The organism is Saccharibacillus sacchari (assembly GCF_037722395.1).
GTDB classification, from domain to species: Bacteria; Bacillota; Bacilli; order Paenibacillales; family Paenibacillaceae; genus Saccharibacillus; species Saccharibacillus sacchari_A.
Window position 1 is genome coordinate 115,343 of the sequence record NZ_JBBKAR010000034.1, and the last position, 57,671, is coordinate 173,013.

At 55.2% G+C, this 57,671-nt stretch carries 43 protein-coding genes; 9 read left to right on the plus strand and 34 right to left on the minus strand.

Features of this window, described 5'->3' with window-relative positions; all coding sequences use genetic code 11:
- Nucleotides 1-122 precede the first annotated feature (122 nt).
- From WKI47_RS13270 to WKI47_RS13320, 11 genes are all read right to left on the minus strand, one after another.
- A complete protein-coding gene (locus WKI47_RS13270) occupies nt 123-1,559 on the minus strand; it encodes a hypothetical protein (protein WP_340227621.1) in 1,437 nt (478 codons plus the stop codon).
- 19 nt (nt 1,560-1,578) lie between these two features.
- Nucleotides 1,579-2,112: an RNA polymerase sigma factor gene (locus WKI47_RS13275; RefSeq protein ID WP_340227622.1), complete on the minus strand. Its 534-nt coding sequence runs from the start codon at nt 2,110-2,112 to the stop codon at nt 1,579-1,581.
- A 255-nt stretch (nt 2,113-2,367) separates the two neighbouring features.
- Entirely contained in the window at nt 2,368-5,361 is a 2,994-nt protein-coding gene (gene pgmB, locus WKI47_RS13280; protein WP_340227623.1) for a beta-phosphoglucomutase, read from the minus strand.
- A gap of 195 nt (nt 5,362-5,556) precedes the next feature.
- A complete protein-coding gene (locus WKI47_RS13285; protein ID WP_340227624.1) occupies nt 5,557-9,015 on the minus strand; it encodes a DUF5704 domain-containing protein in 3,459 nt (1,152 codons plus the stop codon).
- Entirely contained in the window at nt 9,015-10,244 is a 1,230-nt protein-coding gene (locus WKI47_RS13290) for an S-layer homology domain-containing protein (protein WP_340227625.1), read from the minus strand. Before WKI47_RS13290 ends, WKI47_RS13285 begins: the two co-directional genes overlap by 1 nt.
- 494 nt (nt 10,245-10,738) lie before the next feature.
- Nucleotides 10,739-11,932 carry a hypothetical protein gene (locus WKI47_RS13295; protein WP_340227626.1) on the minus strand — a complete coding sequence of 398 codons (1,194 nt, stop codon included), beginning with the start codon at nt 11,930-11,932 and terminating at the stop codon, nt 10,739-10,741.
- Nucleotides 11,929-13,446: a glycosyltransferase family 2 protein gene (locus WKI47_RS13300; RefSeq protein WP_340227627.1), complete on the minus strand. Its 1,518-nt coding sequence runs from the start codon at nt 13,444-13,446 to the stop codon at nt 11,929-11,931. Before WKI47_RS13300 ends, WKI47_RS13295 begins: the two co-directional genes overlap by 4 nt.
- Nucleotides 13,427-14,527 (minus strand): HEAT repeat domain-containing protein, encoded by a 1,101-nt coding sequence (locus tag WKI47_RS13305; protein WP_340227628.1) that lies wholly within the window; start codon nt 14,525-14,527, stop codon nt 13,427-13,429. The genes WKI47_RS13300 and WKI47_RS13305 overlap by 20 nt, the downstream gene beginning before the upstream one ends.
- Nucleotides 14,524-16,308 carry a response regulator gene (locus WKI47_RS13310; RefSeq protein WP_340227629.1) on the minus strand — a complete coding sequence of 595 codons (1,785 nt, stop codon included), beginning with the start codon at nt 16,306-16,308 and terminating at the stop codon, nt 14,524-14,526. Before WKI47_RS13310 ends, WKI47_RS13305 begins: the two co-directional genes overlap by 4 nt.
- Nucleotides 16,305-19,490: an ATP-binding protein gene (locus tag WKI47_RS13315; protein WP_340227630.1), complete on the minus strand. Its 3,186-nt coding sequence runs from the start codon at nt 19,488-19,490 to the stop codon at nt 16,305-16,307. The genes WKI47_RS13310 and WKI47_RS13315 overlap by 4 nt, the downstream gene beginning before the upstream one ends.
- Nucleotides 19,487-19,870, minus strand: a complete 384-nt coding sequence (locus WKI47_RS13320; RefSeq protein WP_340227631.1) for a response regulator — start codon at nt 19,868-19,870, stop codon at nt 19,487-19,489. The genes WKI47_RS13315 and WKI47_RS13320 overlap by 4 nt, the downstream gene beginning before the upstream one ends.
- A gap of 294 nt (nt 19,871-20,164) precedes the next feature.
- Between WKI47_RS13320 and WKI47_RS13325 the strand changes: the two genes are divergently transcribed.
- Both WKI47_RS13325 and WKI47_RS13330 read left to right on the plus strand, forming a co-directional pair.
- A complete protein-coding gene (locus WKI47_RS13325; protein ID WP_340227632.1) occupies nt 20,165-20,710 on the plus strand; it encodes a cytochrome c biogenesis protein CcdC in 546 nt (181 codons plus the stop codon).
- A 138-nt stretch (nt 20,711-20,848) separates the two neighbouring features.
- The gene (locus WKI47_RS13330; RefSeq protein WP_340227633.1) at nt 20,849-21,364 is read left to right on the plus strand and encodes a stalk domain-containing protein; all 516 of its coding nucleotides are present in this window, start codon (nt 20,849-20,851) and stop codon (nt 21,362-21,364) included.
- A gap of 346 nt (nt 21,365-21,710) precedes the next feature.
- Here the strand turns inward: WKI47_RS13330 and WKI47_RS13335 are convergent, their stop codons facing one another.
- Nucleotides 21,711-23,150 carry a glycoside hydrolase family 1 protein gene (locus WKI47_RS13335; protein WP_340227634.1) on the minus strand — a complete coding sequence of 480 codons (1,440 nt, stop codon included), beginning with the start codon at nt 23,148-23,150 and terminating at the stop codon, nt 21,711-21,713.
- Between the two features lie 96 nt (nt 23,151-23,246).
- On the opposite strand from WKI47_RS13335, the gene WKI47_RS13340 reads away from it, so the two are divergent.
- Together WKI47_RS13340 and nagZ (WKI47_RS13345) are read left to right on the plus strand one after the other, a co-directional pair.
- Nucleotides 23,247-24,521 (plus strand): LacI family DNA-binding transcriptional regulator, encoded by a 1,275-nt coding sequence (locus WKI47_RS13340; RefSeq protein ID WP_340227635.1) that lies wholly within the window; start codon nt 23,247-23,249, stop codon nt 24,519-24,521.
- A gap of 27 nt (nt 24,522-24,548) precedes the next feature.
- Nucleotides 24,549-26,039, plus strand: a complete 1,491-nt coding sequence (gene nagZ / locus WKI47_RS13345) for a beta-N-acetylhexosaminidase (protein ID WP_340227636.1) — start codon at nt 24,549-24,551, stop codon at nt 26,037-26,039.
- Between the two features lie 82 nt (nt 26,040-26,121).
- Here nagZ (WKI47_RS13345) and WKI47_RS13350 read toward each other — a convergent pair whose 3' ends face one another.
- Nucleotides 26,122-27,294: a right-handed parallel beta-helix repeat-containing protein gene (locus tag WKI47_RS13350; protein ID WP_340227637.1), complete on the minus strand. Its 1,173-nt coding sequence runs from the start codon at nt 27,292-27,294 to the stop codon at nt 26,122-26,124.
- A 327-nt stretch (nt 27,295-27,621) separates the two neighbouring features.
- Entirely contained in the window at nt 27,622-28,620 is a 999-nt protein-coding gene (locus WKI47_RS13355; protein WP_340227638.1) for an NADP-dependent oxidoreductase, read from the minus strand.
- 329 nt (nt 28,621-28,949) lie between these two features.
- On the opposite strand from WKI47_RS13355, the gene WKI47_RS13360 reads away from it, so the two are divergent.
- Nucleotides 28,950-29,906 (plus strand): L-lactate dehydrogenase, encoded by a 957-nt coding sequence (locus WKI47_RS13360; protein WP_340227639.1) that lies wholly within the window; start codon nt 28,950-28,952, stop codon nt 29,904-29,906.
- 217 nt (nt 29,907-30,123) lie between these two features.
- Here WKI47_RS13360 and WKI47_RS13365 read toward each other — a convergent pair whose 3' ends face one another.
- The 8 genes from WKI47_RS13365 to WKI47_RS13400 form a co-directional block, all read right to left on the minus strand.
- Complete coding sequence (locus WKI47_RS13365) at nt 30,124-30,459, minus strand: hypothetical protein (protein WP_340227640.1); 336 nt, start codon at nt 30,457-30,459, stop codon at nt 30,124-30,126.
- Nucleotides 30,460-30,637: 178 nt separating this feature from the next.
- Nucleotides 30,638-31,378: an ABC transporter permease gene (locus WKI47_RS13370; RefSeq protein WP_340227641.1), complete on the minus strand. Its 741-nt coding sequence runs from the start codon at nt 31,376-31,378 to the stop codon at nt 30,638-30,640.
- Nucleotides 31,379-32,095 (minus strand): ABC transporter permease, encoded by a 717-nt coding sequence (locus WKI47_RS13375; RefSeq protein ID WP_340227642.1) that lies wholly within the window; start codon nt 32,093-32,095, stop codon nt 31,379-31,381. It lies immediately after the preceding gene.
- Nucleotides 32,092-33,069 carry an ABC transporter ATP-binding protein gene (locus tag WKI47_RS13380; RefSeq protein WP_340227643.1) on the minus strand — a complete coding sequence of 326 codons (978 nt, stop codon included), beginning with the start codon at nt 33,067-33,069 and terminating at the stop codon, nt 32,092-32,094. Before WKI47_RS13380 ends, WKI47_RS13375 begins: the two co-directional genes overlap by 4 nt.
- A 144-nt stretch (nt 33,070-33,213) precedes the next feature.
- On the minus strand, nt 33,214-34,512 hold the full coding sequence (locus tag WKI47_RS13385) for an ABC transporter permease (protein WP_340227644.1): 1,299 nt from the start codon (nt 34,510-34,512) through the stop codon (nt 33,214-33,216).
- Complete coding sequence (locus WKI47_RS13390; RefSeq protein ID WP_340227645.1) at nt 34,509-35,405, minus strand: ABC transporter ATP-binding protein; 897 nt, start codon at nt 35,403-35,405, stop codon at nt 34,509-34,511. Before WKI47_RS13390 ends, WKI47_RS13385 begins: the two co-directional genes overlap by 4 nt.
- A 530-nt stretch (nt 35,406-35,935) precedes the next feature.
- Complete coding sequence (locus WKI47_RS13395) at nt 35,936-37,465, minus strand: HAMP domain-containing sensor histidine kinase (RefSeq protein WP_340227646.1); 1,530 nt, start codon at nt 37,463-37,465, stop codon at nt 35,936-35,938.
- Complete coding sequence (locus tag WKI47_RS13400) at nt 37,462-38,139, minus strand: response regulator transcription factor (protein WP_340227647.1); 678 nt, start codon at nt 38,137-38,139, stop codon at nt 37,462-37,464. Before WKI47_RS13400 ends, WKI47_RS13395 begins: the two co-directional genes overlap by 4 nt.
- Before the next feature lie 272 nt (nt 38,140-38,411).
- On the opposite strand from WKI47_RS13400, the gene WKI47_RS13405 reads away from it, so the two are divergent.
- Both WKI47_RS13405 and WKI47_RS13410 read left to right on the plus strand, forming a co-directional pair.
- Nucleotides 38,412-38,795 carry a hypothetical protein gene (locus WKI47_RS13405; RefSeq protein WP_340227648.1) on the plus strand — a complete coding sequence of 128 codons (384 nt, stop codon included), beginning with the start codon at nt 38,412-38,414 and terminating at the stop codon, nt 38,793-38,795.
- 190 nt (nt 38,796-38,985) lie between these two features.
- On the plus strand, nt 38,986-40,779 hold the full coding sequence (locus tag WKI47_RS13410; RefSeq protein WP_340227649.1) for an alpha-glycosidase: 1,794 nt from the start codon (nt 38,986-38,988) through the stop codon (nt 40,777-40,779).
- A gap of 125 nt (nt 40,780-40,904) precedes the next feature.
- On the opposite strand, the gene WKI47_RS13415 is transcribed toward WKI47_RS13410, so the two are convergent.
- A complete protein-coding gene (locus WKI47_RS13415; protein ID WP_340227650.1) occupies nt 40,905-41,390 on the minus strand; it encodes a GNAT family N-acetyltransferase in 486 nt (161 codons plus the stop codon).
- Nucleotides 41,391-41,631: 241 nt separating this feature from the next.
- On the opposite strand from WKI47_RS13415, the gene WKI47_RS13420 reads away from it, so the two are divergent.
- Nucleotides 41,632-42,357 carry a serine/threonine protein kinase gene (locus WKI47_RS13420; RefSeq protein WP_340227651.1) on the plus strand — a complete coding sequence of 242 codons (726 nt, stop codon included), beginning with the start codon at nt 41,632-41,634 and terminating at the stop codon, nt 42,355-42,357.
- A gap of 441 nt (nt 42,358-42,798) precedes the next feature.
- Here the strand turns inward: WKI47_RS13420 and WKI47_RS13425 are convergent, their stop codons facing one another.
- Together WKI47_RS13425 and WKI47_RS13430 are read right to left on the minus strand one after the other, a co-directional pair.
- The gene (locus WKI47_RS13425; protein ID WP_340227652.1) at nt 42,799-43,527 is read right to left on the minus strand and encodes an amino acid ABC transporter ATP-binding protein; all 729 of its coding nucleotides are present in this window, start codon (nt 43,525-43,527) and stop codon (nt 42,799-42,801) included.
- The gene (locus WKI47_RS13430) at nt 43,520-44,992 is read right to left on the minus strand and encodes an amino acid ABC transporter substrate-binding protein/permease (RefSeq protein WP_340227653.1); all 1,473 of its coding nucleotides are present in this window, start codon (nt 44,990-44,992) and stop codon (nt 43,520-43,522) included. The genes WKI47_RS13425 and WKI47_RS13430 overlap by 8 nt, the downstream gene beginning before the upstream one ends.
- A gap of 531 nt (nt 44,993-45,523) precedes the next feature.
- Between WKI47_RS13430 and WKI47_RS13435 the strand changes: the two genes are divergently transcribed.
- On the plus strand, nt 45,524-46,654 hold the full coding sequence (locus tag WKI47_RS13435; protein WP_340227654.1) for an NADH-dependent flavin oxidoreductase: 1,131 nt from the start codon (nt 45,524-45,526) through the stop codon (nt 46,652-46,654).
- Between the two features lie 189 nt (nt 46,655-46,843).
- Here WKI47_RS13435 and WKI47_RS13440 read toward each other — a convergent pair whose 3' ends face one another.
- From WKI47_RS13440 to WKI47_RS13480, 9 genes are all read right to left on the minus strand, one after another.
- Nucleotides 46,844-48,061 (minus strand): anhydro-N-acetylmuramic acid kinase, encoded by a 1,218-nt coding sequence (locus WKI47_RS13440; protein ID WP_340227655.1) that lies wholly within the window; start codon nt 48,059-48,061, stop codon nt 46,844-46,846.
- Nucleotides 48,058-49,965: a beta-N-acetylhexosaminidase gene (gene nagZ / locus WKI47_RS13445; RefSeq protein WP_340227656.1), complete on the minus strand. Its 1,908-nt coding sequence runs from the start codon at nt 49,963-49,965 to the stop codon at nt 48,058-48,060. Before nagZ (WKI47_RS13445) ends, WKI47_RS13440 begins: the two co-directional genes overlap by 4 nt.
- Before the next feature lie 15 nt (nt 49,966-49,980).
- Nucleotides 49,981-51,333 carry a DUF1343 domain-containing protein gene (locus WKI47_RS13450; protein WP_340227657.1) on the minus strand — a complete coding sequence of 451 codons (1,353 nt, stop codon included), beginning with the start codon at nt 51,331-51,333 and terminating at the stop codon, nt 49,981-49,983.
- On the minus strand, nt 51,330-52,031 hold the full coding sequence (locus WKI47_RS13455; RefSeq protein WP_340227658.1) for a hypothetical protein: 702 nt from the start codon (nt 52,029-52,031) through the stop codon (nt 51,330-51,332). Before WKI47_RS13455 ends, WKI47_RS13450 begins: the two co-directional genes overlap by 4 nt.
- A 42-nt stretch (nt 52,032-52,073) precedes the next feature.
- Entirely contained in the window at nt 52,074-53,183 is a 1,110-nt protein-coding gene (locus WKI47_RS13460) for a sn-glycerol-3-phosphate ABC transporter ATP-binding protein UgpC (protein WP_340227659.1), read from the minus strand.
- Between the two features lie 109 nt (nt 53,184-53,292).
- Nucleotides 53,293-54,102, minus strand: a complete 810-nt coding sequence (locus tag WKI47_RS13465) for a carbohydrate ABC transporter permease (RefSeq protein WP_340227672.1) — start codon at nt 54,100-54,102, stop codon at nt 53,293-53,295.
- 67 nt (nt 54,103-54,169) lie between these two features.
- On the minus strand, nt 54,170-55,090 hold the full coding sequence (locus tag WKI47_RS13470; RefSeq protein WP_340227673.1) for a sugar ABC transporter permease: 921 nt from the start codon (nt 55,088-55,090) through the stop codon (nt 54,170-54,172).
- 199 nt (nt 55,091-55,289) lie between these two features.
- A complete protein-coding gene (locus tag WKI47_RS13475; protein WP_340227660.1) occupies nt 55,290-56,642 on the minus strand; it encodes an ABC transporter substrate-binding protein in 1,353 nt (450 codons plus the stop codon).
- Between the two features lie 66 nt (nt 56,643-56,708).
- Nucleotides 56,709-57,548: a MurR/RpiR family transcriptional regulator gene (locus WKI47_RS13480; RefSeq protein ID WP_340227661.1), complete on the minus strand. Its 840-nt coding sequence runs from the start codon at nt 57,546-57,548 to the stop codon at nt 56,709-56,711.
- Nucleotides 57,549-57,671 lie beyond the last annotated feature (123 nt).

Here is a 57,671-nt window from a genome sequence, read left to right on the forward strand (position 1 = left end):
ATCGATTATGTAACATAGACGGTGGCACGGTGACGAACGGTTTTGAAAAATAAAAACCGCCTTCCTGATAAAAAAGGTCGGCGGTTTAATCGGATAATGGAAATTTTGTCGCGAATCGCGATTTACTTCAACGTCACTTCCTGCTTATCGCGCACGCCCCCCGGATACATGCTGATCGCAAAGGTCAACGGCTGCGGATAATCTTCTTTATGAATATAAAAAGTATAGTTCGCGCTGTCGAGATCCCCTTTTCCCGTCGCGACGAATTCGTTCGAACCGGTCATCTCATGCTCGTTTCCGTCACCGTCCTTGAAAGTCGAACCAAGTCTCATCAAACCGAGCCTTCCGAACTCGTCTTCGGTGACCGGGTAGCGGATGCTCAACTCTTCGTTGCCGTCTTTCGCGCCGGATACATTCAACGTGAAACCGTCGTCCGGCGCTTGAAGCACGCTTTGTTCGTCGGTATTCAAAACGAGACTCAGTTTTTGTTTCGGCAGCGATTGGATGCCTTCCGCGCCGAACGTCAGCGTATCGGGATTCACGAGGCCTTCATCGTTGGCAAAGCTCATTTCCCAGCCTGTTCGTCCTTCTATAAAGGATGGAAAGCCGGGTGTCGATAGCCTGAAGGTCTGTCCGTTCCGAACCAAGCTGAGCGTAGGTTCGATCAGGTCAAACAACCGATCCGTATTGGTCGATTGTTCGGATACATTCAAGTAAACGGCAAGCGGAGTAAGCAGTACCCGATGAATCTCAAGGGTCTGGCCCGACAAGGTCAACGCTTTGGGCTGTTCGTAAACGATCTCTTGCTCCTGCGCCGAGGCAGAAGAAAGCTCCAAAGGAACGACGAAAGATCCGAGTCGTTCCGATTGCGGTATTTCCGGAGCCGGGTCGGTCGATTGCTTGGCTATAGCGTTAACTTTCAAAAGCAAAGATTCAGGTCGATCCGACGCTTCGCTATCGAAAAAAAGCGTCGCCAATCCGTAAGTGGTGCGGGTCTGCGAATCGAAAGACGTTCGCTGAATCCAAGACGTGGATGCGAACGTGTCTCCGTAACGATCATCGACCAATTCCGGCTTGTCCAGTTCCGTAGCATGGCCGTCCGGCGATTGCAGCTCATAAAACAACGTGATCCGGCGGCTATCCCGAACCATGCCTTTTATATTCAACGTCATTCCGTCATGTGCGTTCGCGATCACATCCACGCGTTCGACCAAACCGCGATCCCATGCGTTGCTCAGTACCGCGTCGCTAGTCAACAATTTGCCGAAAGGCTGTAAATCCGACGTTTGGAGCGTATCGGAAAATTGCCGGGTTTCTTCAGGTTCGACGACAGGTTGCAGAAGGCCCGCATCCGCGAACCATAGCGTGCTTGCCGCGATCGCTGCCGCCGCGACGCCGCCGTAAACCATTCCTTTCATGCGAGAACGCGGATTTTCGTTTTGCGCTCGCCGCATCCCCCGTCGAATCGCCGCACCGCGCCGCTCCGACGAAGGCATGTTCGACGGGTGACGAAGAGTTTCCGCGTCCTGCCGGATTCTTTTTTCTACCTTCTCGTCCATTTAAATCCTCCTCCCGTAATTAAAGATGACGCTCCAATGTGGTCCGCATTCGCTTCAAAGCGCGGTACAACCGGCTTTTCACCGTGCTTTCCGGCTTGCGCAAAATGTTCGCGATTTCGGTAAGGGTCATATCGTGGTAAAAGCGCAAAATCACGACATGCCGATCCTTTTTGGGTAAACGGTTCAACGCGTTTTCCAGATCCGATTGATCGGAGCTTTGCATCTGCGCCATCGCCGATCCGTTTGCGCTTTCCCCGATCTGCCCGACCGGCACCACCCGTTTTCTCCGCCTTAACTCGTCCATGCAGCAATTAATCAAGATGCGGATCAGCCATGAGTCGAAAAGCTCGTCGTTTTTCAGCGATCCACGCTTCGACCAGGCCCGGTACGACGCTTCCTGAAGCATCTCCAACGCGTCCGCTTCACTGCGCAAATAACTGTAGGCGATGCTGTAAAGCTTGCCGCTCTGCCTGTCGATTCGTTCGAAAAACCGCTCTTCCTCTCCGTGACAAATCCGCTGCTCCGCTTCTTCCCATTTCAACGTCTCAATCACCTCATTCCCCCTCTTCTCCCTTTGCACCGCTATGACGGATTGTTCCCCGTGGAAAGTTTCATTTGTCGGAAAAAAGAAAAAAAGCCGCACGTGCTCCTTTTCAGGATACACCGTGCGGCTGGTCTGTTGACCTTTTAAATCTGGAGGTTGATGCGGCGAATTTTCTGTTCGATTCGTTCTTAAATCGCAAACGGATTTATTCAAGCGCAAACTCGCTTTTCAGCTTGGTCAACGTATTATTTACTGCGATCCCTATTAGTTTTTCAGCTCCCGCTTCGGAAATTCTTCCATCCATTCCCGCAGCAGCGCCGGAGTCAGATCTGCCGGAGTCGTGACATGGTGATCGGCGTCCGGCAGCGTCTCCTCGGTCCCGATCCCAATCGCCGGCATGCCTGCGCGATGAATCGCGATTACGCCGGCTTCTGCGTCCTCGATTCCGATGCAGCGCAGTGGATGTACACCGAGTCCTTCAGCCGCATTTAGGAAAATTTCCGCGTCCGGCTTTTGCAAGGCTACAGCACCGGCGTCAGCCACGTAATCAAACAAGTCGGTTACGCCGAGACGATCGAGCACCGTTGGCGCGTTGCGGCTAGCCGAGGCCAGCGCGACAAGAATTCCGTCCCGACGCAGTGCCTTCAGCAGCTTACGCACACCGGGTAACAGGGCGTCCGGGGTCAACGTCATCAGCAGTTCTTTGTAGCGTTCGTTTTTCTGAGTGGCGAGCTTGTCCATTTCCTCAGCCGAAAACTCGCGGTTACCGTTTTGGAGGATCAGTTTCAGCGAAGCCATACGGTCGACGCCTTTGAGCTTCTCGTTGTATTCGCGGTCAAACGGAATGTTCAGCTCGTCGGCCAATTCTTTCCACGCTTGGTAGTGCAGTTCCGCCGTGTCGGTGATAACGCCGTCAAGATCAAACAGCACGCCGCCCAAAATCCGGTTCGGCAAGGTCAGTTCTTCCTCCAGCTCCGCTTCGACGCCGAAATGCTCGATTTTGACCGGGTCGCCTTCCAGGACACGGTACGTGGTCGAATCGGCAGAGATGTTGATATGCAGACGGCGTCCTTTCCATTTCAGCGAAAAAGCATACCGTTCCCACTGATCCGGGATGACCGGACGGAAACTCAGCTTGTCTTCGTCCTGCTTCATTCCCGCAAAGCCGTTCAGGATCGCCAAGCGGCTTCCCGCCATAGCGGCGGCATGAATACCGTCCTTCACGTTGGCGTGCGTATCGTCCAGGTCGAGCCGCGCCGTTTCCATAAAGAATTCGTACGCCTGATCCAGATACCCCAGCTCCGAAGCGACCATCGAATGCACGCACGCGGACAATGAGGAGTCATGGGTGGTCAAGCCTTCATAGTAGATATAGGCACGCGCTTTTTCCGCACGGGTGAATCGGTCAGGATGGATATGGAACGCGAGCACCAGATCAGCCTGTTTCAGCACCTGATGACGGTAGATATCCATCGGGTGATAATGCAGCAGCAGCGGATATTTATCTTTTGGCGTATCGGCAAAGTTCCATGGAGCTTTATGCAGGAACGTATCATCTTGGCCGATCATGCCTTGCTCACGGTAGATGAACATTTCCTCGGCCATTTTACGCCAGGAGCCAATCTCCGCATCGCTCACCTGAAGCCGATCGCATAATTCTTCGCAGCGTCCTTCGTGCAGTTCCTTCATTTCTTCCATCAACTTCACGGTGTATTCGAATTGATCCTGCACCATGACGTTGGTATAGGCATTGTTGTTCACCAGCGCCGTATACTCGTCCGGTCCGGTCACGCCGTTGATGCAGAAGCCTCTTCCGGGAATAAAACTTCCGTAATCCGCGAAAAAGCGGCTCGTTTCGATCAGAATCTCCAGCCCGTCCCCGTACTTGTAATCCGGGTCGTCGACGGCCTCGTTATAAATCTTGATCGCATGTGCGATATCGGCATTGATATGGATCTGCGCCGTGCCTGCCGGGAAATACGCCGACGTCTCTTTGCCGCTAATCGTCCGCCACGGGAACAACGCGCCTTTGAAGTTGAGCTTTGCGGCCCACTCGCGCGCTTCGGGCAAAATGTAATGACGGTAATCCAGCAGCTTGCGCGCGATCTCCGGCTCCGTGTACAGGAAAAACGGCAGCACATACATTTCCGTATCCCAGAAATAATGCCCTTCGTAGCCTTCGCCTGTCAGTCCTTTTGCCGCCATGTTCGTACGGCCGTCACGACCTACGGATTGGAACATATGGTAGGCGCTAAAACGAAGTCCCTGCTGGAGCGCTTCGTCACCTTCTATCGCAATGTCTGCGGACAGCCAGAACTCATCGAGAATGCCTTCTTGAACCACGGCATAGCTCTCGTAACCGCGTTCCCAGGCTTCGTCTAGCTGACGGATGCCTTCTTTCCACAAATCCCCGGTGTTCGGCTCCTCGGAAGCATGGTAAACGACGTATTTTTCCAGGGTGAATTCTTCTCCGGCTTGAGCCGAAACGGTGAATCTTTTCTCGACCCGCCCGCTCGAAGAATCGGTCTCCAACTCGTACTCGCCGCCCGTAAATTTATGCTCGGCCGCGCACGCCACGTGGAATCCGGTTACCCGCGTACGCTGCATGATGCCCATATACGTTTTGTTTTCGCGCATCTCCAACGTCGTCAGCACGGGACCGGAAAAGGATGAACCGGAACGCGGATCGCCCGACGAAGACTGGTTCACGACGTTACCGTCGATCTCGGATTCGAAACGGATTTTGCCGTCGAAATTCATCGGCTTAACGGTGCAGCGCAACAGCAGCAGATGCGGGTCATCCAGCGAGGCCATCCGTTCGAACGTAATCTCGACTTCCCGGCCTTCGAGCGAACGCCATTGGATCGTGCGGGTCACGATGCCTTTTCGCATATCGAGCTGACGCCAGTATCCGAACAAGGTTCCCTGGAACATATGGACGGGCTCATCCTCCAACCAGATCCGGATAATCTGCGCGTCCGCGACATTCAGCATCGTTTCGCGCTCGTGCGCGGAACCGTAAGTCTCTTCCCCGTAAACGATCGGCGCCGATTCGTAGAAACCGTTAATATACGTCCCGCGCAGGGAAGTCCCGAGCGGTCCGTAATAGCCTTCCTCGAAATTGGCGCGAACCCCGATATAACCGTTCGCTACGGCAAAGATGGTCTCGTCGCGCAAATTCTGCTCCGTATCCAACGTATGCTCGGTCACCGTCCAAGGCTCATACGCATAGATCGGTCCGGCAGATGAATGCTTCATATATTTTCCTCCCATTCCCATCTTGATTTCCTCTGCAACACATCTCAACCTATTACCCACCTGGCTTCGGGTAAGTAACTTTATTGCACGGAAAAGGGAAAGAGAAATTACAAACCGCACGGCAAAAACGAATATCGGTTCTTTCTCCTGCATATGCGAATCGGATAAGTCATTTGGATATCTCGCGGCTTTGTTTTAATGGTTCACTTCGGCTTGGAAATCATCCTTATACGACTTGTCTGCGTTATAGAAAACAATGTCTCCGTCTCGCAGCGTGAACGTATTTCCCCATGAATCTTGCACGCTACGCTTGAAGCCTTCCAGCGTCCATTGATTCATGAGCGGGGCGTTGACGTACTGCAAATGCGGCGCGTTCAGATTCCCGTTTTGAATACTCTCGATGTTAAAGTTCAAAATGATGTAGCCGTCCCGCAGAAAGATCGGATCGCGCTTGGTCAAACCGCCGTGCGTACGTCCGTACTCCGCCAGGTTGGTTCCTTTGGCAACGACATACGGATCGCCGGGCAGCGTGTAGTGTCCGTACCACTTCTGCACCGCCGCGTTGGCACGCGCAAAATCGACCGAACCCGGGAGGTTGGCCTTCGGTCCGATTAGGGTTCGGGTTTGCTCCGGCAATAGCAGGAGATCAAAGCCGCCGATCGGCGTTTTTTGTTTGGTGAAGCGGCGGATATAGTCAGCGATGAACATCTCCCGGCTGACACCGTTCATTTCCGCAAAGGTATAGTAGTTGTCGTATTTGTACCTCGCGGTATCGGTTAGTTCCTCCTCCGGTACGTTTCGCAGACGATCATTCAAGATGATGTACCGTTCCTCGGTGTCTTCCGGCGAACCCACCTGGATGAAGGTGCGGTGATCGTCGTTGTAGTACAGATCGACCGGCGTTTGCGTCTTGCCGTCTTTGCTCACGAAGGTAAAGCTTGGCGTGATGCGGATGCCGTCGGTTTTCCCGAACATATTGCCTTTGGTCTTCAGATCGAACTTGATATGGTAGCCCGTTTTGACCGTGATGTTCTTCATGCCCTCAAGCGGGTTGCTACCGGGCAGAATGGGCAAAGTGAACGGCGAGGTGTTGCCACGCGCTGTTCCATCGATTCCGTTAAGACCTGTCCAATAGGTGTTGCCCGTATGGACGGCGCTGCCTTCTTGCGTGCGGAAGACCATCTCCCAGTTGTAGTCGGCGATGTCGGTGATATGGAAGTCGTAGAGACGGCCGATGACTTCGACGTTGACGGTGTCGGATGCGACGTGGTGGATCAGATCGAAGTTCGCATCTTGCTGGGTCGGCTGGGTATCGGGTGCGTTTTCGGCGGTGTTGCGGAACGTGACGGTGTAGTCGCCTTCATCGACCCATACCGGGAGGAAGAACTCGGTGGTGAGTTGGCCTACCGGGATGTTGATCCAGGTGCCTTTTGGGTAGAACGTGTTTCGATCGGCGGCATACGTATCGAAGGGGAAGTAGACTTCTTTGCTTCGATAATACTTCGCGTAATCGCGATTGCCGTAGCCTGGGTAATTTTGATGTTGACCGCTTGTCGGTATGGTGATGGTGAAGGGTCGATCCAGGATGAAGGCTTGACGGCTGTAGTTTGGCATTGTTTTCTGGTTGTGCGTTGCGTCATTGGATGTCGACGAATAGTTCACGACTGGTGTGTGGACGGTGACCGGGTTGATGCCTGAAATTGGGTAGGTATCGCCGTCTGGAGCTTCGTAGTTTGCGTCAAGCCCTGCGTACGTGATCGTCCCCATGCTTGGAGCGGACGTTCGGTTTGTTTTGGTTCTTGGGATCATATGGTTCGGACTGTAGAGCACGTTTCGTCCAATTTGACTTCCGTTTGGAACGGGCGTCGGAACCGGTGTTTGCACTTCGGCTTCACGCTCATCCATCAGGGTTTGACCTTTAAAAACGACCTTGTCATTTTTCCCTTTGACCTTTCCGATTTTTTCTTCGACCAATCCTTGCGCGACGTCGGCATCGGATGTTGGCGATGGTTTGCTTTTCCCGCCTTCTACCGTGATGGTACTTGGCGCAGTGAACGCAGGAGGCACAGGCGACGCGGTATATCCGCTGTTTTTCTCGACGATCAATTCAGGCGGGATATACCCTTCGGGGTAGATCGTAATGCTCTCGCCCTGAAACGCGTAATTTTTCAAGACCGCGTTATCGATTTCATATACGCCCAATTTTTCAACGGTCCAATACGTGAAGTAACGTTCCGTATGGATGTTGTAAATGACGGTGGTCTCATCCGTTTGCGGATCAGGTTCTTCATGCGTACCGGGCGGTGGATTATTGGGTACCGTTTTGCCGGGGTCCCATTTTAAAAGATACGGCTGGGTGACGGGGACTTCGTATATACAGGTGACTTTTTGTTCTTGGAACTTGAATTGATGTAGATAGTCTTTAGCCAGTACGTTTCCGTATAGGCTTTCGGATGTCGGAATGCCTTGCAGAACATCGAAGATTTCCCGGTCGCGCTGATCGGCTTTGATCATGGCGCTTACGGCGGGCTGCATGTCTTGACCTTCGATCGTGCGTCCCGTGCGGATGTTACAAAAACCTGTCGGTTCTTGCTCTTCACTTGTTCGGTATACCCAATAATGGTCGGGATATTGATAGGTAACCGACGCGGCGACAAATTTGTAGGCGGCATAATAGAACGCCATGATTTGTGCGTTTTTCGGGCTGTCCTTGTCGTATGCTTTCATACTGCCGTCTTTGTTTTTTTCGACGTAATAGCGGTCGGCACCTGTATCTGAGTGTTGTTGTTTGAACACGATGGTGGCGTAGTTCAAATCTCGGGTGGCGCCTACTTCGGTCTGCCCCGGTTGCAAACCAACCAGTAGTTGTTCAATTTCGATTTGGCCTAGAGCTGGGTAACCTGAAATTTTTAGATTTTCGTTTTTAACGGTCTGGTCATATCGAGCTTCGACTTTTGCGCCATCTTTAACCAACTGCTTATTTCGAGCTTGGACGATCGAAGCTCGGTTATCAATCATATAGATTGGGAAGGGTACATCTGTAAATTCGTCCACACCTTTAAAGGAGTTGCTGATTGGATATTGTACGGTTAGTTTAACTGTTCTACCTGGAGCTGTTGTATATGTGTCGGACCATTTTGGGCTGTCTGTTGCTATGGGTCCTTCAGTTCCGGGTGCATCAGTGGATGGCCCCACATCGTCCCATCTGTCACTTTGTCCAGCTTTCCATCCTTCTTTGATTGTGCGGTTCCAGGCAAACCATGAACCATTGGCTCCATTTTCAACAGATTGGACTTCGATTTTGTCACCATTGAAGGTTTCAGTTCCCGAATACGTTTGCGCATTGACTTGAATCGTTTTGACCGCCTGCGTACCTTTGTAAAACACAATCTTTTCGACTTTGTTTCTGCCGCCGGCATCTTCATTGATCGTTGTCGTTGCCGTTGGGTTTTTCCCGAAGGTGAATGCTTTTTTGTTCGGATTGGGTGTAGGTGCACCTTCGCCGCTGTACACGATAGTTTTTTTGGATATGGTTGTTGCGGCATCGATTTTTTGGGGTGCCGGAAAAAAAATACTCAGCACGCTGCTTGCAAGAAGCAGCGTGCTGAGTCCGACAAGCGTGAATTGTTTCTTGCTTGGCCGGGATTTTTGCATTACTTGGTACCTCGCAGTCTGAGCACGTCGATTTCCATGAACCGAGAATTAGACGGTGTTTGGAGTTTGATGGTGATATCACTGATTCCTTGCACGGTACCTGTTTTTGGGATAATGACAGCCGGTACGTCACCAGGTCTATCGCGATGAACAATCGCGGATCTATTCAGTTTTCCATTCATAAAGCCGGCGTCGTCTGTATTGTTGAAACCACTAACGAGAAATGATACAAACGAACTGTCGAGATACCGGTTTTTATCTTTATTGAATACGGGTCCACCTTTGAAATACAACACATACGTATTCTTTTCGTTTTTGATCGGATGTTTTACGAGTTCAAGACCGATCTGTTTACCGTTGTACCAGTTCAGCGTATTGATATCCCCCAACAACCCCCGATTCGGATCGTTCGGATCAGCCATGTCGATCGCGACGAGCGCATCCAACTTGCCCTGATACAACCCATCCTTCGACGTAATCGTCATATTCTTCTCATTCCACATTTCTTCGATCGACGATTTGCCTTTGTTCTTCCAATCCGAATCCGGTGTTACGAACATTTCAGGCATCACAGTGAAGATATTCGTTCCGTGCCACAGGATTTCTGCCGCGCCGGTCGCATACAGATCGGAATCCAGTTCGCTGCCTGCGTTTACGCTCAGTATGCGCTCGATGATGACCACGGATTGTGCCCGCGTCGTCAGCCCCTCCGGAGCCAGTTGTCCTTTCCCGACGCCTTGGATCAGCCCGGCTTTCGTCGCCAGATACATCCATTTGTCGTTCTCCGATGTTTTCTCCCCGATCGCGCGTGCCGCAACTCGAGCCATTTCCTCGCGTGTCATCGTTTTGTTCCAACCCGCGTCGTTATTCGAAAAGTCACTCGATGCGTACAAGCCGGCTTTCGTCGCTGCATTCACGTACTGCGTGTACCACTTGCCGCTTGCAGACGTCGTTTCCAGCTTCATCGCTGCGACGACCATCTTCACGAACTCCGCACGGCTTACCGATGTATCCGGCTTGAACGTACCGTTCGTATACCCATCTACGTAGCCTTTCGCTACGGCTTTCTGTACCGCGCTGTACGCCCAATGGGTACTTTTGACGTCCGAGAATGAATTCGACGTTGTTGCGGCTTCGGCGGAAGGTGCGGCGCTGCTTCCCCAAACAGCCCCTGCCACCAGCACGGCACCGAACAAACTCATTCCCCATTTTCTCCAACTCTTATTCATGTCCTTGTCCCCCTTACTTGATTGGTTTGCGATGAGTTACGATAGACGCACTCTTCCATTGTCGCTTGGTTGTATGAATTGGGAAAGTCCCATTTTTTGTTTTCAAAGAACAAATGAACAGAAATCATCGATTTACGCACAAAAAAACGGACGACCTCCTTTCCTCAATGGAAAGAAGACGTCCGCGTGCTTCGCGTAAGCGTCGATTTATTTACGATACCCCCACTTTATTTCACAGCTTCAGAAAATGCAAGCGATTTTCATCGTTCACCCCACAAAAAGAGAGCCTACGCCGAAGCGAAGACTCCAAGTCAGGGTTGTATTGAAAGGGCTTACATCTGCATTATAATCGCCCGTTTGCTTTTTGTGAATCCCTAATTTTCCAAAATGGAGCAGAAATTTTTCGAATTCGTCGGAATGTGAATCGAAATCGGGGAAAATCCGTCTTTCTATCTTCTTTTCGCCTTCATTTCGCAGATTGTTATACGATGCGGTTACTGCGAATCAGACGAAGGACTTAACGGTTGTACCAGGGAAGCTTCTTTCAGCACTTTTTGCATCATCGGTACATAGACATCCCAGTAAAAAGCCTCTTCGCTATTCGGAACATCGAACGTAAACCAACTTTTGAACGTCGGCCAGCCTGCGTAACGTCGCCAGAACGCATAATCGTTGCGATCCGCGTAATCTCCCGCAAAATAATAGCTCACTTGCCCCGCCGCAGGCGTATCCGTTGCTTCGCGTCGAAGCACGGCAGGAAAATGCTCGCGTACCCCGTGCTCCGCCAACAGCGCCCGTCCAGTGCTTGTCAATGGCAAATCATATTCCGCCAACACTTCACTGCCGTTTGAAGCGGTGACGATATCGAACCAGTAATTGTAGCGATTATTCGGATTCATATCCAAACGGCTCTGCCCTGCTTCTGTAAACGCGATTCGTGCCCCGCCTTCTGTTTCTGCGCCATCGCGCAACACGAAAAGATCACCTTCCTCCTGCACAAAAAGAAACCCTGCGCCCGTGTAACTCCAAGGTCTTCCGGTAATCTCCATATAGCGATCCGACACCCAGTCGGGCACTTCCATACCCGCTGTCAAATCCGGAAAATAACGCGCTGTCCAGCCTGTCCACTTCATGCCGAACAAATCACTTGCCCGATCTCGCACCGCTTCGTCCGTCGGCGCGGCAATCGAATTAAACTCGGCCACCAGCATCGTTCCTCGTGCCGCAGCTTCCTCCAACGCAGCGACATCTGCCGACTTCATGCCGCCTTGCTGCGATATCGGATCGCGTCCGCCTGCATTGGCCGGAATCCCGGATTCGATATCCTCGGCATTTTGCGGTTCGGTCAGCCCGTACGTATCCGCCACATAGATAAGCTGGGTCTGTTCGGGCAGATCGGTAATCGTTCGCTCTTCCGGCTGCTGCCCACCTACCGCCGGATAGTTACCGTAGTAATCGCGATCATAACGATAGGCTTCTCCATTTTCAGACCGATACTTCTGCTGGTTCAAAATCCAAAATAACCCTTTATGCTCCCGATAGCTGTCATCATTTACCGTTTTGTCTACCACGGCTATCGACAATGTCTTCGCCGGGCTAAGCTCCCAGATGATCCATGGCAAAAGCACAAGCAGCATCAGAGCCGCAAGCCCGGCCCAAAAGCGGGGAAAAGGCCGTTTTGTTTTCAACTCCGATCCACTCCTTCTTCCCGATCCGTCGGCATAGGCCCTGTTCCGGGAATCGGTGCTTTCTTCGCATTGGCCCCCAATACATTGACGCGCGTCATCTCGCCCCAGCCATGCTTTTTACCGCGAATCGCCTGAAACAAGCCATGTGTACGCCAGAGCGTCAATACAGGGCGATACCAGAACGATTCGGACAACGCATAGAAAAACAACCGAAATACGTCGCGCAATCTGTTGTAGTTATGGAAGCGCCATTCTTCGAACAACACAGCTCCGGTCGATACGAGCGAGCCGAATAACAGCATCATCAGAGCGAGCGATAACGAAACCTGAACGTTCAACCGATCCAGGAAAAATCCGAAAATCACGGTCGCGTATCCGAAGATTTCAACCAACGGCCCCAGTAGTTCGATAAAAAGAAACATCGGCATGGAGAGCATCCCTACCCGCCCGTGACGGGGATTCAGGATCATATTGCGATGCGTCCAAATGCTTTCGAACAGTCCCCGCTGCCAGCGCGTTCGCTGCCTGCGTAAAATGCGGAAACTCTCCGGCGCCTCCGTCCAGCATACCGGTTCGGGAACGTAAACGATCCGCGCTTTGCTTTTTTTTCGGCGAATCTCGGCATGCAGGCGCACGGTCAGCTCCATGTCCTCGCCGATCGTGCCCGTCTCGTAACCGCCGGCTTCCACGACCCATTTTTTGTTGAACACGCCGAACGCGCCGGATACGAGCAGCAGCATGTTGTAGCGGCTCAATCCGATTCGTCCCATCAAAAAACCGCGCAAATATTCGATCACCTGCATGACGACGAGCGGCTTGTCCGACAAACGCACGCTGTCGCGGCTCAGATACCCGCTGTCGACGATGCTTCCGTTCGCGATGCCCACGCTTCCTCCGGTCGCGATGATCTCTTCGCCCGGACGCGCGTCCATGATCGGCTTGACCACCTTGATAAAAGCGTCCGAATCCAGCACCGTATCCCCGTCCAGCGAAACGAAATACGGATAGCGCGAAACATTGATTCCTACATTCAGCGCGTCGGCTTTCCCTCCGTTTTCTTTGTCCACCAGCACCAGATTTGGATGGCGGAGCGAACGGTAGACGGCGCGGATCGGCTTCGTTTCCCTTTTCAATCCGGCAAAAGGAACCCTCCCTTTCACCTCGGTCATATCGAATTCTTCGATCATGATCTCGGCCGTGCCGTCTTTCGACCCGTCGTTCACGACCACGATCTCGAACTGCTTATAATTGATGCCGAGCAGCGAACGCACGCTGCTGACAATGTTGATCGACTCATTATAAGCGGGGACAACGATACTCAGCGGCGGCACAAGCTCAGTCTCCAACACGGAGCTGAACTGGATCGGGCTCAGATCGCGATCTCGCCATAAACTCCGCGCGGCTGCAATATACATGAAAATATAAACGCTTGCCGACAGCGCCACATACGCCATAATCGCATACCCGAAAATCCGGTGTCCCTGCATCAGAATTTCAACCCACGTGTCGTTCATAGGCCCTCCTCTCCAGCGTCTCCAAAGCCATGTCCCGCGCAAAGCGGTCCGTATGCTCCTCCGTCATCAGCCGGATGCGGTCCATGCCGTCCCGATACTTCGACAGCGAAGCGCCGGCTTCCCTTCGTACCTCATACGCCGGGTCTGCCATCATTTTTTCCAAGTAGGGAGCAAAACGGTCCTCGCGCACCACACCCGCCAAGCGTGCTTGCATCAGACGTTCCGGCCAGGCGATCGAATCGCCCAGCTGCATACGTTCTTCGAGCAAATCTGCCGTCTCTTCGTTCATGTATCCAAAGTTGGCCAGCGCCTTCAGTGCCCGAATCCGCATCTCCGTATCTTCCGAGCGCAAGCAACGTTCAAGCAGTTCCAACACTTCGGTGGTACGAATATTGCCCAGTCGTAGCGTATCCAACACGCAATGCGCAATACGCGGCGGCAACCGATCGAAGTCACGCACCAGACGATCCAGCAGCTCCCCGCGCACGGGACGCAGCAGTTGCATCAGTTGCAGCTCCGAGAAGCGATGCTCCGCAATAGCGAAGTAATCGAACATTTCTTCAAGTTGCAGCGAAGCCAATGTACGCACAAGCAAAAAGCGTTCATCATCCGTATCCGGCCTGTCTCCCAATACGTCCAGCCGTTCGATGATCGGTTCTTTCAGCCTGCGTATGCGGAACTTTTCGATATGCAGCAAAGTGTTCATACGCTCACTCCAGCGACGCCTCGACAACAATTCGGTATACTCTTCGGAAAAATAATCGGCGGCCAGCTCATACACCCGTTGACGCTCGACCTCGGATGCGCTGATGGCCAACCGATCCAGCAAAGCCTCCTCCAGCGCCTCGCGGCGCAGCCCGGTCGCGGAAGCGGTCAGACTGCGCGACCGCTCGCCGCTTGCCAGATAATGCCCCAATGGCGAATCTTTTCCCTCAAGCAGCGCCACGGCTTCAGCGACATTCGCCCGATGTTGGGTACGGCGAACCTTCCGCTCAATCAGATAAAAAAGCATAAGAAGCATCAGCAAAATCAACACGGCGCTGATCGCCCAAACAATACGCAAAATGGTCATATCGATCATAACGGCGATCCCACCTTTCCTAGCAGGCGACGCACGCGGGCTTCAAGCTCAACCATGCTGAACGGCTTGGTCATATAATCGTCCGTGCCGGTCTGAATCGCTTCGGCAATGCCCCGCTCGTCCCCTACGCCTGTCAGCATCAGCACGGTATACACCTGCGGGTAACGGTTGCTGCGCAGACGACTTAATACCTCCATCCCGTTCATCCGCGGCATCATCCGATCCAGAATCAGCAGATAGCGGAAACCGCCGATATGCCAAGGATCGCTCAGAAATTCCTCGCCGTCCGAAAAGGATCGGATATCCAGGTCGTATTCCGTTTCCAGGCTTACCAACTGACGCTCCAAAATCATGCGAATCAAAGGGTCGTCGTCGATGATGCCGAGACGAAGCTGACGCGATTCGGCCGAAGGTTCGGGCACGGCTTCGCCGCCGCCCGGATGAATTTTCATCGCTTCCAATGCGCGAGACACTTCGGTCAAAGCCGAATGCTGCGGCGATTCTTTGTCGGTATCGACGTCCGAGGAAGCGTGCACGGCTTTGATCTCTCCTTCGCGAAGCAACGTTTGCAGTTCTTCTTCCTGCAAAACGCGCTGAATGAATTCGCGGCTTTGCGCTTCCCGAAGTCCGGGCTGCATCAGGAAAAAACGGTTCGCGCGATCTCTGGCCCAAATATCGCGCGGATTCAGGCGGCGGCGGATTTCGTCGGAAAATCGTTTTAACATCCGGTCGCCTTCGCGATATCCCTGGCGTTCGTTCAAATGGCGCAGTCCGTCCAGCTCGATCGCCGCGATCGACAGACGTTCGCCCGAATCGCGCGCCAAAGCCACTTCCCGTCCCAATTCGCGTTCCAAAAAAGGCATCCCGTAAGCGCCCGTCGTCTGATCCAGCAAAAGCTGGCCGGTCAATCTGCGCCGGCGCCGCGTGAGGCGGCGAATACGAACGACGAATTCTTCCGGATCGATCGGCTTCGTGAGAAAATCGTCCGCTCCTCCCGCGTAAGCGCGAATGCGGGTCGCGGAATCCGTTTTCCCCGTCATCAAAACGACGGGAATCATATAGCGGTCGCACAGTTCCCGCAGCCCTTCCAGCAGTTCGAAGCCGGATTGTTCGGGCAGCAGCACATCCAGAACCGCGCAATCCGGCCGCATCTCGTAAAACCATTCGACAGCCTTTTCGAAATGCGGCGTTGCGAATACCGCAAAGCCCCGTTCTTCCAAAATATCTTTCAAAAGCGCCAACAGCCCCAGATCATCGTCGAGCAGCAGCACGGTTCCTTCCGATTCCGACGACGCGCCGGGCGCCTTGTTCTCCGTATCGAATGTCTGCACATCCGATACGGCTGCGGGCGTCGGCAAACTTTCGGCCGAAGACCGCTGAGCGCGATCGGGGGTTTCGCGCGACGGTTCTTGCCGGCCCAAATGTTTGGCAAGCCCTTCCCGCACGCTGCCGGACGTTTCCGGTTTGGGTTCTTGCGGAGAAAAATCAACCGGAGGCTCCGTATCCCGAACCCGCTTCGCTTCATCCAGCAATCGGACGAGCGAACTGAGCGGCGAAGTCAATTCTTCGCCCGAAAACACCCGGTCGCCGTGCTCGTCGAATTGCTCCAAAAGGCCGAGCGACGTCGCGTACCAGTCTTGAAGTCCGATCGTGCCCGAAGTTCCTTTGATCGAGTGCAGCATGCGGTATACGGAACGCTCGTCCGTCCGGGCGACGGGATTCAATATCCGATCCAGATTGTCTCCGGTTTGTTCGATGAATAGCGCCTGATATTTGTTCATACGTCTCTCCCTTCTTCATCCGGCCGAAGTTCCGCGATCGAAAAATCCGGCTTCACTTCGATTTGCGCGGCATTCAACCCGTTTTTTTCCAGCGAGGCCCGTACCAACGGTTCGTTCGGAGCCGGAAGAGCGACGGCCAGACGGGTTGACGCATGTTCCGCCATGTTTCGACCCATCTCCAGCAGCTCGCGCACGCTGAACGGCTTGCGCAAATATTTGGCCGTCTCCGAATCTCCGTAGCCCGGCGGCGGGTCGAGGGCCGACGAGACGATCACCGGCACGCTCCGCAGACTTTCTTCGCTCGCGAGATACCGGATAAAGTCCCACCCGTTCAATTCCCCGGGCAAAGCCAGATCCACGACGCACAATTCCGGCGGCCCTTCGTTTCGCGCCTGTTGCAGAGCCAATAACGCTTCTTCCGCTTCGGAGAATGCCGTCACCCGGCGACCGTCCCCGAGAAAAGCTTCTTCGATCATCCGTCCCAGGCTGGCGTCGTCTTCCAACACCAGAACGGTTCCTGCGGTGTGCGGCAAAACCAGCTCGGGAAGCGTCAAACGAAAAACGCTTCCTTCGCCGAGCGTCGATTCGAACGTGACGGCTCCGCCCAGGCCTTCGGCCATTTCTTTCACGATCGCCAATCCCAGACCCGTTCCGCCGATCTGGCGCCGATCGGAATTGTCGACCCGATAAAACTTGCCGAACAGCTTGGACTTGGCTTCGTCGGGGATGCCCAGCCCGTAATCCTGAACCTCGATCACCCACTGTCCGGGTTCGTTCTCGCCGACAGCCGAAAGTTCGTGCCGAATCCGGCAATCGACGATCGTTTTGCCCGGAGAATATTTGATCGCGTTGCTGAGCAGATTATGCAAAATCTGCTTGATCCGATCCGCGTCGCTGCGAACCGCGCATCCTTCATCCGGCATCGCGAGACGAACTGCATGGCCGGATCGCCCGTCCCACTGCGCCGCCACGTCTGCCGTCAGTTTTTTCAGATCGAGAGGCAGCGTCAGGTAAGACTGTTTCCCCGCTTCGATCCGCTGCAAGTCGAGGAAATCCCCGATCAGGCCGGATAACCGCGTGGCTTCCCCGTGGATCGTGCTCAAATATTTTTGCGCCCGCTCCGGCTTCACCTCACGGTGCAGCATGATTTCGGCGAAGCCCAAAATGCTGGCTAACGGCGTTCGCAGCTCATGGGATACCACGCTGACGAACTCGTCGCGCATCCGGTTGCTTTCTTCCTCTTCGGTTCGATCGCGGAACACGAACAACCGGACATCGCCCCACACCACGTCTTCGATGCGCTGCACGTAGACTTCGAAATGACGGGCGCTGCGGCCCGCCGGTTCGAACGCATAACGGGCCCGCGTTCCGTCCAGCCCGTTGAGCAAAGCGGAACGGATTCGGTCGCCCGCGTCGTCTTCGATGCCCAGCTTCTTATTCATCTCGTCCATGGCATCCGCAAAATTTCGTCCCGAGCAAAAGATCGGGTCCAGCAGCTCGCCCGTGATCCGGTTGCACATCAAAATCTCGCCTGTCGGCTTGCAAACGATCAGCGCTTCATGAATCGAGTCGATCACCTGCTGCGTCGCGTCCCGTTGATCGCTCAAATTCCGCTTTTCCCGCTCCAGTTCACGATTAAGCCGTTCCAACTCCTCGCCTTGGCGTTGACGCTCCGCCTGGGTCAGTTGGGCGAACAGCGCTCCGACGAATTGACGGATCAATCCGTGCGCCAATTCTTCTTCGCCTTCTTCGACCGACCGGTCTCCGTAAAAAGTCATCAGCAGAAAGCCTGCCGGACTGGATTCGCCGCTTCCGTCATAAACGGGATAATACGTATCGACAGCCATCGAATAAGCTTCGTGAGCGCCCGCCTCGGCTCCCGATATCGGGCGGCGGCGCGTGATCGGACGATTGGCCCGAATCGCTTGCAGCGCCGGGCCGGCAGGTTCGCCGGAAAACCCTTCGACCGATAGCGGGTAGCCGCTGCTAAACAGAATGTCGTAACCTTGTTCGCCGAAACGGGCTCTGATCGTATCGGCCAACTTTTCCGTATAGCCTTCTGCCGTCGAAGAGTCAGCCCAAGTCTCGGCACCGGGCACTTCGATCTGACCGCCTGCCCGCATGACCAGCATGGCCGCGTCCCGTCCGGTAACGAGGATCAACTGACCGATCGCCCGTTCCAAAAATTCATTGAGATCCGTCAGCCCGACCAACGACTGCTGGTACGCGTTGATCGTTTCAAGCTGTGCCTCGCGGCGGGTCAACCGTTCCAGCGTGCGCTCCAACCGTCCACGCTGTTCGAGGATCTGCTCGTTTTGCGCTTCCAGCTCGTCATTTTGCGCTTCAAGCTCTTCACGCTGTTCTTCCATTTGAAGCAGATTATCCTGAAGCTCGTGCTGGCGGCTCCGGATGCCTTCCGCCATTCGGCCGATTCCTCCGAGCAGGCTGCCGATTTCGTCGTTTCGCGAAGTCTGTCCGAGGTCCACGATCTCTCCGCGTTCGATACGCCCCACCGCGGATTCGGCGGCGATGATCGGCGCGATAAACGACTTTTTCAAATACCGGATCAGCAGAAACGCTGCTCCGAGCGCGGCGCCCAAAGCCAACGCCGGAACGATCAGGATGATCCGGCCCAATGTCCGAATCCGCTCGGTCAGCTCGGCGATCCGGTTGCGTTGCAGTTCGATCACTTCGGCGTATTGCGCTTCTATCCGCCGCACCAGCGCGCTTCCCTCCGTCGCCGATAAATCGGCCAACGCGTCGCGGTCCCCGGCGACGATCAAGCGCGTCGCCTGAATCGAATACGCGTCGAACCGCTCGTTCAGCGCGGCCAACTCCTTCACTTCGGCAGCCCCGTCGATCTGTTCGCTGGAATACACTTTGCTCAATTGAAGAAACAATCGGTCGTAATCGGCTCTCGAAGAAGCGGCTTGCTCCTGCAAATCCGAACGCTCGTACGCCGCGTAAGCTCTCAGGTAAGAAACCGATTCGAGAAATCCGCGTTCGGTATCCTGAAGCAGGTTCAAACGGTTGATCCGGCTTTCCAAAGTGCCGGACAACGACATGTATTGCCGATGCACCGCCAATTCGGCCGCCGACAACAACGCGCCCAGAACAAGAAAAAAAGCCAGCGTCCCGTAGACGATTCGCCGCGACAACCCTCCTGCGGCCCGTTCGCTCATCTGTCGCCTCCTTCCACCAACTGACGCACGATCTCGGTCAGTTCGATCGGACTGAACGGTTTGGAGACGAATTTGGACACGCCGACTTGCATCGCGCGTTCCCGATCTTTTTCTTCCGCTTTGGCCGTCAGTAAAATGACCGGCTTATCCGCGTTGACGCCTTTTTCGGAGCGAAGCCAATCGCACACTTCGATTCCGGTCGCTTCGGGCATCATGTAGTCGAGAATGATCAGATCGTACTCGCCGTACTTGAGGCTTTCCATGGCAAGCTTGCCATCCTCGGCTTCGTCAATCTCGTAGCCTTCATCCTCCAGCGTCTCGGTCAACAAAAATCGTAGCACCATCTCGTCTTCGGCAATTAGAATTTTTCTTTTCCGCATCTTGGCCACTCCCGTTCGCTCAAGGCTGCCGTTATCCATGTCTCCGAATCGTTATCCCCGTAAAAGAAGAATGAGGTTACAATTTTCGCAGACAACGTAATACTTGGAAGCCAATGGTATTTGCGCTCTTGTTTTTATCTTACCCCAAAATACCCTTTGCGTACTTGCAAGCTTTAAAAAGGTCCCGATTGGTACAGAGTATTATTATGGTATACTGAAATCGCGAGAGTACCTTGTCAACGTTAAAGGTACGGCTTATGTTTTTCCACTCCCTGATAGAGAAGAGGCCCTTCCATGATAGACTGGATCAATTCGATATTCGATCAATTTTTCTCGCTGAATCCGATCCTGCTCAGCGTATTGTTTACTTTGTTCTTCGCAGGCATGGCGTTTATGGCGCTGTTTATGCGAATGAAGGCCAGCAAGCGTCCGCTCACGGTTCGCAAAATCATGATGCCTCCCGTCGGGATGGCTACCGGATTCTTCATGTTCGTTATCCGCGATATTCAGATTCCGTGGCTGGGTGCGCTGGGCGCGTTTTTGGTCGGGTGGTTCCTGTTCGCTTACCCGCTGATTTTGGGCACCAAGTTCGAACAGGTCGGGAACGATCTGTTTGTAAAAAGGTCCAAAGCGTTTCTGCTGATTCTCGTTGTATTAATCGTCATTCGGTTGGCGCTGCACGGATATGTGGAGCAGTTCGTGACGCTGCCGCAGACGGGCGGAGTGTTCTTCATTCTCGCGTTCGGAATGATTCTGCATTGGCGGTTGAACATGCTGCTGCGGTTCAAACGGATGACGCGGGATTCGCAAGAAGGCGGGGTAGAAGCGGCGAAGGTTTGAGGTTGGGAGACGCTACGGGAGAAAAGACATCAGAGACGGAACCTTCGGGTTTCGTCTTTTTGATTGGCAACTTTTCGTGGGAAAGAATCGTCTGGGGAGCATAAGATATACGACTAGATGTAAAAGGAGAAAGATTGCATGAAAAAGATTATGATGGCTGTGGCTTTGGCGGGGACGATAGCAGGAGGAGCAATTGGTGGATTTTCGGATTTGGCTCAAGCGGAAGAGAATGTGGCGACATCTTGGGCATCCGAATATCCAACATTGATTGTAAACGGACATGAATTGGAGGCGGAACAAGGAGCAGGAGCGTATACGGACGAACGAAGCGGAGCGATCATGGTGCCGCTTCGCGCCGTTGCGCAAGCGTTGGGGTACAAGGTGGCTTGGCTGCCGGAAGAAGCGTCTGCCCGGATCGAAGACAGCATTCAATCTGCCAAGCTTCGGCTTGGGTCTGACGTGATGGTCGCGACAGGGAAACTTCAGGTGATTGATCTGTCGGGCGAGGTGGAATTGGAAAGCGTCGTCGTACAGAAAAACGGGCATATCTACGTTCCGGCCCGGGCTTTCGAGAAGTTTTTGAACGATGTGACGATTGAAAAAGGGACGGTATCCATTTCGCCGCAAATGTCCGAGCTTCAATCCGATTTTTGAACAAAAGGGGCGAAACGTCGACCTGTTCAATCCTGCGGATAAGCAATAATTCACAGCACCTACGCCGAAAAAAGCCGTTTTATCGCGTAATTGTCGCGTATGCGCACGAATGAAGGCCAAATTTTCTTTTCGAAGCTTCGATTCTTGCTGATTCGCAACAACCGTTACGGGGAGACGCCGAACGATCCTGCCGAATTGCTCCATTGTCGGGAAACGGGAAACGAGCAGACTCCGAGAAATAGGGATTTCGGCAGCCTCTCTCTTTTCCCCACAAAAAAACGAGGAACGGCAAAGCCAAACGGCTTCCGTCCCTCGTTTTTTTCAAAAATTCATACCCAACATCCGATTAGCGCTTCAAACTTTTACCGTTCGTCGCGATGACTTCTTTGTACCAGTTGAACGATTTTTTCTTGTAACGCTCAAGTGTGCCGCTGCCGTCGTCATGACGGTCCACGTAGATGAAGCCGTAACGTTTTTTGAGTTGAGCCGTCGACGCGCTGACCAGGTCGATACAGCCCCAAGTCGTGTAGCCCATCACTTCAACGCCGTCTTCGATCGCTTCGCCCACTTGCACGAGGTGATCGTTCAGGTAGTTGATCCGGTAGTCGTCTTCGACGGTTTTCTCGCCGTTTGCGCCTTCGATCAATTCGTCGACCGCGCCCAGGCCGTTTTCCACGATAAACAATGGCTTTTGGTAACGATCCCAGAAGTAGTTCAGGACGTAACGCAGGCCTTTCGGGTCGATCTGCCAGCCCCACTCGCTCGCTTGAAGGTGAGGGTTCGGCACGCCGCCGAGCAGATTGCCTTCGCCTCTTTTCTTTTGTTCCGGATCAGCCGTCTCGCAGATGCTCATGTAGTAGCTGAACGAAACGAAGTCGACGGTGTGCTTCAGCGCTTCTTCGTCGCCTTCTTCGAATTTGATCGTGATGTTGTTTTCGCGCAGGTAACGCTTCATGTAACCCGGGTAAGCGCCGCGCACGTGAATATCGGCAAACGCCATGTTTTTGTGATCGGATTCCATCGCTTGGATCACGTCGTCCGGGTTCGGAGTCAGCGGGTAGATCGGCATGCTCAGAACCATACAGCCGATTTGGAAGTCAGGGTTGATCTCGTGACCAATCTTAACCGTCTTCGCGCTCGCAACCAGCTCGTGGTGGATCGCTTGGTACAGGTCTTGTTTGCTCAGTTCTTTCTTAGGCGTCGAGATACCGCCGCTCATGAACGGCGCTTCCAGGATCGAGTTGATCTCGTTGAACGTCAGCCAGTATTTGACTTTGTCTTTGTACCGCTTGAATACCGTCGTGGCATAGTTGACGTAGAAGTCGACCAGCTTGCGGTTGACCCAGCCGTCATACTCGCGGGACAGGTGCAGCGGCGTTTCGTAGTGGGAAATGGTCACGAGAGGCTCGATACCGTATTTGCGGCACTCGTCGAACAGATCGTCGTAGAATTGCAGACCTGCTTCGTTCGGTTCGGCTTCGTCGCCTTTCGGGAAGATACGCGACCATGCGATCGAAGTACGGAAGACTTTGAAGCCCATTTCGGCAAACAGCTTCACGTCTTCTTTGTAACGGTTATAGAAATCGATGCCGATCAGCTTCATGTTGTCTTCGGTCGGATCTTGCGTGATCAAAGGATCGGCGTCGTGCCCTCCTTGGCCGATACCCCCTTTTGGCGTAACGTCCTGGATCGAGAAGCCTTTGCCGTCCGCGTTATATCCGCCTTCGAGTTGGTTCGCCGCTACCGCGCCGCCCCACAAAAAGTTTTCCGGAAACTGTGTAGTCATTATCGATTCACTCCTGTGTGTTAGAATGGAAGTAAAGTGCTTACCGTTAGCATAAATCGTGAAACGCGTTCCACGTCAAGCGTAAGGAGAGACGTTATGTCCAATCTTGAACAAATCGCAAAACTTTCCGGCTTTTCCAAGGCGACGGTCTCGCGCGTATTGAACAAATCCCGCCATGTCAGCCCCGAAACGAGAGAGAAAATTCTACAGGTTATCCGGGACATGGACTACGTGCCGAACCGCAACGCCGTCTCCCTGTCCAAAGGCAAAACGCTTCAGATTGGCATGATTACGGCAGGCATTACCGAGGTCATCCTTCCGTTTATGACGAGCTTTGTTGAAGTCGCGGCGGAACACGGCTTTCAAACGATCATTTATACGTCTGACTCGGATCGCAAACGGGAGCTGCAAGCGTTCGAGGATCTGAAGCAAAAAAGGGTCGACGGGCTGCTCATCATCACCTGCGTCAACGAATTGTCCGTCGTCAGCTCCTACAACAAATACGGTCCGATCGTGTCCTGGCAGCGGATGGACCGGCCGGATATTCCTTCGGTGGCGATGGATCAATACGACGGTTACGCGCTGGCGATCGAGCATCTGCTGTCGCGCGGCGTGACCCAGATTGCCAATGCTTTCGGGCGTCCGAGCAGTCTAAATACGCTGCGTCGAATTCAAGCCTACGAGGATAAAATGACGGCAAACGGACTTCCGATCCGCCGGGACTGGTATTTCAACGCCGTGTATCATCTGGAAGAAGGTCAGGAAGTCGTTCGCCGCCTGCTCGGCGCGCCGCTTCGGCAGCGGACGGGTACCTACGCGAGACGGGAAGCGGCGGCAGGCGAACCGGGCGTGCTGGAGGCGGACGAAAAAGCGCGCGAAACCGCCCGCTCCGCGGACGAACGCGCTTCTCGTCCGCGGCTGGAATGGACCTCCGACATGCCAGACGCGCCGCACGCGCAAAACGGCCGGCCTTCCGGGCGCGCTTGCGGGGACCCCGATTCTGACGGACCCGTCCGTCCTCACGGGCTGGCCGCCGCTCCGTTCGGCGAAGCCGCAACGTCGTACGCCGCAGCGCATGAAGCCCCGGTTCCTGCGAACGAACTTCCGCAAGCGATCTTGTGCGCCAACGATTACGTGGCGGCAGGTATTCTGAGCGAAGCCCGCCGAATGGGCTGGGACGTTCCCGGCAAGCTGCGCGTCGTGAGCTTCGACAATATGCAGATCGCGGGCACGCTCGGCCTGACCAGCGTGCAGAACCCGATTCGCGACCAGGCGCATAACGCTTTTGCGCTGCTCTCGCCCGATCTGCTCGGTCGGCAAATTCCGTTGAAACCGCTGGGCTTCAGCCTGATCGTACGCGAAACGACTTAAAACGAACACAAAGGAGACGATACGGCAATGCCTCGCAAGTCCAAAAGCCAGACCCGTGTATTGAACATCATTTCCGCCGCTTTATTGGCGCTGATCGTGATCGGCGTCGCGGTTCTGCTGCTGCAAAGCCAAGACGCGGCCTCCACGAATAAAACCGGCGATACGGCTTCGGACGCGACCGGTTCCGCCGCGCCAAGCGGTCCGGCGGCGGGCGATTCGGAGCCGGATAACTCCGCCCAACCCACCGACTCGGACGCCGAAACTGCGGCCAGCGATAACGCTTCGGACATCGACGCTTCGCAGCAAAGCGACGAAGCGCAACAAGCGCAGCCCGGCGATTCCGCCGCTGCGTCATCGGACGAAACCCCGGCTGCTTCGGATGCGAAAACGCCAGGTTCATCGTCCGAAGATACTTCGACCGACGGTAAATCGACCTCCGGCACCGATCCGTCGTCGGCCCCGACAAAATCCGCGACGCCGAATGAGTCTCCCGCCGCGGATACCGACAGCCCGCTCGCCGGTATGACGCTGGACGAAAAAATCGGCCAAATGCTGATCGCGGGCGTAAACGGCACCAAGCTTCGCGCGGAAGACCGCGCGCTGCTGCACGATTACGGCGTGGGCGGCGTCATTTTATACGCCAACAATATCGATTCGGCGGCGCAGACCCAATCGCTGATCGCGTCGATCCAAGCCGCGAATCCCGACGAGAAACGTCCGCTGTTCGTCAGCGTCGATCAGGAAGGCGGACGCGTAGCCCGGTTGAAAGGCGTGGACAAAATACCGACAGCCGGAAACGTGGGCAAGCAAAACGACGCAGCCTATGCCCGCTCGATCGGCGAGCAGTTGGGCGACCAACTGCTGTCGCAAGGCTTCAATCTCGATTACGCGCCCGTGCTCGACGTGAACAGCAACCCGGATAATCCGGTAATCGGCGACCGTTCGTTCGGCAGCAGCGCCGCGCTAGTTTCGAAGCTCGGCATCGCGGTCATGCAGGGATTGGAATCCAAAAAGATCATCCCCGTGGTCAAACATTTTCCCGGCCACGGCGATACGTCCGTCGATTCGCATATCTCTCTTCCCGTCGTGAACAAAAGCCTCGGCGATCTGGACAAGCTGGAACTGATTCCTTTTAAAAAAGCGATCTCGGAAGGCGCGGACGTGGTCATGATCGCCCATATCTTGCTTCCGAAACTCGACAGCAAGTATCCGTCTTCCTTGTCGAAAGCCGTGATTACGGATTTGCTGCGCGAACGTTTGGGCTTCGGCGGCGTGGTGATTACCGACGATCTGACCATGGGCGCGATCACGGAAAATTACGGCCTGGGCGAAGCCGCGGTACACGCCGTGCAAGCCGGAAGCGATATTCTGCTCGTCGCGCACGGCGCGGATAACGCGATCTCGGTCATCGAAGCGGTCAAGCAGGCCGTCGCGTCCGGCCAAATCTCCGAACAACGCATCGACGAAAGCGTGACGAGAATTCTCGCGCTCAAGCAAAAATATCTGCTGAACGACTAACACTTATGCCGATATATATCTCTTCGCTTCCAGACACGAAAAAGCCCCTGGCATCGGCCGGAGGCTTTTTTCATGCAAAGTTTCAAAACCCAACGTTGTCGACGAGTTCGATATTCCCGTTTTTGAACGTCGTTTTGGCTCCGTTCGCATTCACGAGCGTGTTTCGTTCGAACTTCACGTCGCGCACGGTTCCGTCGCCCCAGACCCCGATGCCGCGATGCGCGCCGTTGGTAATCGTATTTTCGATAAACTCCACATTGTCGATCGTGCCTTGCCCGGCGTAAACGAGCACGTTCGGATGTTTCTCCGGTTCTTTGATACCCGTATGATCCACCGTATTTCCGACCACCCGCACACCGTCGACGTTCATCGTATTGTACGAGCCTTCGGTCGCGATATAAATGCCGGCCATCATCGTATCCTTGACGCTGTTATTTTCGATCGCTACATGCTCGCCGCCCACGACGGAGATCCCGCGGGCTTTGGATAAGCCGCCCACCTCGTTATCCCGAATCGTCACCGCCCTCACCGGCACAGAGCTGGTCTTGTAGCTGACCACCGCGATCCCATCGTCTCCCGCTGCCGTAACCGTATTGTTTTCGACCATGATATCATGGCTTTCCGTCGTGATATGAATACCGTCCGCGCCGGTATTAGCCACCGTATTATTGGAGATCACTCCGTTATTCGCCCCGTACGCGACCATGATGCCGGCCGTGCTGGACTTGCTGACCGACACATTATCGATCACGAACCGGCTTGCTCCACGTACGGTGATGCTGTTCTTTTCATGTGCGCCGTTTCCCCGAGGGACCGTCGTCTCGTATACATGCTTCAGGTTGCGAAGAGAAACGCCGTCGCCTTTCAAGTCGATCGAACCTTTTTGGGGATCGGTGGAAACGAGCACCGTTGCAGCTTTGCCGGCTCCTTCTACCCGGATGCTGTCGATCGTGAATATTTTACTGAGCGTAAACGTTCCGGCGGGAATATGCAGCGTTTTGTTTTGCCGCTTGGCTGCCTGAGCCGCCGCGGCAAAAGCCGCATAATCGTCCCGACCGTCGTTCGCGACCGCTCCGAAATCGGTAACCGACAAGCCTGTTGCCGAAGCCGGCGAAGAAGCGCCGACCCCGGCGTCGGTCCTGTACACGGCCGACGGCTGACTTGCCGCGTAAGAAGAAGGAGAGTAAGATACAAATGCGCTACCTGCAACCAGGGACAATATAGCGGTACCGAGGAGCCGTTGATGTTTTCTCATGATGTTCGTCCTCCATTTTTGGTATACCATTTATTCCCACAAATTGGATTAAAATTCACATATTTTGTTCTTTTTCGTACAAAAAGACTAGATACACAAGATGAAATACCCAAATAAAACCATTTAAGTACAAAATATATCTAGTTATTCCGATCTTCCATATTAGGTCTTAAGAATATTTCTTCAATACCCCTATTCCCATTTTTGATTTCTTTTGGATTCATCGAGCGTTGTCCGGGTATGCGGCGTTTCCACATACGAAAAAGGCGACGATCGGGAAGATTCCCGGTCGTCGCCTTTTCGAAACGTTATAGCAAGCCTGCTTATTTACGCTTTGACCAACTGTTTCCCCAGATTGTCGCCGCTGAACAGACCCAAGAAAGCTTCGGGCGTCCGCTCGAATCCTTCGATGATATTTTCGCTGTACTTCAGCTTGCCTTCTTTCATCCAGCCTGCCATCTCCGGAATCGCTTCGCTATATCGATCTTGATACTGACCGACCAAGAACCCTTTGACGAGAGCAGTGCGCGTAAGCAGCAGAGGAAGGAAACGCGGCCCCGGCTCTTTTTTCGCTACATTATATAAGGAGATCTGTCCGCACAACGGAATCCGCGCATTCGAGTTCAACAGCTGGAACACCGCATCCGTCACTTCTCCGCCGACATTATCGAAGTATACATCCACGCCGTCCGGGCAAGCTTTCGCCAACGCTTCGTCCAGCGACTCCGTTTTATAGTTCACGACCGCGTCAAAGCCCAACTCTTCGGACAGATAACGATTCTTCTCTTCAGAGCCCGAAATTCCGACCACGCGAGCGCCTTTGATCTTGGCAATCTGGCCTACGATCATGCCGACCGCGCCGCCTGCGCCGGATACGACCACCGTCTCGCCCGCTTTCGGCTGCCCGATATCCAGCAAGCCGAAATAAGCGGTTAATCCGGTCATGCCCAGGACGCCGAGCGCCGTTTGGATCGGAGCAAGATCGGGATCGACCGGAGACACCTGATCGCCGCTTACCGTCGCATGCGTCTGCCATCCCCAACCGCCTAGTACGATATCTCCGACTTTGCGCGAAGCATGGCGGCTTTCGATAACCCGACCGATCGAGCCGCCGCCCAGCGTACCTCCGATCTCGTAAGGCTTGGAATACGACTTGGCATCGTTCATCCGGCCGCGCATATACGGGTCCACCGACAGGTATAGCGTCTCTACCGAAATCTCGCCGTCCTGCGGCGCTTCCAGTTCTTCCGTCTTCAGTTCAAAATTATCCGATGTCGGCATACCGTCAGGACGGCTGGCCAGCACAAAGCGTTTTTTCTGTGTCATGATGCGTTCACCTCCGTTAAAATTCGCCCAAAGCTTCTTTGAAGGGCCACTTTTATAGTTTACCCCTTACGAAGCAAAACTCCCATTTTAGCGTTTTTGCATTCTTCCGTCTTCTTTTCTTCCATTTCGATCCGATTCACAGTCTTTTTCTATCGAACATGTCATGTATCGTAACATATTCGTGCATTTTTTGGCTGACAACCCTCTTCTTTTCCGCTAAAATGAAAGCAAAGAGTTCTTTTGAGATTTTTTCATGTAAACAAGTGAATACCTAAATCTTTCATTCATTCTTTTTCAATATAAAATATTAATGACTAAGGAGTGCGAATATGGGCAGAAAAAACCGCAAAGTCGCAATTATCGGATCGGGTCTGGTCGGATCAAGCTGTGCTTACGCCATGATCAACCAATCTATCTGCGACGAGATCGTCATTATCAGCCGCAACCATGAGCATGCGCTAGCGCAGGCGCTCGATCTGTCCCACTGCGCCGACTTCACCTCAACGCGTACCCGCGTACGTGCCGGATTCTATTCCGATTGCAGCGATGCGGACATCGTGGTGCTCACGGCAGGTGCAAATGTCAAAGCCGGCCAAACGCGGATGGATATCATCGCGGACGCCGCTTCCATTACCCGCGAAGTCGTCACTGCCGTCATGGCCAGCGGATTTGACGGCATCTTCGTAGTCGCATCGAATCCGGTTGACGTCGTGACGCTGATTACCGCCCAAGTGTCCGGCTTGCCGCGCCACCGGGTTATCGGCACCGGCACGTCTATCGACTCCGCCCGTCTCAAAACACTGCTCGCCGACGTTTTCCAAGTCGATCCTCGCAGCGTGCATGGCTACGCCATGGGCGAACACGGCGAATCCCAATTCGTCGCCTGGTCGCACGTCACGATCGGCGGCAAACCCATCCTGCATATCATCGAAGAACACAAGCTGCGTTTCCCGGATCTTGACCTGAACGATATCGCCCGCAAAACCAAAGACGCAGGCTGGGAAATCTTCACCCGCAAAGGCTCCACCCAATTCGGCATCGGCAGCGCCATCGCCTACATTACACGCTCCATCCTAAACGACGACCACCGCATTATCGCCGTCTCCGCGATCCTGGACGGCGAATACGGCCAATCCGACGTTTGCGTAGGCGTCCCTGCCATCATCGGCGACGGCGGCATCGAAGAACTGATCGAATTCAACCTGAGCGACGACGAAAAAGCATCGTTCGAACGCTCCTGCGATATGATCCGCACCGGCCTAAACAGCATCACCATGCTCTCCTAATCCAATCACTTAACTAAATTGCTTTTTCCGTACAGAAACAGCCCGGAAGCCACTCCTTCCGGGCCTTTCCTTTTATCCCTAACAAGCTGAATTCGCGATTGTGCCTCCAGGCGGAGGGAGAAATTCAACGAAAAACGCCTTTGAGCCAAGAAAGCCAACGGCTTTCTCAGCGAGACAGCGCTTTGAGTGAATTTCTCCCTCCGCCGCCCCGCACACCTCACGTATTCCGCTTCCGCCGCACCATCAACCCGAACACCCCCAACATCACCGCCAACGAAGCCGCCATCGAAAGACAGAATACCGAAAACCGTTTCCCGTCCGTCATCGGCGAAGCCGCGTATTCGTCCAGCCCCATATCCAACATCGCCGTTGCATTATCGCCCGTTCGGACGGACGCGTACTCCGCGACCGTTCCTTCCTGCGCCAGCGCCGCCGCGGCGGCCGCGATGCCGACGTCGACCGGATTCGCCGATTCGGCACGAACCGGGCCGGCCGACAGCGGCGTGACGATCGCGACGGCCAGCGCCGCGACCAACAGTTGTTTGGTTATCATGAACATTGCCCCCTTGTATATAAAGAACCGATGCCGCGTTCCGTATATCCGTCATGCGACATCCAGCGTTTTCCTTTTCCTTTTCCTACTTTTATCAACGTCGAAAGCGGCAAGTTCGTTAATAGCCGCAAGCAAGCTTCACAAAAAATACTTTCCTAAACGCTGTTTGGTTTCACCTTTATACCGGTTTTCGGTTGAAATACGTCAATCCCGCCGCCAAAAACAACACGAAGCTGCCGCCCACCGTTATCAGCAAACTTTCGATCGGCAAGCCGAATGCGCCAAAGTCATACTCGCCTCCCGCCTGCATCATCACCAGCATCGGCTGCGCCCACGGATAATAAGGACCATAGGTAGCCGAGTTGGCGATCAAGATGTTCGGGATAGTAAAGATCACATTCAACACAAGCGGTGCGGCAAAACTGCTCCACATGGTGGACACGAACAATTGCAGCGCGGCCAGCGGCAGACAAGCGATAAATCCGCCGATCAATTTGATGCCGAAGTCTCCCCACGGAATCAGGGCGAGATCATATCCTTTGAGCGCGCCTACGCCGACTATCGCAATAAAAAATAACAATTGGTTCAGCGCGAGCGTACCCATTACGACCAGCAGTTTGGAGAAATATAGCGCGCTGCGCGAAACGGGAAGCGACAAAATCTGTTTCCAGCCACCGCCTGCGTGCTCATACCGACACACATATGCCGAGAAAATTCCCGTCATGATCGGCAGGAACAGCATGGCGTGCAGCACTACCATCGCAAGCATCAACCCCGCCCAGGCTTCTTCTCCACTACCGACGCTGGTCAGCAGCCCGATCACTGCACACAATACCGGATCAATAACGGCAAGCAGCATGATTTGGGAACGTCCGAGCTTGATCCGTTCACTTCGCAATGCGGAAATCCAAGTTCCCATTTACGCCACGTCCTTTCTGGAAAAGTGTAAAGAACCGAGCAGGTACAGCACGATAAAGACCGCGATGCCCAGGCCGACGAACGTCAGCGTTTGCTGGCCGTGCGCCACGAATCCCGGCCAGGACAACGGCAACGCGTGCGGCAAGGAAGCCCCGAAGACCGATACCAGCGAAGCCGTGATGCCCAGCGCGATCGGAATCGCCTGGTTGCGCACCGTCAACGTGAGCCACAGCATCACGCCCAGCAAAGGCAGCGCCGCCAACATCGGATACAAGCCGGAAGTCAGCAAATCCAGGTAAGGAATCGGCCCGTCGAACTTTAGCGCGAGGCCGAGAATCAGCGTGGACCCGCTCAACAACGCACAGGCGACCAGCAACTGAATCAAACAGCTCAGAAATTTGGAAGCGAACACCTGGGAGCGCCGGACCGGCAAAGCCAGCGTCTGTTTCCATGAATTTTGCCGGTTCTCGATATTCGCGATCATCGACATCAATAAGGTCATCGCCAGATAGATTGCGATCGGCACGAACAACCCCGTCGATTCGATCAGTCCTCCCCAGGCGTCTCCGGCATACGCGTCGTAAACCAGATAGTCGTACCGCAGACCGAAGTTAAGCGCCTGCATCGCCGCCAATCCGACAGGCCCGATAAACACGACCCACCAGATCCCGGTTCGGCGCATTTTCAGCAGGTCCGCCGCAAGAAGTTTGCCGATCATCGCGCAGCCTCCTTCCGCAATCCGGCCGCTCTGGGCGCGCTGGCTTCATGACGCTCGGAAGACGCGTTCGACGCGCCCGAAGTCATGGTCAGGAACAGGTCTTCCAGCGATTTGCGGCGCTCTTCCACCCGGTAGATACTATGACGTGCGTCTACCAGTGCGGCAACGAGACGGGCAATCTGTCCGTTATCGATGCCTTTGAACACCAGATGGCCTTGATCGAGTCGCGGGAAGCATCCCTGCTCACGCGCGGTAATCATAGCGGCGTCCGGTTCGGACAACGCGATATGAATTTCGCTTCCGGCCTTGCGCTGCAAATTCGGAATGCTGTCCTGAAAGATCATTTTGCCCTGATTGACGATGCCTACGCTGCTGGCCATCTGTTCGACTTCGCTGAGCAGGTGGCTGGAGACAAGCACGGTAATGCCTTGCTGCTGCGGCATTTTTTTGATCAACTCGCGGATTTCCAAAATGCCCGACGGATCAAGTCCGTTTGTCGGCTCGTCCAGAATGAGCAGCTCCGGGCTACCCAGCAGTGCCGACGCGATGCCGAGCCGCTGCTTCATGCCGAGCGAATACCCTTTGACCGAGCGTTTGGCGTCTTTGGTCAAGCCGACGGTATGCAATACTTCGTCGATCCGGCTTTTCGGCACGTTCAAAATGCGGCGGATCGTCTCCAGGTTCTCCACCGCGTTCAGATGGCCGTAATAAGACGGGTATTCGACCAGCGAACCGACGCGGCGCAAAATCTTGATCCGCTCCCTTTTCAAATCCTGGCCGAAGATCTGCACCACGCCGCTATCCGGCTTGATCAGCCCCAGGAGCATACGGATCGTCGTCGTTTTTCCTGCTCCGTTCGGTCCGAGGAATCCGTAAATCTCGCCACGCGGGATCGCAAGATTAAGCGCGTCCACAGCCGGCGTGCCTTTATATTTTTTCGTCAAGTTCCGGGTCTCGATCATCATGTCTGTCATTGTCCCTCACCTCTCGTTTTCTTATCGTTGTTTCCTATGATAAAGATCCAAGGTTAAAGGGAAGACGACCTGAAGTTTAAATTTGGTTTAAAAAATCGGCAAAAAGCCAACATTCGTTCCGCAGAGGAATGTTGGCTTTTACAATTAAATCGCGTCTTTCGCTCCTGTGTTGGATGGGCTGATCTTGGCACGGGAAGCTTTTTTTCCTGTAGAGCCGAGCATTTTCAGCATCATGCCCAGAGAAGGCTTCTGTCCGTAAAGCAGTACGCCATTGCGGTAGACTTTGGCCGACAGCCAGCCCGCAAGCAGCGTGGATACGGCCAGGATCACGATCGGAAGCACGATGTCCGGCAATGCCGGTTCTCCTGCGCCGACACGGGTCAGCAACACCATCGGCGTCAAAAACGGAATGTAGGAAGAGACGACAGCCAGCGTTCCGTTCGGTGCGCCCAATGCGATCATGGAGACGATGAAGGCTGCCATCAGCAGCATGGATACCGGCATCGTTGCCTGACTCAGCTCTTCGCTTCGGCTGACCATCGAACCGGCCGCCGCAAACAACGTGGCGTAGAAGAAATAGCCAAGGATGAACAGCATAGCCGTGACAACCAGCGTTTGCCCGCCCAAAATCGACAGATCGATAGACAAGTTGCCGATCGACAGCGCTTCTCCCGTCCCGCCGAAGCTCATCAGCAATGCGCCGAAGCTAACGATAATCGCAAACTGGAGAATTCCCGCTACGCCTACGCCGAACACTTTGCCCGCCAGCAGTTGGCCGGGGCTGACTTTCGTAATCAGAATCTCTTGAATACGCGAGCCTTTTTCAACCGAGACCGAAGTGGCTACGTTGCCTGCGAACAGATAGATCATGAAGAACATCAGGGTAAGCAGCGCATAGACCGGCATATAGGTCTGGGCGAACGACTTGCCTCCGGCGTTCAGCTCGTTGAGTTCCAGGGAAGGCCGTGCCGTAACCGAAGCCGCCTGCTCCGACGGCAGTCCGAGCGCTTCGACGCGTTCGTTGATATTCAACCGCTCCACATACGTCGACAGATCGGCCGCGAACGGAACGTCTTCCTGACGGTTCACCGACAGCGTGATTTGCGGAGCCGCAGACGCTTCGGCAGCCGGTGCAATCGCGATGATCGCGGACAAATCTTCATTTTGCAGCAACTTCGCTTGATCCGCCTGCTCGCTCTCCGGCACCAGCTTCCATTCGTACAACGAAGATACGGAAGCTTCCAGCCCCTGCGCATCGACCGGAAGCGAAGTCGTATTGACGACGGCAACCGTTCCTTGCGTCGATGTCCCTCCGCCCGTGAGTCTCGGAATAAGCACGATCGCCGCAATCAGTGCGACAAGCAGCACCGTCATCCACAAAAACGATTTGGAACGAATCCGTTCCTTGAACGAATAGCCGAATACGATTCCGAATGATCTCATACCGCTTCCCCCACCTTTTCAATAAAGATTTCATGCAGCGACGGTTCTTTCAGTTCGAACTTGAGCATCGGTACGCCCGCTTGCCCCAGTTCGCGCATCAGCTCGTGTGCCTGTGCCTCGCTGTTCACCTTGAGCGTCCATTCCTGCGCATCCCGCCGAATATCGGTCAGGACGCGCGTGTCCAGAAACGGCGTCAGATCCGCTTCGCTGCGCAAAATCAGGTTGCTGCGTCCGTATGAACGTTTGATATCGGACAAGCGTCCGTCGATCTGCACCCGGCCCCTTTTCAAAATACAAATCTGTTCGCAAAACTGCTCGACCTGCATCATCTGGTGACTGGAGAAGACCAGGGCTTTGCCTTTCGCGATCTGCTCCTTCACCACCGAAGCCAGCATGTCCGCATTGACCGGGTCAAGTCCGCTAAACGGCTCGTCCAGAATGACCAGCTCGGGATCATGGATCAGCGCCGAGATAATCTGTACCTTTTGCTGATTGCCTTTCGACAACTGTTCGACGCGCTTGTGCTCATGCTCCGCGATGCCCAAACGCTCCAGCCAACGCTTCAACGCGCTTTGCGCCGCCGTTTTCTTCATCCCTTCCAGCCGCGCCAGATAGATCAACTGCTCGCTCACCGTCTCTTTCGGATACAATCCGCGCTCCTCCGGCAGGTAGCCGACACTCGGACGATGGGTTAGAAAAGGCTTGCCGTTCCACAGCACTTCGCCGTGTTCGTGTTCCAACAATCCTAGCACCGAGCGGATCGTCGTCGTTTTGCCCGCCCCGTTGCCTCCCAACAATCCAAAAGCTTCGCCCGATCTTACGGTCAACGAGATATCGTCCACCACTTTCTTCTCGCCGTATTGCTTGCCCAAATGTCTGATTTCCAATGTCATCTTATTCTCTCCTTTCGAGTCATGCGCGCTTGCACCCCGTATCCATGCGAATGAAGTATATAGGTGAAATTTAGGTGTGTGTATACAGTGATTAGTGTGTATGTCTATATGCACACTATATTTGCAAGAGGGGGATTTTGTCAACGGTTCGAATAAAAAAAGAAGATCCGATCGAAAGAAGAAAAAGAAAAACGGTGCGAAAAACCGCGTGGTTGCAAGGTTTTCAGGGGAATAATCGTTTGGGATTTTTTGTGATGCGGGGGCTTGGGTGCGTATAGGTGTGCTTATGGGTGTGTATAGAGGTATAAAAAGCTAACCTTGAGCCGCTGCGCGATGTTCAAAAAAAGGCCCGAAACCGAAAAGGCGCTGTAGCGGATATGCGATCCGTTACAGCGCCGCGTTGGCATGCCCATTCGCAGGATTGAAGTGACGCCGCCGCATTTCCGAACGCGAATCCGCGACGCCCGGTAGCTTGGCCAACCTTGATCGGAGGTTTACGTTCGGCAGAGGATTTGTCGAAAAAGTCCATTTTATGCTTTCCCACAAGGGTAAATGGTGATGGTAGTTCCTTCTTCTCCGCTTTCGATGCTCCAGTTCATGTTCATCTCGCGGATCATGAGGTCTACGATGGATAGGCCGATACCGGCACCGGCGGATGGATTGCGGCGGGTGTCGGACGGTTTGGCGGCAGGCTCTGCGATTGTATCGGCAGACCGGGCAAGCTCGCCGGGAGCCGATTTCGCCGAGTCTGGCGCAGGCAACCCCGGTCCCCGATCCCGAATCCGCAACGGGCGGTTCCCGTCAGCGTCGGCTTCGCCCAACGACAGGCCGATATATCGTCCTGCTTTGGCATGGCGCACCGCGTTTTGAAACAGATTGTCGAGAATGCGGACGAACCATTCGCGGTCCACGTTCCAGAACAGGGCCTCGTCGGGCAGGTCGGCTTCGACTTCCATGCCTTCTTTTTCAAAAACGGGATACCACTGCGCGGCGGCGGTTCGGACGATGCGCAGGATATCGGTTTCTTCCAAGCGCATCGGGTAACGGCCTGCGGCGATCAGGGTGTAAGACAGCAGATTGTCGATAAGCCCGCCGAGATCGTCCAGCTTGCGAGACATCAGGCGCAGCGATTGCTGACCACGTTCGCCCAGCGGTTCGCTTTCGAGCGAATACGCATGGCTGCGGATCACGGTCAGCGGAGTTCGGAGATCATGCGACAGGTTGGCGATCAGCTTTTTGCGCAGTTCTTCCTCTTCCCGCTCGCGTTCGCGACCGTCGCGCAGCTTATGCACCATCGCATTGAACGTACCTTCCAGCGCAGCCACTTCGTCTTGGCGCTTATCCGGTCCAACCGGCAAAGGAATACCCGTTTCGTCATAAGCGGTCATGGCCTCCTGCAGACGAATCAGACGTTTGCGAATCCTGTAGAAAAATGCCCAAGACATAAACGCAAACAGAACGAACAACAACAGAAACAGCAATACTCCGGCAATTTGCGAAAATCTGGAGTTCTGATCGGGTACGTTCGTATCCATATGTTCGCGCAAGACTTCGGCAACCAAGAAGCCCTGTCGGGCGTCCCGCATGCTGTCTTCTCCTTCTCCGATAAAAGCGACGACGGAAAAGCCGGAAGAATTATAGGCCGTTGCCCGCTTCATATACTCGGCTGTCCAGCCCGGCGTCCAGACGTCAGGAATGCTTGATTGCTGCGGATTCTCGACGATTGTTCGACCTTTTGCGTCCACGGCGGCAACCGATACCAACGGGTTTTTGATACGAAAAGCTTCAAGCGACTTCACGATCTCCTCCGCCGAAGCTCCATCCAGCGAAGCCGCCAGTTGATGCCAACCCTCTTCCAGGCCCGATAACGAAGCATATTGCTGACCGGATTCGACTTCCTGACGTCCGGGTTGCCAGATGAAATACGTGTAGCCCAAATAAAGGACCATCACGAAAATCAAAATCATCGGCAGCAGAAAAATGGCGAAGCCGACCAGCATCAGATAACGGGCCATTAACGAATGACGGAATTTTCCGGCCGAGCCTTTGCGCCGCTTCATCCCCGTACCCGATAGCCGATGCCGCGAATGGTCTCCACAATCTCCGGATTGCCGGGATCGCGTTCGATTTTTTCCCGCAGATACCGAATATGCACCATCAGAGTCTTGTCTCCGTCGATATAAGGCTCGCCCCATACGGCTTCATAAATTTGTTCCTTCGTCAGGATCTGGCCGAGATGGCGCAGAAAATACATAAAGATATGAAATTGCTTGCCCGTCAGCGCGATTTCTTCGCCGCTTTGCGCATCCTCGACCCGATTCTCATGCTCATGCACCAATAGATGCCCGATACGGCGAGCTTCCGGTTCGGCCGGACTGATTCGCCGCAGCATCACTTCGATCCGGGCCGCCAATTCGTCCGGGTGAAACGGCTTGGTCAAATAATCGTCGGCAAATCGCAATGCTTCGAGCTTATCATCAATCGACGTTCGGGCCGATAACATCATTAGAGGCAAAGCCGGATGATCGCGCTTCAGCCGCTGGCCGACCGTGAATCCGTCCAATCCCGGCAGCATGATATCCAGCACGGCGGCATCGCATGCTCCGGCTGCCTCCGATGCACCGTCGCCGCTTTCCAGCCAGACGACGCCGTAGCCGCGCTCTTCCAGATTGCGCACGACCCATTCGCCGATCTGGCGTTCGTCTTCGATATAGAGTACCGTTTTTTTCGTCACAAATGTAGTCCTCCTGTTTTCGGCGCTTCGGAAACGAAGCTGGATTCCCCTTTGCGCCGCCTTGCGTCCATGATATCAGTATTTGTGCTTCCGGGCACATGTAAAACGCTTTTTTCAATCTTCTTTTCCGCTAAAAACCCCGTTTCTTGCAGCTATGCGCACGGGTAATAACAAGTACGATTTTTGTCCGTTTTCCACTGTGTATGTTCTATTCCATTCCTTCGCTGCCTGCATATAAACGTCCATCCCACGATCCGAGGAGGAACCCCGTCATGACGCCGATCACAATCACATTGCTGCTCGTTGCCGCCGCGCTGGCCGGTGCAACCACCGCCTGGCTCATTGTCCGTTCGAAGCGTATGCGCAAAAAGACCAGTAATATCGTCGATCTGGCCGCTGCTCGCCGTCGCAAAACGCGAGAAGCCTCGCTGAATCCGATCACATCCGACGCCACCAAGCGAAAAGTCGGTTCGGCCAAAGGAGCGGACATTCGCGGGTTCACTCCAAAAAATGCGGATACGCGTCTGCAATCCTGTTCCCGTTGCCAGAAAAAAAGCGACTCGGTCGGGTTCTATGTCGATGAATACGGCAATCTGGTCGGCGTATGCAAAGAATGTCGCAAATCGGCCAAAAACCGTGACCTGATGCCGCTATAACCCGTAACTGATCAACGCTGTCCAGACTCGTTTCCCCTGCACCGGCATCACGGGGAACGCGGGTCTTTTTTGTATGCTCTTTTCCTTTGCGACGTTCGCTCTGTTTCTCGCTTCCCTGTTCACGGGTATACCATCTTGTCGGTGCATGCGCGCCATTCCACTATTCCAACACTCAAGGGGGACTTATCCGATGCTGCTTGAAGCGATTGAACACCGGCCGAAGATGAACTGGGCTTATACGGTTGACAAAGAAACGATTCACCTGCGACTCCGCACGAAAAAAAACGACGTGGAGCGCGTTTTCGTAATCGGAGGAGACAAGTACGCATGGGACCGGACGAAAACAGAGATCCCGATGCGCATTTTTGCGTCCGATGAGTTATTCGACTACTGGGAATGCGAGGCCAAGCCTCCGTACCGTCGTCTGAAATACGGATTCAAGCTGGAAAGCGGAAAAGAAACCGTTTGGATGAACGAAGACGGCTTTCATCATATCGAGCTGACGTCCTCCGATGACTTTTACGAGATCGCCTACATCAATCCCGAAGACATCATCAAGACGCCGGAATGGGCCAAAAACGCCGTGTTTTATCAGATTTTCCCCGAACGCTTCGCGAACGGCGATCCGTCGATCAGCCCGGACAACGTGCAGCCTTGGGGCGGAAAGCCCGAGGTAGACAGCTTCTTCGGCGGCGATCTGGAAGGCGTGCGGCAGCATCTGGATTATATCGCGGATCTTGGGATCAACGCGATCTACTTTACCCCGATCTTCCAGGCGCCGAGCAATCATAAATACGATACGCAGGATTATTTGAAGCTCGATCCGCATTTCGGCGACGAGGCGACGCTCAAGCATCTGATCGAGGAGTGTCACGGACGCGGCATTCGGGTGCTGCTCGACGCCGTGTTCAACCACTCCGGCAAAACGTTTAAACCGTTCGTCGACGTTAAGGAAAAAGGCGCCGACTCCGCGTATGCCGACTGGTTCCACGTCCGCGAATTCCCGATCGACGTCAAAGACGGCATTCCGACGTACGAGACGTTCAGCTTCGAGCCGAACATGCCGAAATTCAATACCGGCAATCCGGACGTCAAAAAATACCTGCTCGAAGCGGCCCGTTACTGGATCGGCGAGATCGGCTTCGACGGCTGGCGGCTGGACGTGGCGGACGAGGTGGACCACCGTTTCTGGCGCGAATTCCAGACGGTCGTCAAAGAAGCCAACCCGGAAGCTTATATCGTCGGCGAGCTGTGGCATGAAGCGACGCCGTGGCTGCAAGGCGACCAATTCGATTCGGCGATGAACTATCCGTTTACGTACGCGGTGCGCGACTTCGTGGCTCTGGGCAAAACGGACGCGCAAAAATTCGCCTACTCGCTGTCCAAGCAACTGGCGCGTTACCCGCTCCCGGTCAGCCAGGCCGCGTTCAACTTGCTGGACAGCCACGACACGGAGCGGATGCTGACCGTGGCGGACGGCGACAAAAACAAGCTGAAGCTGGCCGTCGCCATCCAAATGACCTATCCCGGCACGCCGTGCGTGTATTACGGCGACGAGATCGGCATCGACGGCGGAGCCGACCCGGACTGCCGCAAATGCATGGAATGGGACGAAGACAAGCAGGATCTGGACTTGCGCGATTTTTATAAAACGGTGATCGGTTTGCGGCACGAATATACGGCGCTGCGTACCGGGCATTTCGATATTTTGCACGCGGAAAAAGACGGTCATACGCTGGCTTACCGCCGCGAGGACGAAGAGTCTACGCTGATCGTGGCGCTGAATGTGTCGGACAAAGCGCAGACGCTTAAGATCGATACGAACGGCGGCGACAGCGACGGCGCGACGGCGAAAGCTTGGAGCGTACTGACGGCGGGCGGCGTTAAGCCTTCGCTAACTTCGGAAGATCGTCTCGACGCAAAAAAAGGACGGTTGACCATCGAGCTTCCGGCTTACGGGTATGCGGTGTTGAAGGCGGAGTAGAGCGATGTAACAGGTACAGCGGAACACGATTGAACGCACAAAAAGCCCGGGCCGAACGGAGTCTTCCGTTTACCCGGGCATTTCGCATTCAGCTTCAGTGCTGATGAGACGAACACTCCTTTTTACTACATCTCAAACAACTGAAAACGCCGATCGCTCTCCATCTGCTCCAACAGTGGCGCGGCTCCGGTCAGATCCCTAATCACCCGGTCCCAGAACTTTTGCGCCGGAATATTGTTCGCCAGCTGATGCAGTCCCCAGCGGCCCGGCTTCGTACCGAACACGAGCCTTGCCGCGCGCATGCCGATGCCGGAGCGGCGGTATTTGCGCATAATGAAAAATTGCGACAAATACGCCGCTTCATTTTCCCAAAACTCATGCACCATCGCGAATCCGGCAATCTGTCCATCCGCCAAAATGACATAGGCACAATTGCCGCCCCACTTTTTCCAATACAATTCGAACTCCGGGAAATACGGATATTCGCCGTCCGAACGCACGTCCATCCCCGTAAACTCGCTAAAATCATACAAATACAACTGCCATAACTGCTCAAACATCTTCCGATCCGCGATCCGGGCCTTCCGAATCTCTACGTTGCCGATATCCATTGCAGGTCCCCTAATCTATGTAGTCTGTAAGGCGCGTGTATGAAGCCGGCCTCCTTTGCTTATCTGCCCCTGTATCGTGTATCCTCTAATTTACCAAATGCCTTTCCAAAAATCTATTCGTCCAGTGTCGGCAACGAACCCCGTCTCAAGACGGTTGCCCGGACGGTCTTAGCGGATTATGATAAGAAAAAAAACATGAAGGCAGGGTCAAACGCCCATTTCCTCCAAGGAGTGAACAACCATGATCCACAGCGGCGAGCAAGAACCCTCGATCCGTCTGATAGAAGATACCCTGCTGCCGGACGTTCAACTGGAGAGCATCGATCCGTTCAACCCGGTTGTCGTGCATCTCACGCCTACGGGTTGGACGCTGCTAGGTGCCGGCAATTACGCCGCCGTTTTCGAGCACCCTTCGCTTCCCGGCAAGGTCGTCAAAATCTACGCGCCCGGACGTCCCGGTTGGCGGGAAGAATGCGACGTCTACGAGCGACTCGGCACGCATCCGGCGTATTCGACGCTGTATGCCGCGAACGCACTGGGCGACCACTATTACCTGGTGCTGAAAAAGCTCGAAGGCAAGACCTTTTACAATTGTCTGCGAGACGGCACGTATATCCCTTCGAAAGCGGTGCGGGATATCGACAAAGCGCTCGATTACGCCCGCTCCCGCGGCTTGAATCCGAAAGATGTGCACGGCAAAAACGTTATGCTCAAAGACGGTCGCGGCCTGGTCGTGGACATCTCCGACTTCCTGCAAGCCGGACCGTGCGTGATGTGGAAAGATTTCAAGAAAGCTTATTCCAAACTCTACAAGCCGTTGATGCCGAAAAAACACACCTTCCCCATGCCCGACTGGTCGATGGACATGATCCGCTACGTGTATCGCCGCCTGCGCAAAAAAGCCCGCCTTGACGGCCGGCATCCGCAAGGGAAGCGGTATAAGGTAAAAGCGCGGAAGTCGAGTTAAGGGTTGCGTGGAGAGCGGAACAAATCGAAGGCAATAGAAGTCCGGAGGAGTCGAAAACAGGCAGGATAGGCATCGTAGTCGCAGAAAAGCACCGAGCATGAAGAAAAAGCGAAAGCAGGCGGCGAAGACGGACGAGCTACATTGTCTTTTTGGCTATGTAGAACATTCCGATTGCCGCTTTTGAACAGCTATGTTGATCTTTTGGCAATGTAGAGCATGCTCAGAGCTTGAATTTGCTGCACTGAAGTCCTGCACGTTGCCGAAAAGTCAACGTAACTCGCAAATGAACGAATGTTCCTGCTCTACGTTGCTTATCAAACAACGTAGAGCGCTTCCCGATTGAAACAGCGACCGAAACGAGCTTTCCCGACGTCACTTCCGTTTAACCTACTTATCCCTAGCAAAAAAGGCCGGCTCAATTGCGAGCCGGCCTTCCCTTTTTCACAACACTTTTTCCAAGAAACTGATCGTGCGTTCGTGCTTCGGATTACCGAACACTTCTTCCGGCGTGCCTTCTTCCACGATGTAGCCACCGTCCATGAAGATGACACGATTTCCCACTTCGCGCGCAAATCCCATCTCGTGCGTGACGATGATCATCGTCATGCCTTCACGGGCCAAATCCTGCATAACGCCTAGCACCTCGCCGACCATCTCCGGGTCAAGCGCGGAAGTCGGTTCGTCAAACAGCATAACATCCGGATTCATGGCAAGCGCGCGGGCGATCGCTACGCGCTGCTTCTGACCGCCCGACAGCGATGCGGGAAACGCGTTGGCTTTATCGGCAAGACCGACTCGTTCAAGCAATCCTAATGCCGTTTTTTCGGCTTCGGCTTTCGTTTGCTTTTTCAGCTCGACCGGCGCGAACGTGATGTTCTGAAGCACCGTCTTATGCGGAAATAGATTGAAGTGCTGGAACACCATGCCGATATTTTCGCGGATTTTGTTAATGTCCGAATTTTTATCGTTCAGATCGTGGTCGTCTACAATAACTTTGCCGGCAGTGATTTCTTCCAACAGGTTAAGACAACGCAGGAAGGTACTTTTGCCGGAACCCGAAGGTCCGATAACGCAAACAACTTCGCCTTCCCGAACCTCCATATCGATGCCTTTGAGTACTTCGTTGCTGCCGTAACTTTTTTTGAGGCCGGTAACTTTAACTTTATCCACGGCTTACTCTCCTTTCGAGACGATCCGCAATCTTGGTGAGGATCGTGATGACGATCAGGTACATGATGCCGATCGTCAACCACACTTCAAACGATTGGAACGTCCGAGCCACGACCAGCTTACCCGACTGAGTAAGTTCGACCAGACCGATGATAGACATGATCGAAGTATCTTTCAGCGTAATGACCATCTGGTTGATAAACGAAGGCACCATCACTTTGATCGCTTGTGGCAAGATGATTTTACGCATCGCAGTCTGATAAGGGACGCCCAGCGAACGTGCCGCTTCCATCTGGCCCTTATCGATCGACTGGATACCGCCGCGGATGATTTCCGTCACATAGGCACCCGCGTTCAACGACAGCGCAAGAATAGCCGCCGTCCAGATCGGCATCGTGAAGTTCAGAGCCTGAGGAATCGCAAAGTAAATGAAGAAGGCCAAAATCAGCAGCGGGATGCCGCGGAAGATATCGACGAATGCCGTAGCGATCCCTCGCAACGCTTTGTTATGGCTAACTTTCATCGATCCGAAGATCAGACCTAAAATAAAGGCAAAGAATAACGAAATGAGCGTGTAATACACGGTGTATCCGAGACCTTTGAGAAAAGCGGGCATAGAAGCCCAGATCAGTTCGAATCCGCTCATTTGCGGAGTTGCGGCGATTTCGATTTCCCCGCCTTCCGATACGGACGATTCACCCAGATACTTCGCTACGGCTTCATCATATTTTCCGTTTGCTTTAATATTGGCCAAACCTTGATTGAACATTTTGAGAAGTTCGGCATTTTGGCCTTTTTTCACAGCAAATCCGTACGCGCCGCCCGGTTCTTTCGGCAGCGGCATTTTCATTCCGTTGCCTTGCGCTATCCCGTAAGCGACGACAGGATAATCTTCGAAGTAAGCCACCGATCCTCCTGCTTTGACTTCTTCGATCAACTGCGGTGAATCATCGAAGGTGACGATCGTAAATCCGTATTGATCTTTGATCGATTCCGCGAATGTCGCCCCTTCCGTACCGGTCTTAACCGCTACGCGCTGGCCGCGCAAGTCTTCATACGACAAGATCGCGCTGTTATTGGCGTCCACGCCCATGATCGGACCCGATTGGAAGTATTCTTCCGAAAAATCGAAGACCTGCTTGCGCTCGTCGGTAATGCTCATGCCGGCGATGACACCGTCAACGTTGCCGGATTGAAGCGCTTGGACTGCCGCGTTAAAACCCAGCGGTTGAAGACGATACTCAAAGCCCTGATCCTCGGCGATCGCCTTGAGCAAATCAAGGTCGATGCCTACGTAATTACCGCTGGCGTCCTGGTACTCGAACGGCGGGAACGTCGTGTCAGTCGCAATGGTGTACGTCTTCTTCGCTTCGGCGGCTTGCGCCGATGGCACCAAACTTCCCGCGAACGAGAAGAAGAAAATCAATAAAACCAAAAACCCCGTAATCTTTTTCTGAATGTGCATAATTTCCTCCAGTCGCTCGGCGCGGCTTTAGAATTTTCTCTCCATTTTACATGACCTGTGAACTATTGACTACGTTTATCTATTAAAAATTTTAATAAGGAATATAAAACCGCGTTATGGATCTTCCGCGCTTTGTTACGTTACATGCCGTGTAAGTTGGATAAAAACGAATTTCGAAACGTTATGATTTTGAACGATTACATTGGCTTTTTTGAAAGATAAATGCTTGAAACGGTTGGTTCGTCTTTTCTTGTTCTTTTACAAAAAGCCACTTCACGATGCGCCTGTGAAAGATTACCCTTTTGCGGATGAAAGGTTAACACCTTTTCTTTTAATGTTTGCTGGAAATTCAAAGCGTTCCCGTTCCAAAAAAGCGTAAGTTTTATTTTAAATTGATCGTAATTTAGTTTTTTAAAATTTTTATGCCGTTTTGGCTTGAAAGGCATTGAAAATTAGAAATCTTGTTACTATAATATACCTATGTGTTTTTGATAACGAAAAAATTCGGCTTTCAGAGAGGAAGTTTCCACAATGACAAACGCTAAATTCGCCAAGCTATTCGACAAAGTTCAATTGAACGACGGCATTACCCTGCAAAACCGGATCGTACTCGCACCTATGACTCACTCTTCGTCCAACGAAGACCTGAGCGTATCGGATGCCGAACTCACCTATTACGAACGCCGCACAGACAAATTGGGACTCGCGATCACAGCGGTCGCACACGTGATGCCGGGCGGGATCGGCTTCCAAAACCAATTTGCCGCATTCGGTGAAGAAAATCTTCCGGGTCTGACCCAACTTGCAACTTCGCTTAAAAAAGGCGGCGCCAAAGCCGTTCTGCAAATCTTCCACGCCGGTATTCAAGGCCCTCGCGCGCTCGTTCCGAACGGCGACGTGGTCGGTCCGAGCGCGATCGAGCTGCAAGACGGTTCCAGCGCGCGCGAACTGAGCCACGAAGAGATCGAGTCGATCGTGCTGGACTTCGGACGCGCGACGGAACTTGCGATCCGCGCAGGCTTCGACGGCGTCGAAATCCACGGCGCCAACGGCTACCTGATCCAACAATTCTTCTCCGGTTGGTCCAACCGTCGTACCGACAAATGGGGCGGCGACGTTGAACAACGCCTGACGTTCCCGCTCGCTGTCGTGGACGAAGTGCAACGCGCCGCGTCCGAGCATGCCAAAACGCCTTTCATCGTCGGATACCGTTTCTCGCCGGAAGAGCCGCAAGAAGAAGGGCTGACCATGGACCATACTTTCGCGCTGCTGAACGCTCTCTCCGCCAAAAACCTCAGCTACCTGCACGTATCGCTGATGGAGTACAATTCCAAGCCACGCCGCGGCGGCGATCTGGAGCGCACTCGCCTGGAACAAATCGTCGAAGCATCCGGCAACGTTCCGGTGATCGGCGTCGGCGGCGTTCATACGCCGGACCAAGCCGTTGAAGCGATCGAACTCGGCGCAGCCATGGTAGCTCTCGGCCGCGAACTGATCGTCGAGCCGGATTGGGTAGAAAAAGTCGAGCAAGGACAAGAAGCGGAGATCGCCGTGACGTTGACGACGGCCGATCAAAACCGTCTCGTGATCCCGGATCAACTGTGGGGCATGATCGTCGGTCTGCCGGGCTGGTTCCCGGTCGTCGAACCGGCAGCCGAGTAACACCGATTCCGCGGCGAACAGAACCGGCCGCGATCGGACAATGGCGTTGTCCTCGATCGAGCAACGGCCGCCTTCCTATCCCGCGTTTGCATACAAAAAAGAACCTCGTTTCCGCCGGATGGCGGAGCGAGGTTCTTTTACATGCGGGAAGCGAATAGCAACGCGCCCGACTCGCGGATTGTATGTTCTTTAAGGCAAAGCCAGCTTCCCCAATACCGTCGGGCGGGAAGCGCCGGTCGCGGAAGGCAGATGGTTGGGCACGCCGCGCAAAAAATCGTTGCCGAGCAAAGCGAAAATGACCGCTTCTTTGGCGTCGTCGTCCACGCCGAATTCGTTCGACGAGCAAACCGCCTGCTCCGGCAGCAGTTCGGCCAGCATTTCCATCAGCGCGGCATTGCGGGCGCCGCCGCCGGAAACGACGATCTCGTCGATCCGGCAGCGCGGGAACACGAAATCCGTATAGCTTTGCGCGATCGAACGCGCGGTGAAAGCGGTCGCGGTCGCCACGATGTCGGCGTCGCTCAACGCAAAATCGCGGCGCGCACGCTCTACGAAGTCCGCCGTGTAGGCTTTGCCGAACACTTCGCGCCCTGTCGATTTGGGCGGCGCCTGGCGGAAAAACGGATGCTTCAGCATCTCGTCCACCAGCGATTCGCAAGGCGTGCCGGAAGCACCCCATGCGCCTCCGGCGTCATAGGTCATCCGCCCGCCGCTAAGCAGCCAGACGGCTTGGTCGATCACCATATTGCCCGGTCCCGTATCGAACGCGAACACGTCTTCCGGGTTCGCCGAAGCGGGCAGCGCCGTGCAGTTGCCGATGCCCCCGATATTTTGCAGCAGGCGTCCGCGCGCTTCGTCGCGGAACAAGATCAGGTCGCCGTACGGCGCGAGCGGCGCGCCTTGACCGCCCACCGCCATATCGCCCGGCCGGAAATCGCCGACAACCGGCACGCCGAGTCGTTTGGACAGTACGGACAGGTCGCCGATTTGTAGCGTCGAACGAACAGCGGCGGGATCGCGGCTTTGCAGATCGGAGCCGCCGGTCCGGTCGCGTTCCCCCGGAATATGCCAGACCGTCTGCCCGTGCGAGCTGACGAAATCCACGTCCTGCATAGACAGCCCCGCCTGGCGCACCGCTTCCCGTGCGGCTTCGGCGAAGATCTCCGCCAGCAGCGCGTTCATGCCGCAGATCTCGTCGACGCGCGAGCGCTCCGGCACGCACAGGTCTTTGAGCCGCTCGCGCAACTCGTCGCCGTAAGGTCGGCTGTACGCATGCAGCAGCTTCGCTTTCGCGGACAAGCCGCCGCCTTCGATCCGCACCACGGCGGCATCCACGCCGTCGAGCGAAGTGCCGGACATCAGGCCGACGGCGATCGCCGAATCGCGGTCGAACGAGATCCGGATCATGGCCGGATTCCCCAGCCGACCGGATACCGTTCGCCGAGCGATACCGGCAAACGGCCGCGAAACGGAATGCGGCCGAGCAGCGCTGTAGCCGCGCTTCGCAGCGCGAGCGGACGGCTTTCGTAAACGGCGACGTAAGCCGGGACGTCCGGGAATTCCAGCAGATCGTACGGATCGCGCAGCGCGACGACGGCAAGCGGCTTGCCGAGTTCCGTCAGCCGTCGAACGAGAACCGCCTGCGCGGGATTGAACCGCGCGTTATACGTGCCGACGACGATCTGCTCCGTATCGGAACGCCTCGCTTCGATCAACAGTCGTTCCTGTTCGGCTTCCACGCCGTCCGCGCCGACGATGACGTCGATCACGTCCAGGCCAAGCTCCGCCAGTTCATAGCCAAGCCCCCGCGTTCCGGCGATCGACTCGTCGACGAACGCGGTCACGTTGGCGGAACAGGTCACGACCAGCGTGCGGGCGGCGCGCAGCGGCAACACGGCGCGTTCGTTGCGAACCAGCGTCACGCTGTTTTCGCTGACGCGGCGTGCCGTTTCCAGCGACTCGGGAGCGCGCAAGCCTGCGAACAGCCCGTCGGAACCGCCTTTACCCGGCGAAATCTCCCCGGCTTCCGCGCCCGCACGATCGCTTTGACCCTCTCGGCGCGCGGCCTGTTCCGCCTGCTTCCGACGCACAAACGCCTTGCTTCCGTACAGATCCTCCGGCACCATTTCTTCGCTTGCCGCAAGACCGGACTTCCCGCCGCTCTCCGCGTCGGCTTTCTCCGCCCCGCCTTTAACGCCTCGGGCTTCCGCCGCTTCCCCCAACAGCTTGCGCGCCGTTTCCGGCGTCAGCAATCCCCGCTTCCACTTCATGCGCAGCAGTCGCCGCACCGAGTCGTCGATCCGGGATTCGGCGATCCGGCCGCTTTGCACCGCGTTTTCCAACGCGTTCAGCGCCGCTCCCTGCCGATCCAGCCGGTGGCTGACCAGCACCTGATCCGCGCCCGCGAGCACGGCCAGCACGGACGCTTCCGCCACGCCGTAATGCTCGGCGATCGCGTTCATTTCCATGCAGTCCGTGGTGATGATGCCGTCGAATCCCAACTCTTCCCGCAGCAGCCCCGTCAATACGGCAGGCGACAGCGTGACCGGAAGCTTGGCTTCCTCCAGCGCCGGAAAATAAATATGGGCCGACATCACGGCGTCCACGCCTTGTTTCACCGCCTGCTTGAACGGCACCAACTCCACCCGGTCCATCCGCGCCCGATCATGCGGCACCGTCGGCAGATCCAGATGCGAATCGACGTCGGTATCGCCGTGACCCGGAAAATGTTTCGCCGTCGCGCCCACGCCCGCATCCTGCAAGCCCCCGATCGTCGCCGCGCCGAACGCCGCCGCGATTTCCGGCGATTCGCCGAACGAACGCACGCCGATCACGGGATTGGCCGGGTTATTATTGACGTCGAGCACCGGCGCGTAGTTCAGGTTGATCCCGAGACTGCGCAGCTCCCGACCGGAAATATACGCGCAGCGGTACGCGTCTTCGGTCGAACCGGCCGCGGCGATCGCCATCTGCCCCGGCATCAGCGTCACGCCTTCCGTGATGCGCGCGACCATGCCGCCTTCCTGGTCGATCGAGATCCACAGCGGCGGCACGCCGTTGGCTTCGGCTGCTTCCTGAAGCTCGCGCGTCAGCGCGGCCACCTGCTCCGGCGAAGACACGTTGCGGGAAAAGTAAATGATGCCGCCCGTGCGGTACGCCGCGATCAACTGCATGGCGGCGGCGTTCATCGTGCGCCCGTCAAAACCGCCGAGCAGCATTTGACCGAGCTTGCCGCGCAAGTCCAGGCTGCCCAGCAGCAATTCGATCCATTTTCCCGCTTCGGCAGTCGCTTCGGCTTGTTGTTCGGTCATCGCAATCGTCCTCCTTCATCTTCCATACAGCAGATACGCTTTTCTTCGTTCGTTCCATTGCTGCGCTTCCAGCCGCCAACTTTCCGCGATCTCCGCGACTCCGTCAGACTCGGCGATCCGTTCTCTCAGCAAGCTTCCCCCGGCCAGCAAATCGACGAAAAACCGGCGTCCGCCGCTCGGCGGCTCCAACCAACGGAACTCCCGGGGATGACGCCGGATCACGGCATGCAGCAGCGCAAGCCCGGTGTTCACCGCTTCGAAAATCGTCTTGTCCGTCACGAACAACCGCACGCCTCCGCATAGCTCTCCCGCATGTTTGGAAAACGTCGGCGTGTTGTACGTCGGATGAAAATGAACGCCCGGCAGCGCCAAACCGTTCAGCTCGTCCGCCAGTCCTTCCCCGTCCAGCCACGGCGCGCCGATCCATTCGAACGGGCGGGTCGTGCCACGGCCTTCCGACAGGTTCGTCCCTTCGAAAAAGCAAGTGCCCGCGTACACCCTCGCCGTATCGACGAACGGCATATTCGGCGACGGCAGCACCCACGGCTGGCCGGTATCGCCGAACTCCGTCCGACGCTCCCAACCGTCCATCTTCACCACGCCCAGCTCGCAGCCCAACCTGCGCTCGGCGTTCGCCATCCCGGCCTGTTCGCCGATCGTCATGCCCGTGCGGATCGGCAGCTCCCAGGCGCCGACCATCGACTCGAAACCGGGCTTCAGCACGCCGCCTTCGACCGCAAGCCCGCCGAGCGGATTGGGCCGATCCAGCACGACCAACGATTTGCCGCACGCCGCGCAAGCTTCGATCGCATACAGCAGCGTGGACAAATACGTGTAAAAACGGATACCGAGATCCTGCATATCGAAAATCAGCGTGTCGACGTTGCCGAGCATGGACGGCGTCGGTTTTTTGTGCTCGCCGTACAGGCTGAACACGGGAATGCCGAGCGTCGGATGGATCTCGTCGCCGAAGCGCTGTCCCGCCTGACGTTGGCCGTATAACCCGTGTTCGCAGGCGAACAACGCGGTCAACGCGCTGCCTTCCAGCGACGCGCAGATCTCGACGGACGAACGGAAATCGGCCGTGATTCCGGTCGGATTGGTAATTAGTCCCAACCGTCGGTTTTGCAGCAACGGATGCGTGAAGCCGTCCGCCAGCCGATCCAGTCCCGTCCGCACAAGCGGAGACGTGCGCGAACCTGCCGTTTCCACTTGCCCGGCTTCCCCTTGACCGTCGCCCGGCGTACGGCTTGCCAGATTCGGCACGTCGGTTGACGTATGATCGGCGAGGTTCAGTTCGACGCTTGGCACAAAGCCCGACGCATAGCGCGCACGATTCCCGCCCTCGCTCCGCGTACCCCCGTTCATCCGGCATTCCCCGGCAGCGTGCCGAATCTCCGGCCTTCTTCTTGTTCGTTTTCCTCGTCGCCGTCCGGGTGCAGCACGTTATACGTGGCCTGATGCAGATAGACCGCCAGAAGTCCCGCATACACGGACAACACGCCGACCACGGTGACCGTGAGCAGCACCCCGAGCACCAACGCCTGGAAAAAAGCGCCGATCGTGTAACCCGGGTGCCGCAGCATCAATTTGACGCTTTCGCCCATCGCGCGGAAAATGCCCAGATCGCGCTGAAGCACCAGTTGAAGCGCGTAAAACTGCGACACCAGCGCCATGATGACAAAATACGTCTGGAACACCGCGATCGCCATGTAGAACACGCCGGTTTTGCCGCCGTAATACCACCAGGTCGAGACCAGGATCAGCATCAGCAACGAGCAAAAAAGACCGAACACGACCGCGGGCACGAAGCCTTTGGACGCGCCTTGCAGCACCGCGCGCACGCCCGACGGCTCGCCCAGCGTCCGCCGATGGTACGCGTAGAACGCGCCGTACACAAGCGGCATGTACAGCAGCGGCAGCAGGATCAGCGAGGCGGCGACCGGCAGGAATACCAGGATCGGGATCAATACGGCCGAGCCGATCAACGTGTGCACGACCGCCGGAACGATCTCGTAAAACGCTTCGCGGCCCGTTTTGACCAAAATCTCGTTCAGTTTGCGCATAGCGGGACCTCCTTTAATGAAATAGGACGTTCAGATTCCTGTTTATGTCTCGATTCGCATCTCCGTTTCGGGATCGAAAAAGTGGATTTTGCGCAGGTCGAAAATAAACGGTTTATCCAGCCCGGCGTACGCTTTCGTTTCCGGGTGCACTTTGGCGGTGACGAGACGTCCGCCGATATGGAAATACAGCAGGTTCTCCGAACCGAGATGCTCAACGACCTGGATATGCGCGGTCATGCGATGCGGCGACGACTCCAGGCCCGGCGCGTAATCGTCGCCGTGGATGTCTTCGGGACGGATGCCGAGAATCAGTTTTCGGCCCGCGTAAGGTGATAGCGCTTCGAGCGTCGCGGCCGGAAGTTCGAACGAGCCGCCTTCCACGACGAGCCGCCCGCTTTCGACGGACGCGTCGATAAAGTTCATCGGCGGCGAACCGATAAAGCCCGCGACGAACATGTTTTGCGGTCTGGCGTACAGTTCGGTCGGATTGGCGATCTGCTGGATCACGCCGCGGTTCATGACGACGATCCGCTCGCCGAGCGTCATCGCTTCCACCTGATCGTGCGTGACGTAGACGATCGTGGCGCCGAGACGCTTGTGCAATTCGCTCAGTTCGACCCGCATCTGCACGCGCAGCTTGGCGTCGAGATTGGACAGCGGCTCGTCGAACAGGAATACTTGCGGATCGCGCACGATCGCACGGCCGAGCGCTACCCGCTGGCGTTGTCCGCCGGACAGTTCGCGCGGCTTGCGGCCGAGCATCGGTTCCATATCGAGAATGGCGGCGGCTTCTTTGACTTTTTGGTCAATGTAGGCTTTCGGCTTTTTGAGATTTTTCAGTCCGAACGACAGATTGTCGCGGATCGTCATATGCGGATACAGCGCGTAATCCTGAAACACCATCGCGATATCGCGGTCTTTGGGATGCAGTTTGTTGACGACGCGGTCGCCGATCAGAATATCGCCACTCGTCTGATGCTCCAGGCCTGCGATCATACGCAGCGAAGTCGTTTTGCCGCAGCCCGACGGGCCGACGAACACCACGAATTCTTTGTCGTTGATCACGAAATCCGAACCGGCGACGGCGGTGAAGTTTTCTTTGCTTTGATCCTGAAACTCTTTGCGTACATTGCGAAATTCGACGCGTGCCATAAGTGTGGCCTCCCTGCCCGTAACCGACTGCCGCGCTGCGTCCCGCAGTTGGCGGCGCAGCGCGTTCGCGGCTCATGAAAGATTAAAAACGTTGCGCGGCGCGGCTTTTTTAGCCTTTGACCGCGCCGATCGTAATGCCTTGAAGGAAATAACGCTGAAGCGAGAAAAACAGGATCATCATCGGCAGCGCCCCGATCGTCGCTCCGGCCATCATCGCGCCGAAATCGGTCGATTCCGCGAACACGAACGACGCCAGCCCGACTTGAATGGTGCGCATATCGGTCGAATTCGTGATCAGGAACGGCCAGAAAAACTCGTTCCACGACGCGACGAACGTAAAGATCGCCAACACCGCAAGCCCCGGCTTCGCCAACGGCAAGATCACTTTCCAGAAAATGCGGAACTCGCCGCAAGCGTCGATCCGCGCCGCGTGAATCAGTGAAGTCGGCAGCGAAGACATGTACTGCTTCATCAAAAAGATATTGCCCACGCTGACGGCGGTCGGCAAGATGATCGCGGTATACGTATCCTGAAGCTGAAGCGTGTTGACCATCAGGATGTACAGCGGGATCAGCGTGACCTGCGCCGGAATCATCATCGTGCTGAGCAAAATCCAGAAGATCGCGTTGCTGCCGGGAAATTTGAGCTTGGCAAACGCGTATCCGGCGAGCGAAGCGAAAAAGACGTTCGTGACGGTCAGCACCGACGAAACGAGCAGCGAGTTGAACAGCCAGCGCCAGGCGGCCGTTTTCGCGAAAAAGCGTTCATACGGCGCCAGCGACAGGGCTTCCGGGATCATCGAAGGCCGGAACGACGCCGAAGCGGCCGAATCCTGAAGCGAACCGACGAGCATCCAGTACAGCGGCACGATCGTCAGGACCGTCCATACCAGCAGCAGCGCCGCGGCGATCGCCAGCATGATTTTTTTGGATTGCAAAACACTCACCTCCGTGCGTAAAAGTTACCGGGCGTTCGGGCAGCGGCGCTCAATATTCGACGTCGCTGGAGAACGCTTTGAATTGCAGCACCGACACGATCACGATCAGCAGCGCCAACACGAACGACTGCGCGGACGCCAGCCCGAATTCATAGAACTGGAACGCGGTCTGGTAAATGAGGTACGCGATAGTCGTCGTGGCGAAGTTCGGGCCGCCCTGCGTCATCAGATACACCGAGATAAACACCTGGAACGACGTGATGATGCCCGTGACGAGCAGGTACAGCGTCGTCGGCTTGAGCAGCGGCCAGGTGATGCGGGCGAACTTGGTCCAAGCGCTGGCGTGGTCGATATCGGCCGCTTCGTAAAGCGACTTCGGAACGCCGCCCATCGACGCAAGGTACAAAATGATACCCGCGCCGTGCGAGCCGAGCCAGTTCATCAGGATCAGCGAAAACAGCGCCGTGCCGGATTGTCCCAGCCAAATGACGGGATCGATCCCGAACAGGCCGAGAAACCGGTTAAGCAGTCCGGAATTCGTCGGATCGAAGATGGCGAGCCAGACGACGGAAATGGTGACGCCCGACGCAACCGCCGGCAAATACAGCGTCGCTTTGAAAAAGGTCTGCGCTTTGTTTTTCATCTGGAAAATCAGGTACGCCAGCACGAACGTGATCACGATATTGACCGGCACCGTGGCAAGCGTGAAAATCACGGTGTTGCGGATCGATTTCCAGAACACGTCGTCGGTCAACATGCGCGAGTAGTTATCCAGGCCGATCCAGGTCGAGCCCATGACTTTGTACTGCTGAAAGCTCATGATAAACGCCGAAGCGACCGGGTACAGCGTGAAGATCAGAAACAGAACGACCGGCGCCAAAATAAACAGGTACGCCCAGCCGTATTCGCGAAAGAACCGGCCGCGGTTGTTCGGGCGGGGCGGCGACTTAGGCGAAGACGGTTTGGACAAGACGGAAGGTTGCACAAGGGTTCCTCCTTTTCGGAAAATCCTAAGATCCTATTCGCTGAGGACGCTGCAAGCTGCGGAAGAAATTCGTTGCGTTGGGCTACGCTTATTCTTCGAAAAGCTTCAGCTTTCCAATGAACTTCTTCCTACGCTTCGGCTTCGCGGGCAAGGATTTTTCAAAAGCTTTTTAGTGCTTAAGTGCTTACTGTCCGAAAGACTGGGAGCCTTTGGATTTGAAGTCTTCGGCGATTTGTTCGGGCGTTTTTTCGCCGGAGTAGAGAGCTTGCATATTCGGTTTGACGACCTGTTCCTTGAACTGCTTTTGTTTGGCGGCAAGAGCGGCGTCGAGTTTCAAAGTGACGGGAAGTTCGGCGTTTTCGGCCATTTTTTCGGCGGCGGCAAGTGTCGTTTCGGTACCCAGTTCTTTGCCGGCGAACGCTTCCTGCTGCGATTTGCGGACGAACGGCAGCGCCAATTCGTTGGACGCGTTGCCCGCTTCGGCGTCGCTCAGGTATTCCATGACCATAAACGTGTTTTTGGCATGTTGCTCGCCTTTGTCGTTTTTCTGCTTGAACGCGACGTAGCCTTCGCCTCCGGTCGTCGTTTTGGCCGGCGCGTCGTCGTTATGGGGAACCGGCAGGTAAACGAAGTCGATCTTCTCGCCCTGCACCGTTCCGGCGTCGATGTCTTTGTTGCGGGTCGCGAGCATTACGTCGTAATACGGGATCGCTTTGGAAATGATCGCGGCTTGTCCGGCGTAAAACATATCCGTCCGTTTGGTCGGATCGAGCGCGGCGGTTTCTTTCGGCACGTAGCCGGAATCCATCAGCTCGCGGATAAACGACAGCGTGTCCAAAATGCGCTCGTCGTTCCATTGGAATTTGCCCGTGTCGTCGAGCACGTCCGGCATGCCGTTGTTGCGCGACAGCATCTCGATGAAATCCAGCGAACTGCCGTCGGTCACGAGCGCGTACTGCGGCGAACCGTCGGCGGTTTTCCCGGTCAGCTTGGACGCCGCTTCTTTGAACTGCGTCCAGGTCCAGCCTTCGCTTTGGATCTTTTCCCAGTCGATGCCCGCCGCTTCGAGAATGCGTTTGTTGCCGCCCCATCCCCATTGGAATTGGTACAGCGGAAGCCCGTATTGCACGCCCTGGATCTGACCCAGTTCAAGCGTGCCCGCCACATAGTCGTTTTTGATCTCGTCCGTCATGTACGGCGTCAGGTCGAGCGCAAGCCCGGTATCGACATACGTGCCGTCCACGCTGTGGAAATACAGATCCGGCGGGTTGCCCGCGTTCAGCGCCACGTCGAACTTTTGCGGCCCTTCGGCCCAGGAAAGCATTTCCGTCTGCACGGTGATGTTCGGATGTTCGTCCTGGAATTTCGCGACGCGTTCTTTCAATTCGTTCTCGTATTCGCCGTACACGGGATACGTCCATACGGTGACCGTGTCTTTGTCTTCTGGTCCCGCCGCGGTAGAACCTCCTCCGCCTCCGCACGCCGTCGTTACGCCTACCAACATTGCCAGCGAAAGCAACCATCCTGTTTTTTTCATCGTTATGCCTCCCTTTTGGAATCGAAATGACGCCGAGAAAGATAAACTTTGCCGCTATCGCGCTTGTTACAGTTCTTTGATCGCCTGACGGCTTTTTTCGAGATACGTGACCGAGTGCTCGTAATTCCGGCTGGCGACGCTCAGGTACAAAATGTCGATCAGGTTAAGCTGCGTGATCCGCGACGCCATGGCGCCGCTGCGGATCTCGTTTTCCGTCGAAGCGGTGCACAGCGGGTAATCCGCCGTTTTCGTCAACGAAGACTGGCCGTACTTGGTGATGCCGATGACCGGACAGCCGTTGTCTTTGGCGAGCTTGGCCGCTTTGAGCACTTCTTTCGTTTCGCCGGAGTAGGAAATGCAGATGACCGCGTCTTCCGGGGAAGCCGTCAAAGCGGCGGTGAGTTGGACGTGCGGGTCGGCGAACGAAAAGCTGGTTTTGTCGATCCGCAAAAACTTTTGCTGGGCGTCCATCGCGATCAAGTTCGAAGCGCCGACGCCGAAAAAGTACAGATTGCGCGCCGAGGCCAAACATTCGACCGCTTGCTCCACCATTTTTTCGTCCAAAATCTTGAGCGTGTCGCGGATCGACTGGATATTGTTGGCCGACACGCTTTGCACGATCGCGGATACGCTGTCGCCGGGCCGGATTTCCTGATAGCCCTGCGCTTCGCCGGCTTGTTGCAGATCGCCCGCCACTTTGATCTTCAGATCCTGGTAGCCTTTGAACCCGATCGTTTTGCATAACCTCACGATCGCGGCCTGACTCGCCCCGCTTCGCGACGCCAGCTCGGCAATCGAGAACTGGATCGCTTCTTCCGGCGTTTTCAAAATAAAGTCCGCGATTTTCCGCTCAGAAGGATTCAGGCTTTCCAGTCCTTCTCTCAGACGGATCAATCCGCCGTTCATCGCTTGTCCCCCTTTTTCATTTTCTGAAATTCTTTTCTGTAAATATTCATTGCGTTACTAAAACTTACATAAAAGGTTTTCTTACCTGCCAGACGTTTGAATGTGTTCATTATAGAATCGACG

Excerpts from the sequence above, each read along its gene's own strand:
- WKI47_RS13270 (WP_340227621.1), bottom strand. The coding sequence starts at position 1,559 with ATGGACGAGAAGGTAGAAAAAAGAATCCGGCAGGACGCGGAAACTCTT.
- pgmB (WP_340227623.1), bottom strand. The coding sequence starts at position 5,361 with ATGAAGCATTCATCTGCCGGACCGATCTATGCGTATGAGCCTTGGACG.
- WKI47_RS13285 (WP_340227624.1), bottom strand. The coding sequence starts at position 9,015 with ATGCAAAAATCCCGGCCAAGCAAGAAACAATTCACGCTTGTCGGACTC.
- WKI47_RS13290 (WP_340227625.1), bottom strand. The coding sequence starts at position 10,244 with ATGAATAAGAGTTGGAGAAAATGGGGAATGAGTTTGTTCGGTGCCGTG.
- WKI47_RS13300 (WP_340227627.1), bottom strand. The coding sequence starts at position 13,446 with ATGAACGACACGTGGGTTGAAATTCTGATGCAGGGACACCGGATTTTC.
- WKI47_RS13305 (WP_340227628.1), bottom strand. The coding sequence starts at position 14,527 with ATGATCGATATGACCATTTTGCGTATTGTTTGGGCGATCAGCGCCGTG.
- WKI47_RS13310 (WP_340227629.1), bottom strand. The coding sequence starts at position 16,308 with ATGAACAAATATCAGGCGCTATTCATCGAACAAACCGGAGACAATCTG.
- WKI47_RS13315 (WP_340227630.1), bottom strand. The coding sequence starts at position 19,490 with ATGAGCGAACGGGCCGCAGGAGGGTTGTCGCGGCGAATCGTCTACGGG.
- WKI47_RS13320 (WP_340227631.1), bottom strand. The coding sequence starts at position 19,870 with ATGCGGAAAAGAAAAATTCTAATTGCCGAAGACGAGATGGTGCTACGA.
- WKI47_RS13325 (WP_340227632.1), top strand. The coding sequence starts at position 20,165 with ATGATAGACTGGATCAATTCGATATTCGATCAATTTTTCTCGCTGAAT.
- WKI47_RS13330 (WP_340227633.1), top strand. The coding sequence starts at position 20,849 with ATGAAAAAGATTATGATGGCTGTGGCTTTGGCGGGGACGATAGCAGGA.
- WKI47_RS13335 (WP_340227634.1), bottom strand. The coding sequence starts at position 23,150 with ATGACTACACAGTTTCCGGAAAACTTTTTGTGGGGCGGCGCGGTAGCG.
- WKI47_RS13340 (WP_340227635.1), top strand. The coding sequence starts at position 23,247 with ATGTCCAATCTTGAACAAATCGCAAAACTTTCCGGCTTTTCCAAGGCG.
- nagZ (WP_340227636.1), top strand. The coding sequence starts at position 24,549 with ATGCCTCGCAAGTCCAAAAGCCAGACCCGTGTATTGAACATCATTTCC.
- WKI47_RS13350 (WP_340227637.1), bottom strand. The coding sequence starts at position 27,294 with ATGAGAAAACATCAACGGCTCCTCGGTACCGCTATATTGTCCCTGGTT.
- WKI47_RS13355 (WP_340227638.1), bottom strand. The coding sequence starts at position 28,620 with ATGACACAGAAAAAACGCTTTGTGCTGGCCAGCCGTCCTGACGGTATG.
- WKI47_RS13360 (WP_340227639.1), top strand. The coding sequence starts at position 28,950 with ATGGGCAGAAAAAACCGCAAAGTCGCAATTATCGGATCGGGTCTGGTC.
- WKI47_RS13365 (WP_340227640.1), bottom strand. The coding sequence starts at position 30,459 with ATGATAACCAAACAACTGTTGGTCGCGGCGCTGGCCGTCGCGATCGTC.
- WKI47_RS13370 (WP_340227641.1), bottom strand. The coding sequence starts at position 31,378 with ATGGGAACTTGGATTTCCGCATTGCGAAGTGAACGGATCAAGCTCGGA.
- WKI47_RS13375 (WP_340227642.1), bottom strand. The coding sequence starts at position 32,095 with ATGATCGGCAAACTTCTTGCGGCGGACCTGCTGAAAATGCGCCGAACC.
- WKI47_RS13380 (WP_340227643.1), bottom strand. The coding sequence starts at position 33,069 with ATGACAGACATGATGATCGAGACCCGGAACTTGACGAAAAAATATAAA.
- WKI47_RS13385 (WP_340227644.1), bottom strand. The coding sequence starts at position 34,512 with ATGAGATCATTCGGAATCGTATTCGGCTATTCGTTCAAGGAACGGATT.
- WKI47_RS13390 (WP_340227645.1), bottom strand. The coding sequence starts at position 35,405 with ATGACATTGGAAATCAGACATTTGGGCAAGCAATACGGCGAGAAGAAA.
- WKI47_RS13395 (WP_340227646.1), bottom strand. The coding sequence starts at position 37,465 with ATGAAGCGGCGCAAAGGCTCGGCCGGAAAATTCCGTCATTCGTTAATG.
- WKI47_RS13405 (WP_340227648.1), top strand. The coding sequence starts at position 38,412 with ATGACGCCGATCACAATCACATTGCTGCTCGTTGCCGCCGCGCTGGCC.
- WKI47_RS13410 (WP_340227649.1), top strand. The coding sequence starts at position 38,986 with ATGCTGCTTGAAGCGATTGAACACCGGCCGAAGATGAACTGGGCTTAT.
- WKI47_RS13415 (WP_340227650.1), bottom strand. The coding sequence starts at position 41,390 with ATGGATATCGGCAACGTAGAGATTCGGAAGGCCCGGATCGCGGATCGG.
- WKI47_RS13420 (WP_340227651.1), top strand. The coding sequence starts at position 41,632 with ATGATCCACAGCGGCGAGCAAGAACCCTCGATCCGTCTGATAGAAGAT.
- WKI47_RS13430 (WP_340227653.1), bottom strand. The coding sequence starts at position 44,992 with ATGCACATTCAGAAAAAGATTACGGGGTTTTTGGTTTTATTGATTTTC.
- WKI47_RS13435 (WP_340227654.1), top strand. The coding sequence starts at position 45,524 with ATGACAAACGCTAAATTCGCCAAGCTATTCGACAAAGTTCAATTGAAC.
- WKI47_RS13440 (WP_340227655.1), bottom strand. The coding sequence starts at position 48,061 with ATGATCCGGATCTCGTTCGACCGCGATTCGGCGATCGCCGTCGGCCTG.
- nagZ (WP_340227656.1), bottom strand. The coding sequence starts at position 49,965 with ATGACCGAACAACAAGCCGAAGCGACTGCCGAAGCGGGAAAATGGATC.
- WKI47_RS13450 (WP_340227657.1), bottom strand. The coding sequence starts at position 51,333 with ATGAACGGGGGTACGCGGAGCGAGGGCGGGAATCGTGCGCGCTATGCG.
- WKI47_RS13455 (WP_340227658.1), bottom strand. The coding sequence starts at position 52,031 with ATGCGCAAACTGAACGAGATTTTGGTCAAAACGGGCCGCGAAGCGTTT.
- WKI47_RS13460 (WP_340227659.1), bottom strand. The coding sequence starts at position 53,183 with ATGGCACGCGTCGAATTTCGCAATGTACGCAAAGAGTTTCAGGATCAA.
- WKI47_RS13465 (WP_340227672.1), bottom strand. The coding sequence starts at position 54,102 with ATGCTGGCGATCGCCGCGGCGCTGCTGCTGGTATGGACGGTCCTGACG.
- WKI47_RS13475 (WP_340227660.1), bottom strand. The coding sequence starts at position 56,642 with ATGAAAAAAACAGGATGGTTGCTTTCGCTGGCAATGTTGGTAGGCGTA.
- WKI47_RS13480 (WP_340227661.1), bottom strand. The coding sequence starts at position 57,548 with ATGAACGGCGGATTGATCCGTCTGAGAGAAGGACTGGAAAGCCTGAAT.